This is a genomic window from Priestia sp. J2 (genome assembly GCF_020790095.1).
In the GTDB taxonomy this organism is placed as follows: domain Bacteria; phylum Bacillota; class Bacilli; order Bacillales; family Bacillaceae_H; genus Priestia; species Priestia zanthoxyli.
In genome coordinates this window covers 1085290-1142960 of sequence record NZ_CP086208.1, presented here as the reverse complement: position 1 = coordinate 1142960, position 57671 = coordinate 1085290, and the positions used below count along the sequence as shown (strand labels likewise).

Annotated in this window: 55 protein-coding genes (2 of these 55 only partly in view); 12 read left to right on the top strand and 43 right to left on the bottom strand. The window is 38.2% G+C overall.

Going from position 1 to position 57671, the window contains the following annotated elements; genetic code table 11:
* Positions 1-889, bottom strand: partial view of an ABC transporter permease gene (locus tag LJY09_RS05820; protein ID WP_228307599.1) — the 5' portion only. The gene continues 335 nt to the left of window position 1, outside the view; only the first 889 of its 1224 coding nucleotides appear in the window; its start codon is at positions 887-889; its stop codon lies beyond the left edge, outside the window.
* A gap of 14 nt (positions 890-903) precedes the next feature.
* Positions 904-2598, bottom strand: a complete 1695-nt coding sequence (locus tag LJY09_RS05815) for a DUF6583 family protein (protein WP_228307597.1) — start codon at positions 2596-2598, stop codon at positions 904-906.
* Positions 2599-3116: 518 nt separating this feature from the next.
* On the opposite strand from LJY09_RS05815, the gene LJY09_RS05810 reads away from it, so the two are divergent.
* Positions 3117-3434 carry an iron-sulfur cluster biosynthesis family protein gene (locus tag LJY09_RS05810; protein ID WP_013055888.1) on the top strand — a complete coding sequence of 106 codons (318 nt, stop codon included), beginning with the start codon at positions 3117-3119 and terminating at the stop codon, positions 3432-3434.
* Between the two features lie 43 nt (positions 3435-3477).
* Here the strand turns inward: LJY09_RS05810 and LJY09_RS05805 are convergent, their stop codons facing one another.
* From LJY09_RS05805 to nagE, 4 genes are all read right to left on the bottom strand, one after another.
* Complete coding sequence (locus tag LJY09_RS05805) at positions 3478-3795, bottom strand: hypothetical protein (protein WP_013082157.1); 318 nt, start codon at positions 3793-3795, stop codon at positions 3478-3480.
* A 79-nt stretch (positions 3796-3874) separates the two neighbouring features.
* Positions 3875-4249, bottom strand: coding sequence for a VOC family protein (locus LJY09_RS05800; RefSeq protein WP_228307595.1), 375 nt, complete (start codon positions 4247-4249; stop codon positions 3875-3877).
* Between the two features lie 131 nt (positions 4250-4380).
* Positions 4381-5100 (bottom strand): DUF554 domain-containing protein, encoded by a 720-nt coding sequence (locus LJY09_RS05795; protein ID WP_033579488.1) that lies wholly within the window; start codon positions 5098-5100, stop codon positions 4381-4383.
* Between the two features lie 248 nt (positions 5101-5348).
* Complete coding sequence (gene nagE / locus LJY09_RS05790) at positions 5349-7226, bottom strand: N-acetylglucosamine-specific PTS transporter subunit IIBC (protein ID WP_115653303.1); 1878 nt, start codon at positions 7224-7226, stop codon at positions 5349-5351.
* 326 nt (positions 7227-7552) lie between these two features.
* Between nagE and nagA the strand changes: the two genes are divergently transcribed.
* Genes nagA through LJY09_RS05770 form a run of 4 tightly spaced genes read left to right on the top strand, consistent with a single transcriptional unit; the run spans position 7553 to position 11001 of the window.
* On the top strand, positions 7553-8737 hold the full coding sequence (gene nagA / locus LJY09_RS05785; protein ID WP_228307594.1) for an N-acetylglucosamine-6-phosphate deacetylase: 1185 nt from the start codon (positions 7553-7555) through the stop codon (positions 8735-8737).
* A 2-nt stretch (positions 8738-8739) separates the two neighbouring features.
* Entirely contained in the window at positions 8740-9477 is a 738-nt protein-coding gene (nagB, locus tag LJY09_RS05780) for a glucosamine-6-phosphate deaminase (RefSeq protein ID WP_228307592.1), read from the top strand.
* A gap of 57 nt (positions 9478-9534) precedes the next feature.
* On the top strand, positions 9535-10260 hold the full coding sequence (locus LJY09_RS05775) for a GntR family transcriptional regulator (protein ID WP_013055880.1): 726 nt from the start codon (positions 9535-9537) through the stop codon (positions 10258-10260).
* A 15-nt stretch (positions 10261-10275) separates the two neighbouring features.
* Positions 10276-11001, top strand: coding sequence for an SIS domain-containing protein (locus LJY09_RS05770; RefSeq protein WP_014461150.1), 726 nt, complete (start codon positions 10276-10278; stop codon positions 10999-11001).
* 216 nt (positions 11002-11217) lie between these two features.
* Here the strand turns inward: LJY09_RS05770 and LJY09_RS05765 are convergent, their stop codons facing one another.
* The 4 genes from LJY09_RS05765 to LJY09_RS05750 form a co-directional block, all read right to left on the bottom strand.
* Complete coding sequence (locus tag LJY09_RS05765; protein WP_228307590.1) at positions 11218-11703, bottom strand: hypothetical protein; 486 nt, start codon at positions 11701-11703, stop codon at positions 11218-11220.
* Positions 11704-12179: 476 nt separating this feature from the next.
* On the bottom strand, positions 12180-12638 hold the full coding sequence (locus LJY09_RS05760; protein WP_013055878.1) for a GNAT family N-acetyltransferase: 459 nt from the start codon (positions 12636-12638) through the stop codon (positions 12180-12182).
* A 1-nt stretch (position 12639) separates the two neighbouring features.
* The gene (locus tag LJY09_RS05755) at positions 12640-12918 is read right to left on the bottom strand and encodes a YesK-like family protein (RefSeq protein WP_228307589.1); all 279 of its coding nucleotides are present in this window, start codon (positions 12916-12918) and stop codon (positions 12640-12642) included.
* A 144-nt stretch (positions 12919-13062) separates the two neighbouring features.
* Complete coding sequence (locus tag LJY09_RS05750; protein ID WP_223546654.1) at positions 13063-13572, bottom strand: SUKH-4 family immunity protein; 510 nt, start codon at positions 13570-13572, stop codon at positions 13063-13065.
* Between the two features lie 454 nt (positions 13573-14026).
* Here LJY09_RS05750 and LJY09_RS05745 point away from each other — a divergent pair, with 454 nt between their 5' ends.
* Positions 14027-17215 carry a S8 family peptidase gene (locus LJY09_RS05745; RefSeq protein ID WP_155010312.1) on the top strand — a complete coding sequence of 1063 codons (3189 nt, stop codon included), beginning with the start codon at positions 14027-14029 and terminating at the stop codon, positions 17213-17215.
* A gap of 40 nt (positions 17216-17255) precedes the next feature.
* On the opposite strand, the gene corA is transcribed toward LJY09_RS05745, so the two are convergent.
* Positions 17256-18227: a magnesium/cobalt transporter CorA gene (corA, locus tag LJY09_RS05740; RefSeq protein WP_013055874.1), complete on the bottom strand. Its 972-nt coding sequence runs from the start codon at positions 18225-18227 to the stop codon at positions 17256-17258.
* A 614-nt stretch (positions 18228-18841) separates the two neighbouring features.
* Here corA and LJY09_RS05735 point away from each other — a divergent pair.
* Positions 18842-19210 carry a PilZ domain-containing protein gene (locus LJY09_RS05735; protein ID WP_115653295.1) on the top strand — a complete coding sequence of 123 codons (369 nt, stop codon included), beginning with the start codon at positions 18842-18844 and terminating at the stop codon, positions 19208-19210.
* 79 nt (positions 19211-19289) lie between these two features.
* Positions 19290-20120, top strand: a complete 831-nt coding sequence (locus tag LJY09_RS05730; protein WP_224979952.1) for an LCP family glycopolymer transferase — start codon at positions 19290-19292, stop codon at positions 20118-20120.
* 50 nt (positions 20121-20170) lie between these two features.
* On the opposite strand, the gene LJY09_RS05725 is transcribed toward LJY09_RS05730, so the two are convergent.
* The 6 genes from LJY09_RS05725 to LJY09_RS05700 form a co-directional block, all read right to left on the bottom strand.
* Entirely contained in the window at positions 20171-20815 is a 645-nt protein-coding gene (locus LJY09_RS05725; RefSeq protein ID WP_228307587.1) for a cupin domain-containing protein, read from the bottom strand.
* Between the two features lie 110 nt (positions 20816-20925).
* Complete coding sequence (locus LJY09_RS05720) at positions 20926-22248, bottom strand: MATE family efflux transporter (RefSeq protein ID WP_205689713.1); 1323 nt, start codon at positions 22246-22248, stop codon at positions 20926-20928.
* A 62-nt stretch (positions 22249-22310) separates the two neighbouring features.
* Positions 22311-23444, bottom strand: a complete 1134-nt coding sequence (locus LJY09_RS05715) for a DUF2087 domain-containing protein (protein WP_228307586.1) — start codon at positions 23442-23444, stop codon at positions 22311-22313.
* A gap of 403 nt (positions 23445-23847) precedes the next feature.
* The gene (locus LJY09_RS05710; RefSeq protein ID WP_099331360.1) at positions 23848-24306 is read right to left on the bottom strand and encodes a VOC family protein; all 459 of its coding nucleotides are present in this window, start codon (positions 24304-24306) and stop codon (positions 23848-23850) included.
* A 262-nt stretch (positions 24307-24568) separates the two neighbouring features.
* A complete protein-coding gene (locus LJY09_RS05705; protein ID WP_014461163.1) occupies positions 24569-25432 on the bottom strand; it encodes a GRP family sugar transporter in 864 nt (287 codons plus the stop codon).
* Between the two features lie 353 nt (positions 25433-25785).
* Positions 25786-26763, bottom strand: coding sequence for a carbohydrate kinase family protein (locus tag LJY09_RS05700; RefSeq protein ID WP_014461164.1), 978 nt, complete (start codon positions 26761-26763; stop codon positions 25786-25788).
* 455 nt (positions 26764-27218) lie between these two features.
* Between LJY09_RS05700 and LJY09_RS05695 the strand changes: the two genes are divergently transcribed.
* Positions 27219-27545, top strand: a complete 327-nt coding sequence (locus LJY09_RS05695; RefSeq protein ID WP_034653683.1) for a cyclic-phosphate processing receiver domain-containing protein — start codon at positions 27219-27221, stop codon at positions 27543-27545.
* 217 nt (positions 27546-27762) lie between these two features.
* Here LJY09_RS05695 and LJY09_RS05690 read toward each other — a convergent pair whose 3' ends face one another.
* The 5 genes from LJY09_RS05690 to LJY09_RS05670 all read right to left on the bottom strand — a co-directional run bounded on the left by LJY09_RS05690 (position 27763) and on the right by LJY09_RS05670 (position 33581).
* Positions 27763-28599: a formate/nitrite transporter family protein gene (locus LJY09_RS05690; protein ID WP_099330722.1), complete on the bottom strand. Its 837-nt coding sequence runs from the start codon at positions 28597-28599 to the stop codon at positions 27763-27765.
* Between the two features lie 24 nt (positions 28600-28623).
* On the bottom strand, positions 28624-29394 hold the full coding sequence (gene cobA, locus LJY09_RS05685) for a uroporphyrinogen-III C-methyltransferase (protein WP_228307584.1): 771 nt from the start codon (positions 29392-29394) through the stop codon (positions 28624-28626).
* Between the two features lie 71 nt (positions 29395-29465).
* Positions 29466-29792 (bottom strand): nitrite reductase small subunit NirD, encoded by a 327-nt coding sequence (gene nirD / locus LJY09_RS05680; protein ID WP_013055862.1) that lies wholly within the window; start codon positions 29790-29792, stop codon positions 29466-29468.
* Between the two features lie 18 nt (positions 29793-29810).
* Positions 29811-32225 carry a nitrite reductase large subunit NirB gene (gene nirB, locus LJY09_RS05675; protein WP_228307582.1) on the bottom strand — a complete coding sequence of 805 codons (2415 nt, stop codon included), beginning with the start codon at positions 32223-32225 and terminating at the stop codon, positions 29811-29813.
* A 609-nt stretch (positions 32226-32834) separates the two neighbouring features.
* Complete coding sequence (locus LJY09_RS05670; protein ID WP_228307581.1) at positions 32835-33581, bottom strand: SGNH/GDSL hydrolase family protein; 747 nt, start codon at positions 33579-33581, stop codon at positions 32835-32837.
* A 451-nt stretch (positions 33582-34032) separates the two neighbouring features.
* Here LJY09_RS05670 and LJY09_RS05665 point away from each other — a divergent pair, with 451 nt between their 5' ends.
* Positions 34033-34524: a sigma-70 family RNA polymerase sigma factor gene (locus tag LJY09_RS05665; protein WP_228307580.1), complete on the top strand. Its 492-nt coding sequence runs from the start codon at positions 34033-34035 to the stop codon at positions 34522-34524.
* A 106-nt stretch (positions 34525-34630) separates the two neighbouring features.
* Here LJY09_RS05665 and LJY09_RS05660 read toward each other — a convergent pair whose 3' ends face one another.
* The 4 genes from LJY09_RS05660 to garR form a co-directional block, all read right to left on the bottom strand.
* Positions 34631-35110, bottom strand: coding sequence for a competence protein ComK (locus LJY09_RS05660; RefSeq protein WP_228307578.1), 480 nt, complete (start codon positions 35108-35110; stop codon positions 34631-34633).
* A 139-nt stretch (positions 35111-35249) separates the two neighbouring features.
* Positions 35250-36608 (bottom strand): GntT/GntP/DsdX family permease, encoded by a 1359-nt coding sequence (locus LJY09_RS05655; protein ID WP_013055857.1) that lies wholly within the window; start codon positions 36606-36608, stop codon positions 35250-35252.
* Between the two features lie 106 nt (positions 36609-36714).
* Positions 36715-38154 (bottom strand): four-carbon acid sugar kinase family protein, encoded by a 1440-nt coding sequence (locus LJY09_RS05650; RefSeq protein WP_228307577.1) that lies wholly within the window; start codon positions 38152-38154, stop codon positions 36715-36717.
* Entirely contained in the window at positions 38151-39053 is a 903-nt protein-coding gene (gene garR, locus LJY09_RS05645) for a 2-hydroxy-3-oxopropionate reductase (RefSeq protein ID WP_228307574.1), read from the bottom strand. The genes LJY09_RS05650 and garR overlap by 4 nt, the downstream gene beginning before the upstream one ends.
* A 293-nt stretch (positions 39054-39346) precedes the next feature.
* On the opposite strand from garR, the gene LJY09_RS05640 reads away from it, so the two are divergent.
* On the top strand, positions 39347-39973 hold the full coding sequence (locus LJY09_RS05640; RefSeq protein ID WP_047751465.1) for a GntR family transcriptional regulator: 627 nt from the start codon (positions 39347-39349) through the stop codon (positions 39971-39973).
* 24 nt (positions 39974-39997) lie between these two features.
* Here LJY09_RS05640 and LJY09_RS05635 read toward each other — a convergent pair whose 3' ends face one another.
* From LJY09_RS05635 to LJY09_RS05610, 6 genes are all read right to left on the bottom strand, one after another.
* Positions 39998-41578 carry an FMN-binding glutamate synthase family protein gene (locus tag LJY09_RS05635; RefSeq protein ID WP_228307573.1) on the bottom strand — a complete coding sequence of 527 codons (1581 nt, stop codon included), beginning with the start codon at positions 41576-41578 and terminating at the stop codon, positions 39998-40000.
* A gap of 43 nt (positions 41579-41621) precedes the next feature.
* Positions 41622-43343: a pyruvate oxidase gene (locus tag LJY09_RS05630; RefSeq protein WP_228307571.1), complete on the bottom strand. Its 1722-nt coding sequence runs from the start codon at positions 43341-43343 to the stop codon at positions 41622-41624.
* A 100-nt stretch (positions 43344-43443) separates the two neighbouring features.
* Positions 43444-44211: a tyrosine-protein phosphatase gene (locus LJY09_RS05625; protein WP_228307570.1), complete on the bottom strand. Its 768-nt coding sequence runs from the start codon at positions 44209-44211 to the stop codon at positions 43444-43446.
* Positions 44212-44490: 279 nt separating this feature from the next.
* The gene (locus LJY09_RS05620) at positions 44491-45228 is read right to left on the bottom strand and encodes a CpsB/CapC family capsule biosynthesis tyrosine phosphatase (RefSeq protein WP_228307568.1); all 738 of its coding nucleotides are present in this window, start codon (positions 45226-45228) and stop codon (positions 44491-44493) included.
* A gap of 142 nt (positions 45229-45370) precedes the next feature.
* Positions 45371-46132: a tyrosine-protein phosphatase gene (locus LJY09_RS05615; RefSeq protein ID WP_228307567.1), complete on the bottom strand. Its 762-nt coding sequence runs from the start codon at positions 46130-46132 to the stop codon at positions 45371-45373.
* A 315-nt stretch (positions 46133-46447) separates the two neighbouring features.
* Positions 46448-47215, bottom strand: a complete 768-nt coding sequence (locus LJY09_RS05610) for an SGNH/GDSL hydrolase family protein (RefSeq protein ID WP_228307566.1) — start codon at positions 47213-47215, stop codon at positions 46448-46450.
* Positions 47216-47393: 178 nt separating this feature from the next.
* Here LJY09_RS05610 and LJY09_RS05605 point away from each other — a divergent pair, with 178 nt between their 5' ends.
* On the top strand, positions 47394-48350 hold the full coding sequence (locus LJY09_RS05605) for a polyisoprenyl-teichoic acid--peptidoglycan teichoic acid transferase TagU (RefSeq protein ID WP_228307565.1): 957 nt from the start codon (positions 47394-47396) through the stop codon (positions 48348-48350).
* A gap of 51 nt (positions 48351-48401) precedes the next feature.
* On the opposite strand, the gene LJY09_RS05600 is transcribed toward LJY09_RS05605, so the two are convergent.
* The 11 genes from LJY09_RS05600 to LJY09_RS05550 form a co-directional block, all read right to left on the bottom strand.
* Positions 48402-49112, bottom strand: coding sequence for a CpsD/CapB family tyrosine-protein kinase (locus tag LJY09_RS05600; protein WP_228307564.1), 711 nt, complete (start codon positions 49110-49112; stop codon positions 48402-48404).
* Complete coding sequence (locus tag LJY09_RS05595; RefSeq protein WP_228307563.1) at positions 49102-49857, bottom strand: YveK family protein; 756 nt, start codon at positions 49855-49857, stop codon at positions 49102-49104. The genes LJY09_RS05600 and LJY09_RS05595 overlap by 11 nt, the downstream gene beginning before the upstream one ends.
* Positions 49858-50041: 184 nt before the next feature.
* A complete protein-coding gene (locus tag LJY09_RS05590) occupies positions 50042-50566 on the bottom strand; it encodes a KdsC family phosphatase (protein WP_228307562.1) in 525 nt (174 codons plus the stop codon).
* The gene (locus LJY09_RS05585) at positions 50559-51551 is read right to left on the bottom strand and encodes a KpsF/GutQ family sugar-phosphate isomerase (protein WP_228307561.1); all 993 of its coding nucleotides are present in this window, start codon (positions 51549-51551) and stop codon (positions 50559-50561) included. Before LJY09_RS05585 ends, LJY09_RS05590 begins: the two co-directional genes overlap by 8 nt.
* 72 nt (positions 51552-51623) lie before the next feature.
* Complete coding sequence (gene kdsA / locus LJY09_RS05580) at positions 51624-52415, bottom strand: 3-deoxy-8-phosphooctulonate synthase (protein WP_228307560.1); 792 nt, start codon at positions 52413-52415, stop codon at positions 51624-51626.
* Entirely contained in the window at positions 52387-53055 is a 669-nt protein-coding gene (locus tag LJY09_RS05575) for an acylneuraminate cytidylyltransferase family protein (protein WP_177563429.1), read from the bottom strand. The genes kdsA and LJY09_RS05575 overlap by 29 nt, the downstream gene beginning before the upstream one ends.
* 10 nt (positions 53056-53065) lie before the next feature.
* Positions 53066-54466, bottom strand: a complete 1401-nt coding sequence (locus tag LJY09_RS05570) for an oligosaccharide flippase family protein (RefSeq protein WP_228307559.1) — start codon at positions 54464-54466, stop codon at positions 53066-53068.
* On the bottom strand, positions 54456-55820 hold the full coding sequence (locus LJY09_RS05565; RefSeq protein ID WP_228307558.1) for an O-antigen polymerase: 1365 nt from the start codon (positions 55818-55820) through the stop codon (positions 54456-54458). Before LJY09_RS05565 ends, LJY09_RS05570 begins: the two co-directional genes overlap by 11 nt.
* A gap of 31 nt (positions 55821-55851) precedes the next feature.
* Positions 55852-56943 (bottom strand): alpha-2,8-polysialyltransferase family protein, encoded by a 1092-nt coding sequence (locus tag LJY09_RS05560; RefSeq protein WP_228307557.1) that lies wholly within the window; start codon positions 56941-56943, stop codon positions 55852-55854.
* A gap of 21 nt (positions 56944-56964) precedes the next feature.
* On the bottom strand, positions 56965-57459 hold the full coding sequence (locus tag LJY09_RS05555) for an acyltransferase (protein ID WP_228307556.1): 495 nt from the start codon (positions 57457-57459) through the stop codon (positions 56965-56967).
* A gap of 17 nt (positions 57460-57476) precedes the next feature.
* Positions 57477-57671 carry the 3' portion of a glycosyltransferase family 8 protein gene (locus LJY09_RS05550; protein ID WP_228307555.1) on the bottom strand. It continues 819 nt past the right edge of the window, so only the last 195 of its 1014 coding nucleotides appear in the window; the start codon falls outside the window, past its right edge — the gene reads right to left on this strand; the stop codon is at positions 57477-57479.

Here is a 57671-nt window from a genome sequence, read left to right as displayed (position 1 = left end):
TTATCCCTAGAAAAAGCTCTCCGTACGTACCGGTTACAGGCAGTTTCAGTCCTTTAATGAGGCTTCCAAACAAAACGACAGATACCGGTAGCAAAAGAACAAACAGAGCCGTCAGCTGCGCTAAATAAATGCGAAGAAACGATACACCTCTTGTTTTCATTCGATCCAGCACGGGAGAAGTCTGCGTTTCACTAGCAAGCAGCCATCCGCCGTAGCTCCAAATCATAAGCATCAAAGCAGCAAAAGACAGCACATAATATTGATTCATATCCTGCTGAAAGAAACTCGTTTCTACTTGTTCATCAAATAAACTTCCTCTATCTAATACATGAAGCCCAAACGTTACTAAGCTCTTCTTAAATTCTGCGCGTCTCTTTTCATCGGAAACATTTTCTTTTTCTAAAAAGGCATCAACCGTATTAATACCGCTTTGAGCAGCTGACGTGTAGTCGGCTGCACTTTCCATCACGTAGCGAAACAGCTGTGACTGAAGCGGCTTATTGTTGTTTCCAATGACGTGTAAAGGCTGATTTTTCCCATGAGCAATATCGTGACTAAAACCTTTTGGCAGCGTTACAATGGCTGCCACTTTATTTTGCTGCAGCAGCTGTTTAGCTTTCTCTTCATTCGTGTAAAGCGGCTTCATGATCTTGCGAAGCTTACCTTCGGTCAGCTGTTCGATGACGTACTTCGTTTGTGCAGTATCATCTTTATCCACAATGGCCACGGGGAACCGATTTACTTTCTCCTCACCTTGCATGGTCTGACTAATAATGATCCCTGCTCCAAGTAAAAACAGAGCAGGGATCATTATTAGCAGTATGAGAGATTTTATATTTTTCAATAGAGCTTTACATGTAAAAAGAGTCAAAGAGAAATATATCTTCATCTGCTTTGCACCTTTTAGTAACCAGCGGTTCCCATATTCATCATGAGACCTTGAACATTTTTAGCAAAATTTTCTTGAATCGACAGCATATCTTCAGGCGTCACATCTTTTACGTTTGTCGCATTAGATGCGTCAAGCTCTGGAATAGAGGCTGATTTTTTTAATTGAGAAGCAGAGTCAATTTTTAACGTAACGTTTGCAGGATCTGCTTTTGGTCCTATTTTTGTACGAATATCAAACGAATAATCTGCTTTTCCTTTTGAAGCACTTATTGCTTGATTCTGCTTTACTTCTCCGTTTACTACTAGATCTTCTTGATCACCTAAGTCTAAAGAGAAAGTACGGTCAGCCGTCTGTTTTGCATCGGTTTTACCGTTGATTACTGAATTCATTTTAAACGTCATATTCGTGTCTTCATCTTTTGAATCTTTTGTTAACAAATGAATAGACATGTTTTCTTTTCTCTTTTCACTTTCCGTTGTTACGTCATTTTTCATATCAAACGTAAATGCATCATCGGTAGTGCTATCGGTTAGGACTGCTTTGAACTGCTTAGCCGTTTTGTTATCTTCATACGGAATATTTTTAGTTACGACGTTAAGTTTTCCTTTATCGTTAGAAGCATTTTTTACGCCCATGTTCATATCGCGAGCTACAACAACATCATCTTGAACGTACACAGTTGATTTAACACCGCCAGGGTAAGTCGTATCTTTTGCTTCTTTTTGGAAGTCTTGAAGACTTTCTTTTACTGATTTTTTCAATTCTTTTGGATCTGCCATATCTTTTAATTCTGGATTTGTCGCTGCTGAAGATTTAAACAGCTTAGACACGTGATTTGCATAGATAGTATGAAGCTTGTCATCTTTTGCTACCTTCGCAATAAGTTTATCCATAAATTGTTTTGTTTCTTTGTCAGACATGTTAAGCGTCACGCTTGTTAACTGAAGCGTTTTGCCATTTGTTTTATAATCCACATTTTTTTCTTTTGTAAAATAATCGCTGTCTAGCTGATCATAAATGAACGTTCCGTACTCTTTTGCAATGTAGGTTTTTTCTTTTTCCGTTAACTTTAAGTCTTCTAAACTTACGTTACTCGTGTTAATATCAAGCGTTTCAGGACCTGAATACGAAGGATCGAACTTACGCGCTACCTGTCCATATTCGTCTAAGTTTAAATAGAAATATTCATTTGCTAGAATCGGAGCTTTAAAGCCTATTCTTTCTTTCGTTTGAAAACCTTCTAGATCAAGCGCTTTTGAACCGCCGATATTAAGAGCCAGTGAACCATATCCTTCACTTTTTTTCGAATCTTGTTCCGCTTTAATTTTAATTTCAGCTTTACTGATAAGATCTTGAATCATTTTAAAGCTTGGATCATACGAAAGTGAATCCATATTAAAGCCGCCTTTAATAGTAGCATTTGTGGTAGAAGGCTGCTTCATCGCTTTTTCCTGATAAGCCATCGTTTCACTGTACTTCGTTTCTAATTCATCTGCTGCTTTTTGATACGTATTTACTTCAGAAATTAAATATAACTGCTTAGGAGATTTTTTAAATACCGTAGCAAATGTAATTGCTCCTCCAATAATCACAATTAAAGCTGCCAAAATGATAATCCATTTAGCTGGCGCTTTTTTGGGAGCGGGCGCTGTTTCTAGCGAAGCCGCTGTTTCGTCTGTTGTTCTGTTTTGATCTTTCTCACTCATCTACACCAGAACCTCCTATGTATTTTGTTAGTCACTTTGTACATGATAAGGAATGGTTTCCATAAATTCTACTACTTCGACAAAATAAGACAATAATTAGTCCGATAAACCGATGTCTTTCGGTGCAATATCGTGTGCAAAGTACTCTACTTAAGTACCCAATATATTGAAAATAAAACCAATTATTCAAAACTATCTCAATAACTATTAAAATACGTAAATGACTTATCCTCTTGTATTTTTACAATATATTCCTATAATTAAGCATTTACACCTAAGAATTACGAAGTGCAGTTTTTCTATAGCTGATCTCTTTTTTCTTTCATCACATACAGGTGATATCTATGTACGTCTTTATAAAAACATGATAAAAACATCAGCGTTTTGTTCCGTTTTGAAAGGGAAATAATAATAGTGAGAAAGCTTTTTTCTTGCCCGTGACATAAAAATCGAATAAAGTATTCCTAAATACATTTCACACAATTTAATTTGAGGATAGAAAAAGGAGGATATCATTTATGAATATACGCGTCACTCCTTCTGCAAAAGAAGCGTTGCAGAACGTAGAACAAAATCAAATGATTCAGCTTTCTTTTGATCGGGGGAGCTGCGATATTGTTAATACGATTTATGAAATGAAGATCATCTCAAAGCGCAGCCTTCAACCCTATGAAAAAGTTGTAACGGTTGAAGACTTAGAGTTTATTGTTGACGATGACATGGAAGAAGTGTACGACAATGAGCTGGTGATCGATCACGCAGCAGGTGCTTTTGTCTTCAAAAATCACAACCAAATTTTTAATAATCGCGTAGGACTACGCTATATCAATTCATAGAAAAAAGCAGGGAGCTCCCTGCTTTTTTTCTTGCATATGTCTTTTATCGATTGACTTTCAACCGCTCTTGGATAAATAACAAAACGTTCACAAGGCTGTTTTCTTCATATACATTCACTTGCTGACGCTTAAATTCCCCTTGTTCGTGGTAGTAAATAATATCTCCCGTTCCTTTGTCTTCATTCATATGTAAATGAAAACTAAGCGGCGTTGCCAAAATAGATCCGTCTTCATCTCGCTGAAGAATTTGACAAAGCGTTTGATTCCCTTGTTTTTCAGATAAAAAGTCATAGCCAAATTGACGTGCTAACTTCTCCACTTGTGCAGCAATAAGAGCTGTAATCTGTTGATTGTCTTTCATAAGCAGTATTTCTCCTTACTTCATATCATTAGGGTTTTATTATTAGTATACTATACCTTAAACTTCTGGAGCTAACGACTTATCCTGTACAAATCATGACCACATGTCCATCCGGATCTTTTATCGTAAAAAACGAAAAAGCCTCAAAAGAAGTAATCGGAGAATCAATCGTATAGTCCATCCCTTTAACAAATTCATAGGCTTCTTTAATATCTTCCGTATGGAAATTAAAAATTGGATGGAGACTAGCCACTATTTGTTTTTCTGTTCCTTCAGGACCCGCGTCTAGTGTTAACCCTGTTTCTCCATCAATTTTAAGATTATAAACGGGGTTCTTCACCTCGCTCATCTTGTATTCTTGATTCAATAACTCGCTATACCATTTTACTGAAGTTTTTAAATGAGATACGTGGATAAATACCGTATTCATTTTGTTGAAAACAGGACTCGGCATTTTTACCCTCCTTTTTGTTTTTCTGTTCATTCTATACCATTATCCACGTATCACTTTATACCTGCTACTCCCTTAACTTTTGCTCATATAGATACAAAAAAGCTTGCGAATGCTATCCACAAGCTTTTTCTTCATAAAAAATATGTATGCTGTACAACTACAATCACAACCGCAATTAAAATCGAAGGCAGTAAATTCGCAACTTTAATTTTAATAATTTCTAATAGATTAATTCCAATTGCTAAAATTAACACGCCGCCTACTCCTGTGACTTCGGCAATGATACTATTCATTAAATCTTGCGGCACAACCGCATTAATTTGCGTGGCAAATAGCGCAATGATGCCTTCGTACAGAAACACCGGCACCGCTGAGAAAATGACGCCTATTCCAAGCGTAGTCGTTAATAATAATGAGATAAATCCATCCATCACCGCTTTTGTAAACAATACGCTGTGATCACCGCGTATTCCGCTGTCTAATGCCCCGACAATCGCCATCGCTCCAATAACAAAGATCAACGTTCCTGTCACAAAGCCCTGTGACATACTAAATGTTTGCTTGTCGTTTTGCTGAGATTGAAATTTTCGTTCAATCATATTGCCTAAAAGGTTTAGCTTTTCATCTAAATCAATGAACTCACCAATAACCGCTCCAATGGCTAAGCTCAAAATTACAATTAAAAACTGATGACTTTTAAAGCCCATTTGCAAACCAAGGGTGATAACGGATAACCCCATCACTTGCATCACCGTCACGCTTACTTTCTCAGGAATGCGGTGAGCAAGCTTGCCCATTAATGTTCCTACAACAATCGCTAATCCATTTACCAAGGCTCCTATAATAAACATGCTGTCACCTTTACTGCGAATAATGCCGTTTCTTTTTTCATTTGTTCTACTTCCTCTCCGCTCCACACTAGCTGTATCAAACACACTAAATTTTAACACAAAATTCTCTCAATTATGAAGAAAAGAAAAAAGAGATTGAAACGTAACTAAATAGATTAAATCTACGTTCACCATCACAATAAAAAGATCCGAACGCTTCATCGTTCGGATCTTCTTTTAACTAGAACAGGTTTGTTCCAGCCTTTTTATTAAAATGTAATAACGTCTTTTGTACCTTGCTTTTGGTAGCCTGTTTTTAACAGCTTCACTTCTTTATCCGCTGGCAAGTTGGTAAATACAACCGGTGTCACAATAGACGGTGCATGCTTTTTAACATACTCTAAATCCACCTGTAAAAGCGGTGTTCCTTGTTGAACGCTGTCACCTTCTTGAACAAGCGCTTCGAATCCTTCTCCTTTTAAATTCACGGTATCTAATCCAACGTGAATCAGGATTTCAATTCCTTCTGCTGTTTTTAAGCCAATCGCATGTTTTGTTGGGAACACGGTCATGACTTCACCGTTAATCGGTGATACGAGCGTTCCTTCAATCGGTTCAATCGCAAAGCCGTCGCCCATCATCTTTTGTGAAAACACTTGATCTTCCACTTCACTAAGCGGCTTTACAACGCCTTCAAACGGTAACACAAACTCTGTGTGTGCATCTGTTTGAACAGCCTGTTGTTCAACAGGTGCAGCGGTTGACGCTGTACCGTATTTAACTAATTGATTCATTGCGTCTGCAACAAACTCTACTTCTGTTCCGACAATGACTTGAACATTTGTTTTGCTGAGCTTCATGATTCCTCTCGCTCCGTGACGCTTTAAGGCAGATTCGTTAATGTTGCCGGCATCAGCTACTTGTAAGCGAAGACGAGTCGCACAGTTATCAATTACGGTTAAGTTTTCTTTTCCGCCTAAATCTTCAATAAAATAAGACGCCATATCCACATATTTATCGCCTGTTGCCACAACCGTTTCGTTTGATGTGTCTACTTCTTCATCATCTTCACGTCCCGGTGTTTTTAAATTTAATGCTTTGATCAGCGTATAGAAAATGACAAAGTAAATGACTGCATATACAATTCCAATTCCCGCTAACAGCAGCGGTTTTTGTGAAATTCCATAGTTTAAGAAGAAATCAATGGCCCCCGCTGAAAATCCAAATCCAGCGTGAATACCAAGTGCAACGGCTAAAGCCATCGAAATTCCTGTTAAAACGGCATGAATAACGTATAATAGCGGTGCTACGAACATAAATAAAAATTCAATTGGTTCCGTAATTCCTGTTAAAAAAGATGTAACAGCAAGTCCAATTAACATACCGCTGACTTGTTTGCGCTTTTCTTTTTTAGCTGCTGCAATCATCGCAAGCGCAGCTGCCGGTAAACCAAACATCATAACCGGGAAGAATCCAGACATGAATGTTCCTGCCGTTGGATCTCCTTTAAAGAAGCGATTCAAATCTCCCGTTACGCCGTGATAGTCTCCGAACACAAACCATACTAAGCTGTTTAACACGTGATGCAGTCCAATTGGAATTAGTAGACGGTTTAAAAATCCGTATATACCTGCACCAAGCGCTCCTGCTCCTGTAATCCACGTTCCTAAGTTGTTAATTTGATCTTGAATCGGCGGCCAAATAACACCAAAGATTCCTGCGAGCGCAAGCATAACAACTGAAGTAATAATCGGTACAAACCGCTTTCCTGCAAAGAAGCCGAGCCACTCTGGGAGCTTAATCGCTGAGAAACGATTGTATAGTAAACCAGCCGTTACCCCTGAGACAATCCCTCCGAGTACACCCATGTTAATATCTTTATCAATAGCTACAGTCCCTTTTGTTAAAACAAAATAACCAACTACTCCGGCAAGTGCTGCTGCGCCGCTTCCATCTTTTGAAAGCCCTACAGCAATTCCGAGTGCAAACAGTAGTGCTAAATTCGCAAAAATCGCATCTCCGGCTTGAGCCATAAATGGAATATCTAATAAGTCCTTTTGACCCAAACGAAGAAGCAATGCCGCAGCAGGTAATACTGCGATTGGCAGCATAAGCGATTTACCAATACGTTGTAAAAAATTCAGCATGTTTCTATCCCCTTTGTATAACGTATTTAATCCGATGTTACGAGCAAGGATTTTCGTAACAATATTTATCGGATGACAAGTTACCGCATTCACCCCGGCCTATGATTACATCATCAGCTGAAATAAAGGCGGTTTTACTGCATGGACTCATACTAGCACACAAAATATATAGTTGTCTATACCAATTTTCTTTTTAAAAACCTTTCTATATCAACGTTAAAAGCCCTTACAAAACTTTCTAGTTCACAAAAAGAGTTAACTGGTCTAGACAACTATTCCAAAAAGCGTTACACTTAAATCAATACAACGAGCAAAGGAGTGTATGTATGGATACACATTCATCCATCATTATTTATAATGTAACCGTTTATAGTGAAAATCAGACATTAAAAAACGGGTATATTAAACTAACGAACCAGAAAATTACTGAAATCGGAGAGATCCATCAATACGTACGTCAAACGAAAGACCATGTAATTGAACTTTCTCCTTCCTATAAAGTTATTCCTGGTGCCATTGACGTGCATATTCATGGCGTTAACAATGCGGACGCTATGGACGGTACGGCAGAAGCATTAAAAACAATGGCGCGCACGCTTCCAAAAGAAGGTACAACAAGCTTTTTAGCAACTACTATGACGCAGTCGAATGAAGCGGTTGAAAAAGCACTTCGCAACGCAGGCGCTTATATCGAAGAGCAAACAAGCACCGATGCTGAAGTAGTTGGTATTCACTTAGAAGGTCCGTTTATTTCACCGAAACGTGCGGGCGCGCAGCCTCCTACTCACATTCAAGATCCGAATGTAGCACTGTTTCAAGAGTGGCAAAAAGCAGCCGGAGGACATATTAAACTTGTTACATTAGCTCCGGAGCAGCCAAACGGCTTAGCGCTTACTTCTTATCTAAAAGAAACAAACGTCGTCGCTTCTATTGGCCACTCCGACAGCACATATGATCAAGTCCGTGAAGCTATTGAAGCAGGAGCTTCTCATATTACGCACTTATATAACGGCATGCGCGGTCTTCACCATAGAGAGCCCGGCGTATTGGGCGCCGCTTATTTGAGAAATGAATTATTTGTAGAGCTGATTACAGACGGCATCCACTGCCGACCTGAAATGGTCAAGCTTGCGTACGATCAAATCACAAGTGAACGCATGATTCTTATCACGGATTCTCTTCGTGCCAAATGGCTAAAAAACGGTACGTATGATTTAGGAGGACAGCCTGTTCACGTAAACGACACAACGGCTACCCTTGCAGATGGAACATTAGCGGGAAGCATCTTAAAGATGAACGATGCAATTAAAAACACGATGAGCTTTACGAACTGCTCATTAGAAGACATCGTAAAAATGACTGCTGAAAACCCAGCAAAACAGCTTAATCTGTTCGATACAAAAGGAAGCCTCAAAATTGGAAAAGATGCGGATATCGTGGTGTTAAATGAAAACCTAGATGTTGAAATGACATTTTGCCGAGGCACATTGAGCTTTCAAAAGGAGGACTAACAATGAATATCATCCAAGTGAAAAACTACAGTGAAATGAGTGCAAAAGCAGCTGATATGCTGATTAGCAAACTTCATGAAAAGCCAAATATGAATCTGGGACTTGCAACGGGAGGCACGCCGAAAGGATTATATGATCGTTTAATTCAAGATCATAAAGAGCACGGCACGTCTTACAAACAAGTTACTTCCTTTAACTTAGATGAATATGTCGGAATGAAGCCGCAAGATCCAAACAGCTACCACTACTATATGGCAGATGCGTTATTTAATCACATTGATATTGACGTAAGCAACACGCACGTTCCTAATGGCCTAGCTGATACGCCTGAAGAAGAATGCCGCCGCTACGATGAGATGATTCAAAATCACGGAGGCATTGACCTTCAGATTCTTGGAATCGGCCAAAACGGACATATTGGCTTTAACGAACCTGGTACGTCATTCAACTCTCCTACTCATATTGTGACATTAGAAGAGTCAACGCGAAAAGCGAATGCGCGCTACTTTAATTCTCTTGACGAAGTGCCTACTCAAGCTATTACAATGGGAATTGAGTCGATTATGAAAAGCAAAGAAATTTTACTGCTTATCTCCGGTGAAGCCAAAGCAGAAGCGATGTATCAGCTGCTTAACGGAGAAATCACAGAAAAATTTCCTGCTTCTATTTTAAAGAAGCATCACAGTGTTACAATTATTGCGGACCAAGAAGCTTTAAGTAAAGTATCGACTATGGTTTAATTTATAGCCTCCTCGTCTCTTTTAGATGAGGGGGTTTACATAAAGGAGAGAAATCACGTGATTGATAAAAGCTCACCTCTTCCGATTTATTATCAAATTGAAGAACAGTTAAAAAAACAAATTGAAAACGGAGAGTTAAAACCAAATGATTCGCTTCCTTCTGAACGAGAGTTTGCAGAACGATTTGAAATCAGCAGAATGACCGTTCGCCAAGCAATTAACAATTTAGTAAACGACGGTTATTTATATCGTCAAAAAGGCCGTGGTACCTTTGTATCTGAAAAAAAACTTGAGCAGCAGCTCGTTGGATTAACGAGTTTTACAGAAGATATGAAAGCGCGCGGAATGGTGCCAAGCAGTAAATTGCTAAGTTTTGAAATCATTGCGGCTTCAGAAAAAATTGCCGAGCAGCTGCAAATTTCTCTTCATGCGCCTGTTTATGAAATCAAGCGTATTCGTTTAGCTGACGACGTGCCAATGGCGCTCGAAAGCGTATATGTATCCGCTAACTTAGTCAAAGGATTAACGGAATCCATTGTTAATGACTCTCTCTACCGCTATATTGAAGAAGAGCTCGGGCTGAAAATTGGCGAAGCCAATCAAACGTTAGAATCCATTTTAGCTTCTGAAACCGAAGTGAAGCATCTTGGAATCAGCTCATATTCACCCGTTCTATTGATTCAAAGAAATACGTATTTGCAAGACGGCACGCCGCTTGAAGTGGTGAAGTCTTCGTACCGAGCAGACCGCTATAAGTTTACGATTAACATGACACGATCTTAACTAAGGAGTTTTTTTATGTCTAGTTTATATCTACAGGAACTAACAAAACTGCTTGCTAAAGTGGAGGCGCATGAACAGCAGGCAATGGAATCCGCAGCCGAGAAAATCTCACAGCAATTAGCTTCTCATCACCTCATTCATTTATTTGGGTGCGGTCATTCTCATATTTTAACGGAAGAAGTGTTTTACCGTTCCGGAGGGCTTGCGCCGATTCATCCTATTTTTGTAGAAGAACTGATGCTTCATAAAGGAGCTTCGCGCTCTTCACAGCTAGAGCGTAAAAACGACTATGCCTCCACCTTTATGGAAAAAGAAGATATCGTACCAGGCGATATCATGATTGTGATTTCTACGTCGGGCGTAAATCCCGTTCCAATTGACGTGGCCTTAATTGCAAAAGAAAAAGGCGCCTTTGTTATCGGGCTTACCTCTCCTTCTTATGCCACGAGCCGGGCTTCGCGACATAAAAGCGGAAAATACCTACATGATGTCGTGGATCTTGTTATTAATAATCATATTCCAAAAGGAGACGTTCTTCTTCATCAGCAAGACATTTCCTTCGCTTCTGGTTCTACTGTAATTGGAGGCGCTATCTTAAACGATATCCTATCTAGAACCATTCAAAAACTGCTCAGCCGCGGCATCACGCCTCCTGTCTTTTTAAGCGGAAACATGGAAGGTTCAGATGAACATAACCAGCGGTTGATTGATGCTTACAAAGGAAGAATTACTGCCCTATAACAGCCCGTGCGGCTGTTTTTTTGCACAAAAAAAAGATGCTTGAAAGCATCTCATCAAAGTCGGACTGTACGATTTGGACTAGATCTCCTCTTTATCAGTAGAAGTCTTGTTCACAGCACCATAACCTACTTATCCGACATAATTACTATGTTTAACATAAGTATACTCTTTTATACCTTAGGTGTCAAATAAGTTATAAGAAATTTCGTAGTGCATTCATTTAAAGATTTTTTTTCGGTAATGTTCCAGCTGGCTTTTAGCTTCTTTCATAATTGTTGTATGTATGATTTCATCCGTGATGTTAGAATAATTGTCTCCGTACTGATAGTCATCTATCATATCACTAATTTCAAGCCAACCTACTAACTCCCTCGGACAGTCGAGTTCAATGAACATGGTGTATAAGTGATCGGCTTCTGTTAGCGCCCTCTCTTCATGCTGCACAATTGTTTGAAGCCTAGTATAGATCAGGTAATCTGTACATTCCTGTTCACTCGGTTCCGATAAGGAAAGCTCTTTTAAAGTACGCTGAAAATAATCTTCTATTTCAAAGAGATTATAAGGTGGACGGAGAGAAGCTAAAATAGAAAGAGATACAGAATCCTGTTCATGTTCCAGCATAGAAAGTGCCCATGGTAAATAATGTTTTTCCGCTGTGACACTCTTTTGATAAATGTAATAAAAGAGCTCGCGTGTATCCATAGAACTCCTCCTCCCTTTTTCATGCCGACACAATTTCAAATAGTTTACCATATCTATAAATTTTATCTACAGCTTTCTGCCAAAGTTTTGTATAAGATTTCCTGCCGCATCTCACAAAAAAGAACCTGCATCAAAACTGATGCAGGTTCTTCCCTTCATATCATGCTAATTATTTCATGTTCATTTGCCCTTGTGAGGCCCTTTCGCTACGTATATCGGTTCATAACGAGAGTGCCAATTGTCAGATCAGAATATCTGCTTTTCATGTGAGGTAATACGTTTGCTGAAGTTGCTGTTAAGTATTCCAAAACTAAACCAGTCCCTTCATGAAGCTAAGTATTTACCTTTCACAGTAGCCTTAGAAAAATTTCTATCGGCTCTGTACTATCTGTATACCACGTTTCAATTGAACTAAACTAAAAAATTCATTTTAATCAAAAAATTCTTACCACGGGGATACAACCATTAACAGCCAATTACAAATGGAGCTTTAATCCTTCATGAGAAGCTGTGAATCCAAGCTTTTGATAAAAACGCAAAGCCTCTGACCGTTCCTTGTCGGTTGTTAATTGTACTAACTGACAATTACGTTCTTTCGCTCGTTCAATCGCCCATGTAATCAGCTGATATCCAACCCCTTTTCCGCGCTGTGACGAAGCGGTTCGAACTCCTTCAATCGTGGCTCTCCACCCGCCTTGTCGTGCAATGTGGGGCGTAAAGGTTATTTGTTGAACACCTATTACTTCACTATCTTTACATGCGACAATCAGTTCATTGTTTGGATCCGCATCAATTGCCTGAAATGCTTGCACATAACAGTCTGGAAGCGGTAATTCGTAGCGTTCTCGTTTGCTTCCGAGCATATCATCAGCGAGCATTCCAACAATTTGATCTAAATCTTCCCGCACTGCTTCTCTAAAGGTTATCTCTCCCATTTCACACAGCACCTTTCCCATGTCTATTTATGATATTAAAAAGAACACTGACGAACAAGCTCAGAATCGACGCCAAGAACAAAGCGACCGCTAAAGCACCAAGACCCATTCCTTCAAAGCCGCCAACTCCAAATATGCTATATAGAAATAGAAATATGCTTATTAGTATGCTGCTAAGTGAAATTCCATACTGCACGGGCGAGTTCTTTCTATAGAAGAAATACGACGCACCAAAAAGCAGCACAAAGAAAGCACCCATTAATCCAAATAAAGAAATCATTTACACCCTCCTCCCTCTTCAAAAAAAGGAATTTATATCCATTATATACTATCATTTTTATTTATTCTATCTATATTAATAGCCCTGCAGCCACAACTAAATAGACATGACCAAAACGGCCATGTCTATTTTTCTACTATATTATTAAAAAGAAAGTTCTTTGAACCAAAAAGAATAAGGGGCTAAGCAAGCTTCATCAATTTCATTCATACGTTTTTTGCATCGCTGCAGCACCTCAGCAGGAATGTGTCTCTCTAAGTATGCAGATTCTCCGTTAGCTTGAATCGTTTCTTCTACTAGCTCTTCAAACACATCTAAGCATGCTAAAAACTGCGGAAAAGTTGTATTAACAAAGCGCTCGCAGTCATCGTTGGACGTATCGAGCAGCACAACCGAACCGTTTTTTTGATGAAGACAAATTGGATCTCCAGCGCCTGTTGTTCCTAAAAACCAATAGTGCTGGTAGCGAGATGATAACTCAAATGTTTCGCATAGCGTTGTTAGCTTGCCTTTGGATGAAACGAACTCTAGAAATGGTGAAGCTTCTTTGGGCAATCCTTTCTCTGTTAGCAACTTCTTTGTCTCTTTATCAATATCAAGGGGTGCAAGCTGTTCGGCATCAAACTTCATTCGTTTTTCCTGTCGTTGCATCACATTTGACAACTTCTTTCACTCCTTTTCACCATTTGCTCTTTCTTTGCTTTTGTTTATTATAAAAGAAATCCAGCTCGTATTATATGCTACAAATGAACTTAATTAGACTGAAAATTTTTCCAATCTTTATTTATATAGCCCGATTTCCTCTTTATAAACACAGGTAAAAAGAAACCGATCAGATTTTCTCCAACAGATTCTGCTTTTAAAAATATTTCTCATTCCCTTCTTCCCTTTTCAGCGTACTTTCGCCTCTTATAAATAGGCTCAATCTTTATTATTCCAATTTTTTCTACTTTTTGCAACTAGGACTTATCTCACCATTTTTTATGCCAGATTAATAACTTGACAAAATACTAAAATAAGCAACAGTAATTATTTACAAGTTTTTAAACTTTATGGTTTAATAGGTATGTAATTCCTGTTTTTTACTATATTTTTTTGGAGGTTTAACATGAAAAAAGGGTCAATTTATCGTTTTATTGCTTTTGCTTTAATGTTCACCTTGTGTTTTAGCCAATTAGGCTTACTGAAAACACAAGCAGCAGGCAATCCTCCTGCTAATGAAAAAACATTAAGCATTGGTAAAGCAGCAAAAGGAACATTTACAGAACCAGAACAAACACATTGGTACAAAATTAATCCTTCTAAGCAAGAGGTAGCAAAGTTTTCACACTACCGAATTAAGCTTCAAAGTGATGATGAAGTAAACATCACGGTTTACTCTAGCCTTGAAAATGCCAAAAACAACGTGGCATTTGACCGTTATATGGGATACTCCTACAAAGATGAGCCTGCTCAGCTTGATTTTCCAATCGCTTGGACTGGCCCTTATTATGTGAAAGTTGAGTATTATGGAAGCGAAGACGACATGATTGAAGAAGATGCGGAAGATGGTTCAACTTCTCCAGAACCACAGCCGGAAGAAAAAACAGAAGTTCCATATACAATCAGCTATGAAGGCGCTTCACTTCCTCCTTCTCAAATGATGGAAGAAGAATGCCCGGCTGAATTAAGTACAAGCCAAAAAGAAAACGGAAAAGGTATTTTAAAAGATTTGCGTACGATTCGTGACGCTGTGCTTTCAAAAACAGCAAGCGGAAAAGACCTTTCTTCTCTTTACTACAAAGCCGCTCCGTTTATCAGCTCTAAAATGATCATCGATAAATCGATGCGCGAACAAGTATACAAAGATTTAGTTCAGCTAAAGGGTCTATTTACAGATGTAGCGAAAAACGGCGCATCAAGCACATATATGATTACAAGTGCTGATCAAAAAGCAATCAATGATTTATACAGCATCGCTTATAAATCCGTTCCAGCTGCTTTAAAGAAAGATTTAGAAAAAGTAGCAGCGCAGACAAAATTAAAAGACGTTACGGACTTAAATGTATCGTCTGTATTAGTAAGAGCTAAATTAGTCAGCGCAAACAGCGTTTCAACAAAAGCGGAAACTCGCTATATTGTTAAATTAAAAGATGGTGCAAATGCTAAATCATTTAAAATAAAAGCACAGTCAAAATCAGCAAGCATTGAGTCTATTAATCCATTAAAACAATCAGCTGCTTCTTTTGATAATATGTTTGTTATTCAATTAGATGACAGCAATGGAAAAAGCTTCAGCACGTCGTCTGCTCAAGGTAAAATGACGGCAAAACAAATTCAGGCACTTCCTGAAACTGAATTTATCGAGCCGGTTCAAGAGTACCATGCTCTTTCAATGGATTCACAATATCCGTATCAATGGTCATTAAACAACACGGGTAAAAATGACGGTACTCAACATGCCGATATTCAATATGAATCGCTTGAAAAATTACTAAACGGTCAAAAATTAAAAGATACGGTTATTGCTGTTGCCGATACGGGCGTCGATTCATCACTTGCTGATTTAAAAGGCGTCGTGGATACAAAAACAGGCTATAACTACGTGGATCGTTCGTCGAATGCAACTGATGACAACGGACACGGAACTCACGTAGCAGGTATTATCGCAGCCTCTGCAAACAATAACTATTCAATGGCCGGCATTAATTCTCACGCGAAAATTTTACCGGTTAAAATTCTAGACGCATCTGGAAGCGGAGATACAGAACAAATTGCGTACGGTATTAAATACGCGGTTGATCACGGTGCAAAAGTTATTAACTTAAGCCTTGGCGGATCTTACAGCCGCGTGCTTGAATATTCATTAAAATATGCATACGACCATAACGTAACGGTTGTAGCAGCAAGCGGAAACGACGGTATGGAAGAGCTCTCTTACCCAGCTTCATCTGCCTATGCGATTTCAGTAGGCGCGTCAAACCGTTTAGATATCGTATCTGACTACTCAAACTATGGAAAAGGATTAGATATTACAGCTCCAGGCTCTGATATTCCAAGTCTTGTTCCAGACGGAAACGTTACTTATTTAAGCGGAACATCAATGGCAACACCTCACGTGGCAGCCGTTGCGGGATTATTGCTATCACAAAACCCAGGCTTAAAGCCAAAAGACGTTGAAAAACGCCTAACGGATACAGCTAAAGATATTAAATTCGATGAAAAAGATGCTCCTGTATACGATGACGAAGAAAGTCCAGCAGAACCTCCTGCTCCAGGCTACGATTACGTATCAGGATGGGGACGTTTAAATGCGTACAGCGCGGTAAGTGCACAGCAGCTGCAAGCGCAGGTAAATACATTTGTCAGCACGCAAAAAACAGTAACAGGTAAAGCTCAAAGCGGTTCAACTGTTAAAGTAATGAACGGCTCAAAAACACTTGGCACAGCCAAAGCTGATGCAAAAAATACGTTCTCTATGAACATTCCAGCTCAAAAAGCTGATACCGTTTTACAAGTGGTTGTAACAAACGGTAAAGCAAGTACAAGCATTCGTGCAGTTGTTCAAAAAGCACCTGCCAAACCAGCCGTAAAAGCCGTAACGAATAAAGATGAGTATGTAACAGGAACGTCTAAAGCGAATTTTACGGTAAATGTTAAAAACAGCGCCAAAAAAGTGATTGCTTCAGGAAAAGCTGACGCAAAAGGCGCGTTCAAAGTAAAAATTCCAAAACAAAAAGAAAACACAGTCTTGTACATCACGGCTACAAATAGCCAAAAACAAGAAAGTGAAGAAGTAAAAGTAACGGTGCGTGACGTTATTGCTCCAAATGCACCTAAAGTAAATCCAGTCAGCGACGCAGATACGGCTATTAAAGGATCAACAGAAGCAAACGCGTCCGTTGTAGCGAAAGTGAACAATAAAGAAATCGGCAAAGCAAAAGCCAATGCCAAAGGCCAGTACAGCATTGCCATTAAAAAACAAAAAGCAGGTACAGCAATCAGCGTAACAGCAGCAGACGCAGCTAACAACACAAGTAAAGCTACGATTGTAAAAGTAAGCGATAAAACACCCCCTGCTGCACCAAGCGTAAATGCTGTCACAACAAAAAGCACGGCTGTAACGGGTAAAGCAGAAGCAAATGCTACCGTAACAGTAACAGTAAACAAAAAAAGCATTGGCTCTGCTGCTGCTAACAGCAAAGGACAATACTCAGTAAAAATTAAAAAGCAAAAAGAAAAAACAGTTTTAAGCGTAACCGCAAAAGACAAAGCGAACAATATGAGTAAAGCAACAACAAAAACAGTGACAAAATAAAGAAAAAAGGCGCTTGGCTTATGGCCAAGTGCCTTTTTTGTTATAACAGCTGTTTGTTTTTAAAGTATTTCCACATTCCCCACGTTAACACAATTAACATAACAATAATAACAGCAGTAGCCCAGTGGGAATTTTGATATGGAATTGGTACGTTCATTCCAAAAAATCCGGTTACGAACGTTAGCGGAAGCATAATCGTTGAAATTAACGTTAAGACATTCAGCTTTTCAGATGAAGTTGCATTGGTAATAGAATAATACGTATCAAGTGCACTGTTTACGAGGTCTCTAAATGTTTCAGCAGAGTCTACAATACGCTCCAAGTGGTCAAGCAGGTCAATGTAGAAAGGAACATTTTCTTCTCGTATGTCGAATTTCCACTTTCCATTAACCGTTAAGAAAATTCGGCGCTGAGGCAGAATAACGCGACGGATTAAGATAATCGTTCTTTTTAACGCCAAGAACTCTTCCGTCACTCCGCGCACTTCTTTGTTGTAGATTTCATCTTCTAATTCATCAATACGCATGTCAATTCGGTCTAAAATCGGAAAATATTCGTCCGTGATGCCATCAATCAAAGCATATAGCAAAAAGTCGGCGCCGCGGTTCATAAACTTTGGATAGCGTGAGCACACGGCATCCATTTTGCGAAGCCAGCCCATTTTATGTTTATGAATCGTCACTACGTAATTTGATCCGACAAAGGCATTTAACTCAAGCGTCGTAATCTCGTCATCACTTTCTTCGTTATAGCGAAGCGCGTGAAAAACGAAAAATTTATAATCTTCGTAATCATCCATTTTAGCGCGAGGACTGTCGTGTAAGCAGTCTTCAATCGCCAATGGGTGAAAATCGAATAATTTAGCAATTTGAGCAAGCTCTTGTCCGTGGACATCATACAGATCAATCCACAGCAAATTATCAGGATTGCGCAATTTCTCATGCACGTCTCCTAAATCAAGATTCGTTACCATTTCTTTTGTTTCATCATCATATAAGTATGTTTTAATCATTGATTTTTCACCTCACATCATTGAGGCATTAAGGAGTATTTTCCTTCGTTGAAATGAGAGGAACACATACACCTTTGTTGCCCCTATCTTGTTTTGCAGTAACCTTCATCGAAATGGGGTCATCAGTGCCCATTCATCTCACCTCCTAATTAGTTGAAGGAACGCTGACTTGTAATACAGCTACTTCACAAAGTTTAATTTTAACATACAATCCAACTCTAGCGTAGCGCTTTTTTCAAAACCTTTTCCTCTCTATTTAAAGTTTCAAACAAAACTTCCGATACTATAAAAGCAAGTTATTATGCCCTTATTTTATAAAAGCCCTACTAGTGTATCCACTATTTAATAATACAATAGTACTTACAAACAGTAACCACTACCTCAGACCTCTCGAATACTCCCACAAAGGTCCACCTAATCGTAGACGATCAACCCCGCAAGGGGGATCGTCTACGATTAGGTCTAGAATATCTACCATGGCCGCCCTTTGGTCATGGTAGATATTCTACATCGATAAACATTATATGGGGGATGGGGAAAAACGTGTAGGAATTTTTAGACTTTCATCGAATACTTACTTAACAAACTTAGATTACGAAAAGGACTGATGATACATGCATTTTAAACGTGAAGAACCGTTTCGCTTTTTATTCGAGACTCCCATTGTTGGAACGTTTTCCATTGCTAAATACGACAACAAAGAAATCGATTCTAAGCCAGGTCCTTTGTCTGTTATCGACCTTTCACCAAAAGGAATCAAAATAATTACGCCGCTTGATTTACCTATTTTCAACCATCAAATTCAGCTAAAAATCAGCTTTTATTTAAATGAAAAACCCATCCATATTACCGGACTTTGCGTGTGGAAAGAAAAACGGCACACTGAATACCTTTATGGCATTGAAGCGTTTAACGATGTGGAAGAACAAGCAATCTTAATTACAGAACTCAAAACCTACGCCAAGAAAAAGCAAGATAAGTAATAAAAATAGCGCTCATTTGTTTTACTCCCCTTTTAAGATGGCAATACTACGAACGACTTCGATAGAAAAAGGTGAGACGATGAGCAGCAAAGCAAAAAAAGAGTGGATTGGCGGTCTCGTACTATTTTTACTCGTCAGTTTTGTCAGCATCACATTTGCAGGCTATCATACGGTGAAAGCTGCCGTTGATCAAACGTATGTACCGCTTGAGCATGGTAACAAAACACACGTCAATTTGAAAAAAGGGCAACCGTTTTCCCTGCTTTTAATTCAAGAAAACCATCAAAATACGTCATTTGTGTATATGACTGTTAATAAACAGCATGAATCAATAAAGATGACCCACTTGCCAGGGTCAACTCAGCTCGGCAATGAAACCCTGCGAACTATTTATCACCAAGGAAATATGAATGCTGTTATAAAGAAAGTTGAAGCATATGCAAAGCTTCCTGTTGATTATTATGTCAAAATGGATCAGCAGTCAGTCGTCGATGCTGTAGATAAATTAGGCGGCATTATCGTCACAAACAAACGTGCTTTTGAACATAGCAACATTGTTTTTCCAAAAGGATCCATTCGCCTTAACGGAAAAGAAGCGCTTGTTTTTTTAAAGGAGCGTAATGAGCAAGACATCTTTACTGCCCATGAAAGACAGCTATCTGTAGCGAAAGCTATTTTCAGTCAAGCAGCTACGATTCCCAATGTTACAAAGCTGCATTCCCTTGTATTTACGCTGGCTGATCATATTGAAACCAATGCAACATTTAATGATATCAAACGGATTCAAAAAACCTACAAACCGGCAGTTTCCCATGTAGATAAGCAGCAGTTTCCGCAAAACGAATGGAACCAAAAACAAGTCACAACGCGACTGCACAAGCACTTAGAACGTGAAGAGCTGTTTTTATAAAAGACGCCTCACGAAAAAACCATTGACCACAGGCTCAATGGTTTTTTATATTACTCATCTTCAGCAGGCACCACTTTTTCATTTATTTTAACCACAATTCTTTCATCCCGTTCATCTTTGAGATAGCTCTTTTGATAAAAAGAATGATTATTAGGCGGTCCAATCACAACTGTATCCGTAATCGGAGCGACGGCTTCTGCTACTTCGCTTGCACTTACTCCGTATGCTTTTTGAAACACAATCGGAGGCGTTAAGCGCAGCACGTCGGATCCTTCTGTAGATTCAAATTGATCATTGTTAAAAAAGAGATGCAGATGCGCTTCTTCCGATAGCGGTTCAATCCAATGCCACCAGCCCATCGGTATAAAAACAACTTCGCCTTCTTTTATTCGGTAATTGTGCATGCTGCTTGTATCAGGGTCCAAGATAGACACCTGCACTTCACCTGAAACAACGACATCTAATTCCCACGCATTTGGATGCCAGTGTGGTTCTCTCATATGCCCTTTCGTCATATATAAATCAACAAAAGCACCTCCGAGCATAGCAGGCAGCTGAGTTGAGGTTAGTTGATACGCTATATTTTGGTCGTTTCGTTTGAACAGGACATTTTGCTTATAATTCACTGACAGATTAGGCGTTCCTGAGCTTTTTTTGATATTTGAATTATCCGGCACAAATCCAGATTTACTCATAGTGTCATACCCTCTTTTCATTAAAAAGTTATATGCACTATCCTATTAAAACTCTTAGCTAAGGGTGTTTTAATTAGGAAAAATAAAAAACGAGCGCTTCCGCTCGTTTTTTATCCGACAAGACGTTCAATTTTCTTTTTCTTCCATACAAATTGATAATAGCTGTACTGCAGGATTAAGCTGACAACAAACGCCGCTGGATATCCAATCCAAATCCCTTTGATTTCAAGAGACGTGAACTGCGATAACACGTAGGCTACGGGTACTTCTACACACCAAATAGCCATAATACTAAATACCGTAGGCCAAAGCACCGTACCGCTTGCTCGCATCGTAGCGGTAATAATTTGCGCATGACCGAAAATCAAATAGCTCCACAGCGTGATCACTAACAGCTCTTCGGCGATATGGAGCGTGTGCTGACTTGTTAAAAACAGAGCTAAAATTTGATTAGAAAAGAGATAAATAAGTAAAATCAATACGCTGCCAATAACGTAATTCAGCATAATTCCAGAGCGGATCACTTCTTTTAAACGCTCAAATTTATTGGCACCAATCGACTGCGCCGCAAAAATAGAAACCGCAATTCCTAAGCTGATTGCCGGCATTTGTACATAGCTTGCTACTTGGTTCACCGCTCCGTACGCCGCTGTAGCGTCTGAGCCAAATCCGTTTACAAATGTAATGACCGCAATTTCAGAAAGAGAAACTAAAATCATATTGATACTCGCGGGAATTCCTAAACGCATAAGCAGTTTTAAAAGCGTTCCGTCCATTTTTAATGAAATAGATGAGTCAAACTTTAACGGATGATTTTTCTTGCGTAAATAAATGATCATAATAATGAACGTTAATACAGTTGAAAACACGGTTGCATACGCAGCGCCGTACACGCCAAGCTTTGGCACTCCGATCCATCCAAAAATTAAAATTGGAAGAAAAATGAGGTTTAAGACCGTACTCACAACTAAAAAGTAAAAAGGCGTTTTGGAGTCGCCGGTTCCGCGCATAAACGTCGTATAAACAAAGTATAAAAACAAAACAGGAATCGCCACAAACAAAATGCGCGCATAGTGAACCGTTACGTCAATAATATTAGCGGGCGTCCCCATAATCCGAAGAATCTCCGGAGCAAATATGCTTCCCAAAACAGCAAGCACAATTCCGACTAAAAATGTAAACGTGAGCGTGGTACCGATAATTTCTTTGACTCGTTTTTCATTTTGTGCCCCGTACGCTTGCCCGATTAAAATGGAACTTCCTGACCCAATTCCAATTGAAAACGACACAAGCAGAAAAAACAGAGGAAAAAAAGCGGAAATAGCGGCCAACGCATCAACTCCAAGCGCTCTTCCGACAATAATACTCCCCGCCAGCTGCCCAACGGACTGCATGGCGTTACTTAACATGAGCGGAATCAAAAACACAAGCATCAGCTTACTGACGGATTTTTCCGATTCCACTACTTCACTTTTTACATCTTGATTCTTCACACCTATTTCTCCTTTGTATCAGCTTTCGGCGAATGATAGCCTTTTTCGCCGTAAGGCTGCAGCTTCTCTAACCATTTCGCTTCTAGTTTTAGCAAATCCTTTTTTGAAAGTGCTTTTTCTTCTTCTCTTTTAATCGTTTCCAACATCTCAATTGAAAAAGCATCCGCTCCGTACGTATTCCACTCGTTTTGAAGCTCTTTATTTTGATGAGTGTTCGTCTTTAACGTGAACTTTACGCCGTTTAACGTTTTGATGTTAGGCGTAGAGCCAATGTAAATCTTATCGTTGTGAAGGTTTTTTATTTGATACACGCCGCCTTCTGTTTTTACTTCTTTCGCTAGCTGTTTCATTTGTTTTTTATAGTCTTTCGAATCAGTACTCATCTCTGTCTCTCCTTTTCTCCAGTAGCTGCTTCCGTCTGCGCTGCGCTCTAAGAAACCGTACTCAATTAAATAGCGTCGCAGCACCGCATAATCGTCATAAAAAGGTGTTAACCTATCATTTACTTCTTTTTCGGTATACGTGCTACCAAAATCAAAATGCCCGCTTAATTCTTCAAGAACAACAATACGGTGTTTTTCTTGCAAATGAAAAGTACGAAGCGGTCCGTTTAAACCTTGAGGAAAATTCTTCGCTAAAATTTTTTCACGCTCTTCATCACTGACGCTGTAGCGCTGACTTCTTCTAGTCGCAGTATTTGTTACGGGTACCGCCTTCTCTTCTTCCCCGTCGTTTAACAGTTCCATCAGCGTTAAAAACACTTTTGCCTGACGCTCTTTTTTCTTTAACGTAAAGCGGTGATTCCGAATGGTGGATGAACTGCCGATTCCCATTTCTTTTTGAATATCACTATCGCTTTTTCCTTCTTTAAAAAACTTCACTAAATTTTTTTGATGATCAGAAAGACCGGTTACCTCTTTATCTAGCCCTATCAAATGATGAAACACAGACCCGTGCTGCTGTTCAACATGAAGCTTCATATAGCGTTTTGCTTCATAAAAAACACCTTCCACCGGATAAATAATGCCTTTTTCAATACTTTCACCGCACAGTAAGCAGTGGTAGTGATCTTCGCTTTCCCCGTATCCTTTTTTCATATCTTCAAAAGATGATTCCCAAAACAAGTCGTTTACCATTTAAATAGACACCTTTCTATTTTGTTTATTAATTTATAAACAAATATATTATATGTTTATTAATATGTCAATTCTACGTTTATGATACATAAAAAAGTTGAGACATAACGAAATCAATCCAACCTAAAGACGAACAAATGGGATGCATGAGCTCACATAGATTGCTTATGACACCGCAGTTGATTCCCGTGCAAGGCTTCACTTTCCGCAGGCGGCCGGTGAGCCTCCTCGTCACTTGCGCTCCTGCGGGGTCTCACCTATTCCGCTTTTCCCGCAGGAGTCTTCGCCTTGCCTTCCAATCAACTGCTAGAAAGACCTACACATATGAAACCTACGTTTACCATAACTAAAAAAACGAACCGCTAATCAAACACGTTGATCAGTGGTTCGTTTTTCACTTGTGCTAAAATAATTTCGTCCTGGTCTCTTTATTCCATTCACTTAAATACGGAAAATCCTTAAATACAACGGGCTCATCATCCAAAAGCGTAAGTAATTCCAAGCTGTTACCGTCAGGGTCATTAAAATACACGCACGCTGCCGGCATCCACGTATGAACAATCGGCTCTGTCTGCGCCTTTCCAAACGACGTTTCTTCCGGTTCAATGCCTTTTGAACGCAGCCACGTTAACGCTTCATAAATATCTGCTGCTTCAATTCCAAAAGCAAAATGACTTCTTTTCAACTCTTTTTCATCGGTTTCCCAAAGCCCGAGCATCTGCTTTTGTTCCCCAACAAAGAAAAAAGCACAGCGCCTCTCTTCAATTTTATGAACAAACGTCAGCCCAAGACGTCTATAAAACTCAATCGAATCCTCCAAACTCCGCACCTGCACATGCGTCTCATAAATACTCTTAATCATAGCCTCTCCCCCATCCTTTCCTACTACTATAAGCCATTTCACACCAAACAGCTTCCTAACAAAGAATGAAAAACAATCAGCCTTAAGAACGAGAAACACTCACACAAACGTACAGCTTGGAAATCTCCAAGAGCACTATGGGTTTGACTTTGAATTTGACTAAGGGTTTGAGGCTACCCCACAAGGGGTGCCTCAAACCCTTAGGTCTAGAAAAACCCCCATGGCTGCACTTTAGCCATGGGGGTTTTTCTACATCGATATATTAAGCGTGGGCTTTTGCGAGGCCTATGCAGATACCGCCTGAAATAATCAGCACACTCGCAAGAGATACATAGAATAATTGACGCTTTGTTTTCTTTTCTCCCAAGAAGACAATACCGCCAAAGATAGAAATAACAATACCCATTTGCGATAATGAAAAGCTTGTTGCTACGCCTAGTCTTGATTGAGATAAGAATAAGAACATATTTCCAGATGCCCAGATTAGACCTGGTAAGATATTACGAATCGTATATTTGTTAAATGGCTTATGTTTGTATGTAATGATTAAACCGCCAATTAACATACCAATTGCTTGCGGGAATAGAGCTGCCCATGCGTCTACGTTAAAGATACGTGCGATAACTACGTAAACTAAGAATCCAAGACTTGAAATGATAAGAGTGATAACTCCTTTTTTCGTTTGTCCCGGAGTCCCTTGTGCTCCTTCTTTTTTACCGTCTAATGAAGAAAGCACAACGCCTGCTAGTATTAAAAGAATTGCAATAGATCCAAGCACAATCGTTTGAAGCGTTGACCATTCTTTGAATACAATAACACCAAAAAGAGCTGTTGATACTAATTGCATACCCGTTGAAATCGGCATTGACTTTGAAACACCAAGGTATGGAACACTTTTAAACTGATTGCTTTGACCTACTGACCAGAACAAACCTGAAACAATCCCGACAATAACAAGCGTTGGCGTTAACACCGGCTGAACAATCATAAACTGAACAAATGAAAGAATCAAAGCTCCAATAATTGTTCCAAGCGTTTGACTGTAAGGCCCACCGCCCATCTTCATACTAACTAAAATCATGCTTCCCCACGCAACGGAAGGAAGAACACCTAGCAAAATATCCATCTTTCTCTTAACCTACTTTCCTATTTCTAATCTATGTACATCGTATGTAACGACCTGCTGCTTTTCTTTTACCAAGGGCTACACGCTTGTTCTCTCTCGAATATTCCCCCAAAGGTCTAGAAAATATATAACGTTTTCATAAATGGTGGTAAAACTGCTATTTCTTGCTGCTCGTATTATACTAACACGAACATTTATTATTTAGCTAGAAATTTTTTTGATTATTTTTTAAAAACAGAAAAAATTTTTTTCTTCTTACTCCGCAGCTCACTTCTTCCTCTTATGTGATCTGCAATCAGCAGAAACTAGCGCCTCTGCTGATTGAAAATAAGAAGAGATAAAGCCTTTTCATTTTAGTTAGCTACAGGCTTACAAAATTGCTCGACTACTTCTTTGGCTGGAATGGAACTGATCGCACCTTTTCCAGTTGTCGTTAAGGCACCGCTTGCATTGGCAAAGCGCAAAATAGCATCGTGGTCTGAGTCAAGAATAGCTGTTAAGTTTTCTTGTGACACATCGCGGCTTAATAGCTGATAAAGGAATCCGCCAATAAACGCATCTCCTGCACCTGTTGTATCAACAACCGCTACTTTGTAACCGTTTGATTCATAGACAGCTTCTTTTGTATAAAGCGTTGCGCCTTCTGCACCTTTTGTGAACACAACTACTTGAACGTCACCTGTAAATAGAGACTGAATTGCTTGCTGTTCATCTTCAATGCCTGTGATAAACGCTAGCTCGTCGTCTGAAATTTTGACAATGTGCGCTTGAGGAATAAATTCTAAAATTGTTTGACGGCATAGCTCATGATCTTTCCACAGTGGAAGACGTACATTTGGATCAAAGCTGATAACTCCGCCTTTTTCTTTCATGCTTTTAATCGCTTTCATATGAGCGTATTTCATAGGACTTTCAACTAAATCAACCGAACAGAAATGAAGAAGATCGTTGCTTGCAAACCAATCAGGGTTAATTTCGTCTTCAGTTAGCAATAAATCTGCTGAAGGATTACGATAGAAGCTGAAATCTCTTTCTCCGTCTTCACGCAGGGAAACGAAAGCTAAAGCTGTGTTTGCTTCTTCTGTACGATAAACCATATCAGTACCTACTCCTACTTCACGAAGCGTATCTACTAGAAAGTCTCCAAACGCATCTTCTCCAACTTTTGTAATAAGCGCTGACTCATTACCGTATGTAGCAACAACTGCCGCAACGTTTGCCGGCGCTCCCCCTGGCACACGCGTAAACGATTCCACTTCTTTTAATTGAAGACCTTTTTGAGCTGGAATCATATCAATTAATACTTCACCGATACTAAATAACTTACCCATTCTATTCACCTTACTTTTCTTTTTTGTCATATTGTCATACTATGTTCCAAAAAATCCTTAAATCAAATTATACGTCCCAAACATCTTTTTCGTAAAGAGAAATTTCCAATTTATTTTAAAAAAATCGCAAATTATCGTTTTTTTCTCACAATCTTTTATTCATTAAACCTTTTCCATCCCTTGTTAAATCTGGGATTTAAAAGACCTTGTTAAACAAAAATCACAGAATAAAAAAAGTTAATTTCCAGTTTAAACTGTTTATTTATTTACTTTTCGTTCGACATCTCTTTCCTTATTTCCTGTTTATTCGCCGTGAATATGCAAATAATGATAAAAATTCGTGTTTTTACCCCTATTTAAGAAGGAATAGCTTAAAACGTGTCGAATAGACTTAGGTAGGTATATGACATTATGTATGTTACACTAAATACAAGGCAAGGAAGGGAGAATCAGTCATGAAAATCAATGTTTTTCTAGACGACTATCGCAAGTGCCCTGACGGTCATGTTTTAGCCGAAACGATTGACGAATGTATTGACCTGCTAAGGTCATTCGATGTTGAACATTTGTCACTCGATCACGATTTACTCAGCAAGACACGGAATGGATTAATGCTCGTGCATTTTATGGTAAAGCACCATTTATATGCCGATCGAATTACGATTCACTCCGCTAATCATTTAGGCAGCAAAGCAATGTACAACTGCTTTAAAGATGCTCAAAAAGAGCATAAAATGCCAAACAACATTAAAATTCTAAGATGCCCTCTGCCTCTTCGATGATATCTGCACCCTCACACATTCATTTCAACAGAATCTGTTCGGATTCAATTCTCACAGACTTCCTGTTTCTATAAAATGAAGAACAATACTGCTTGTTCGATACGTATAGATGTGAATACGCTTTAAGCAGTTTATATTATATAGAAGAAAACCGCTCTAAAATACCGTTATGTTAGCTTTAAAAGCAGACTATATGGTACAAAGGGCGGTTTTTTTGCTATTTAGACAGTTTAGCAGAATCCAAGTCAGCTGAGAGAGAAGCCGGCTGCTTTTTAGCTTCTTTTAGCTGCCTAGCGTTTACAAACCAGTAAACGCTTCCTACAAACAGTCCTCCCCCTACGATGTTTCCGAGCGTAACAGGAATTAAATTATGCAGTAGTCCAGCAGCCGAAATCGTATCGGGGTGTGGAAGCAATAAAGCTAGGCCAAGAAACGTCATATTTGCCACGCTGTGCTCGTATCCTGAAGCAACAAATGCAAACAGCATCCAAAAAATAAGCATGATCTTTGCCGCATCGCTTTTAGTGCGCGAAGCGGTCCAAATCGCCAGACAAACAAGCCAGTTGCAAAGGATGCCGCGAAAAAACAGTTCACTAACCGGCAAATTCATTTTTTTAGCTGCCAGCGTCATGAGTAAATGGTTCGGTTCAATTCCTTTAAACAAACCGGTTCCGGTAATTAACAAACAAAGCCCAAACGCTCCTATCGCATTTCCGATAAAACACCACGTCCAGTTTTTGAACGTATCTTTCCATGTGGTGACTCCCGATAGCGTACTGACCGTATAAACCATATGATTCCCCGTAAACAATTCAGCTCCTGCAAATACGACAAGCAGGAGAGCAACAGCAAATGATAACCCTATCACAAGAGAAACGACCGGTAAAGAAGCAGAAGCTAAAGGCGCTCCTACCGATAGAGCTAATATAACGCCAAGTCCCACGTAAGCACCCGCAAGCACAGCTAACAGCAAATAACTCGGTAAATGATCATTCACAAGCTTCGTTTTTTCACGGGCTAACTCATTCATTGACTGCAGTGAATTCTTAAGCAAAAGCGTTCCCTCCTTTTATTCATCTTAGACGCATACTTTTTCTTCTGTTTTTTCCAAAAACCAAGAAAGAGCAGAAGCTTGCTTCACCACTTCACCAATCACAATCATCGCAGGATTACTCACTTGCTGTTCAGCAGCCGTATCTACGATGGTACCAAGAGTGCCTGTAACCGTGCGCTGATAAACCGACGTGCCTTGTTCAATAAGAGCGACCGGCGTATCCGCGCTTTTTCCGGCGTCTAAAAGCTGACGGCAAATATAAGGCAAGTTTTTAACGCCCATGTAAACCGCAAGCGTATCAACTCCTTTTGCTAAATGCTCCCAGCGAATACTTTCCGGCTTGCCGCTCAAACAGTATCCCGTCACAACGGCAAACGAACGGCTCAGCTCACGATGCGTCACAGGAATTCCAGCATAAGCCGGTGCCGCGATGCCTGCTGTAATACCTGGAACGATTTCAAATGGAATTCCATGCTGAGCGAGCACTTCTGCTTCTTCACCGCCTCTTCCGAAAATAAACGGATCTCCGCCTTTTAACCGCACGACGGTATTTCCTTTTCTTGCGTAGAATACAAGCAAATCATGAATATCCTCTTGAGAAACGCAGTGATCACCAGGCTTTTTCCCGCAGTAGACGAGTTCGGCTCCTTCTTTTGCATACTGAAGAAGAACAGGGTTCACTAAGCGGTCATATAAAATAACATCTGCTTTTTCTAAACACTTTGCTGCTTTTATTGTTAGCAAATCTGGATCTCCTGGTCCAGCTCCTACAATGTACACTTTTTCTGTTCTCATTTTTGCTTCGCTCCTTTTAGTGTGTCCCCTTGAATTTTTGTGGCGCGTTGAAAATCAACGCGCCACGTTACTTATTCTTCAATTAAAAGATACAGCAAATCTCCTTCAACAGACGCTTCGTACGTGTCTACACATCCGCTGTCAGGCTCTTGTACGTTACCGTCATGCAAGCAAATTTTCCAGTCGTGCATCGGACAGAACACCGAGTCGCCGCTCACGATCCCTTCACTTAGCACCCCGCCTTTATGCGGACAGCGATTTTCAATTGCCCGTATTTTTCCGCTTGATAGCTTAAACACCGCAATTTCTTTTCCATTTACTTTCACTGTTTTACCAAGGCTTACTGGAAAATCATGAATCGACCCTACGCATACTTTTGTAATATTTTTATTCACCATCTTTATTTCCCCCCAGCTTTATGATGTGACAACTGTTTCGAACAGCTCTTTTTTCGTCTTTTTGCTTTCGACGATTTCTTTCCAAGGATCACGGTACGTAGATAACGCTTCGTCCATACGCATATTCAGCTCTCTTCTCGTCTCAGCGTCATCAAGCACTGACTGAATGTGCGAAAGTCCCATGCGCTCAATCCATGCAGACGTACGCTCTAAGTAATTAGCCGTTTCTCGGTAATACTGCAAATAAGCTCCTGTGATGTCCATCAATTCTTCGTCTGTTTTTACTTTATACAACAAATCTCCGCCGCGAAGATGCGTACCTCCATTTCCGCCCACGTAAATTTCCCAGCCGCCGTCAATTCCAATAAAGCCAATATCTTTAATACCTGACTCAGCACAGCTTCTTGGACAAGCAGATACAGCCATTTTCACTTTATGAGGCGTCCATAGTCCTTCAAATTTTTTCTCAAGCGCAATTCCAACGCCCATTGAATCCTGCGTGCCAAAACGGCAAAACTGTTCGCCGACGCATGTTTTCACCGTTCGCAGCGACTTACCGTACGCGTAGCCAGAAGGCATATCTAACTCTTCCCATACGCTAGGCAAATCTTCTTTTTTAACACCAAACAAATCAAGACGCTGACCACCCGTCACTTTTACGAGCGGAATTTCATATTTATCAACAACATCTGCAATTTTTCGTAAATCTTCTGCGTTTGTGACGCCTCCGTACATGCGAGGAACAACAGAATACGTGCCGTCTTTTTGAATATTGGCGTGCATGCGTTCATTCACAAATCGTGATTCGCGTTCATCAACGTATCCGATTGGATTCACCATACCTAAATAATAGTTCAGCGCCGGACGGCATTTCGAACAGCCTTCTTCATTGTTCCATTCAAGTACATTCATAACTTCACGCGTATGCGAAAGTCCCTTTGCTTTGATTTCTTCGACAACTTCATCTCGTGAAAGAGTCGTACAGCCGCAAATCGCTTCTTTTTGAGCCGTAGCGTCAAAGTCAGCGCCAAGAGTATGCTGAAGCACTTCCGCTACAAGCGGTTTACATCCTCCGCAGGAGCGAGAGGCACTTGTACAAGCTTTGATTTCATCAACTGATGAGCATCCTTGTTTTTGGATAGCTTCCACAATCGTCCCTTTTGTTACGCCGTTACAGCCGCAAATAATATCATCGGCTCTCATGCTTGCTACTAAGCTTTCACCCGCGTTACCGCCAGATGGCTGTAAAATCGACACTTTTGCGACATCGGATACATCTTCTTGCTTTTGAATCATTGAAAACAGTCGATTTCCGTCGCTGCTGTCTCCAAAAAGAACGGCTCCTACGATTTGATTGCCTCGCAGAACAAGCTTTTTATAAATGCCGTCTTGTTCATCGAACACTTTGATCGCTTTTTTCTCTTCATCTTCCGTGAAGTCTCCTGCTGAAAATACTTCAACACCTGATACTTTTAGCTGCGTTGATAAAACTGACCCTTCATAAGGCACTTTTTCTGCCCCGCAAATCGCTTTGGCTAATGCTTTTCCTTGTTCATACAGAGGTGCTACTAGCCCGTATACCATTCCTCTATGCTCTGCACATTCTCCAACCGCGTAGATGCTTGGGATATCCGTTTGCATATAATCATCCACGACAATTCCTCGGTTTACGTTAAGTCCCGCTTCTTTTGCAAGCTGAACGTTTGGCTTAATTCCAACGGCCATTACGACTAAATCAGCGTCTAAAAACGTCCCATCTTTGAAAGATAATCCTTCAACTCGTTCATCGCCGACGATTTCCGCCGTTTGTTTTTCAAGCAAAAACTTCATGCCTTGTTTTTCTAATTCGTTTTGAAGCAATTTGCCGGCGGTTGGATCGAGCTGACGTTCCATTAAATAAGGAGCTAAATGAATCACAGATACGTCCATCCCCAAATTTAACAGTCCGCGCGCTGCTTCTAATCCAAGCAGTCCGCCTCCAATAACCGCTGCTTTTTTATACTGCTGAGATGCCTGCACCATTTCATCCGTGTCTTTTATATCTCGAAAAGCCGTAACTCCTTTTTTATCTGATCCTGGAATCGGAAGAATAAAAGGAAGAGAGCCCGTTGCTAAAATTAATTCATCATATGATTCTACTCTGCCGCTGTTTGTCGCTACTTCTTTTTTTACTGAATCGATACTAGTAACCGTTTCGCCCGTATACAATGTAATATTGTTTTCTTGATACCAGTTCCAATCGTTTAACGTAATGTCTTCAACATTTGTATCTCCTTGCAGCACTTTTGATAGTAAAATACGATTATAGTTCGGATGCGGCTCGCTTCCGAAAATCGTAATTTCAAAAGCTTCGTTTGAAACCTTCAATACTTCTTCAATCGCTCGAACTCCAGCCATTCCATTTCCAATCAATACGAGTTTCTTTTTTTGCATCTTCCATTCCTCCCCTGGCGTCTATACCTGCTTGTTTCAAAGATATATTTCCTATGCATCTTTAAAGATATATTTAAGATATATGAATTTTCTGAATCGTTCAACTTATGTGTTAGGTTATCTAACACAGTTACGATATGTATGCGATTCCATTACTTTAACAGCTAGCAAAAAAAATAAGTGGTCTAATTACGTTTTAATTTGGATCATCCTTTGCATTTTATTTTGTGATGTTTTTCACAACGTTAATGTAACAAGAATAAATAACCTGAGCTATGATAAAAATCACTCCTAAATGTGATAAGTCAAAAATAAAAATCTTGAAAATTCTTTATAAAGAATTTTTTAAACAAACCGTTCTTTATAGTGTTTACTATCACTCTAAGATTCTTTATAATGAAATAATAAAACCTTTTTAAAGAACAGAATGGAGAAGAAGAATGCCTCTTGTAAACAGCAAAAAAATTTGGACACCTTTAGAATTTTGGGGATTTAAACTTTATAGGTGCAAAAATAACAAAAGCTATTATTATAAAACGAAGAAAAGACAAAACCTAATCAAATTATAAAAAAACCCCCCTATTTCACATGAAATAGGGGGGTTCCTCTTTATTTTCCTATGAACCAATTAACTAGATACTCTCCCCACACTTCATTTCCTTTTTTCGTTAAATTACCGCTGTCTTTATTTATATACTCTCCTAAATGAAACGGCCAAATGAGCGAGTGATTCATATAATACACCCAGTTTGCTTCAGAGACTCCCCTGATCGCTTCTACCCCTTCTTCATAGGACTCGGTTTGTGAAATATACGGCTGTGACGGCTGAATCATAAGGGTTTTTTTCAAGTCTTTGAGCTGATGAATTAGCTTGTCTGTATTTTCAAGCGTTTCATCTAACGTAAGGTGCTGATAGTCATTTTTAAGAGGTGCTTCAAACAGAATAATGTTTGGCTGAAGTTGATTAATTTGATCGGCAATATGTGAGGATAAAAGCTCATCCGTTGTCCCGTTACCATATGAAAGGGTTTTAACCGTAAATACATCACTTCCATATGTAGCTGCTAGCTCTTTTTTTAACTGCTGAGGCCACCCTGCTTCCTTTGCAGATGTGGCAATTACAAGAGTCAAAGGTTTTTTATTTGCGATAGATGATTGGATTTGCTTTGTGATAAAGTCTGGAAGATTTTTTGTATAAGCAGATACATCGGAAAACTGTTTTTCTTTATGTACAACAGCAGTTTTTACTTCACTTGCCTGCGCTTCCGTTTGCTCCTGCCAGTGCTGCGTCCCCGCATACATCACCGCCCCGCACAAAACAGCCGCCGCCACATTTACCCCAACCATCGCCTTCATTCAATCTCCCCTTTACACATTCTTCTTACAATCTCAGCAACTTGCTTTCATAAAGAAGAACGCAAAATTAGTAGCTCCTGCGAATATACCCTCAAAGGTTCACCTATCCGGATGAGACTAGCCCGCAAGGGAGGGTCTCATCCGGATAGGTCTAGCAACTCTACCATCACCGCTCTTCCGTGATGGTAGAGTTGCTACATCGATAATAGATATAGAAATAATTATAGATTAGTAGAAATTGGAATGGGGGACCTTTCGTACGTAAAATCTCTACAAATACACGTATACTTCGCATATTTCCTAGCGAAACGTGAAGTTTCCGGGGAAATTACGTCACGTTTCTTAAAAAGAAAACATAATGTACGCTCATTCGCACATGTGATCTTCCCCTTGTACAGTAGAGATACCGGCGGAATACAGCAAAAACGCGTTTTTGAAAAAGGAATGCTACATGCAAAAAAGCTCGTTTGATCAAATTGCTTCATCTTTTCATCCATTAATTGTATCGATGATTAGAAAGTTTCACATTTACAAAGACTACGACGAATATTATCAAATTGCGTTAATTGGTTTATGGAGAGCATATCAAAAATTTGATGAAAACAAAGGCTCTTTTTCCGCTTATGCCTACACAACCGTTCGCGGTACGATCCTTTCTCATTTAAAAGGCACCATTTTATACGAAGAACGTGAAACACCTGCTGAGCAGAACCTGCTTTCACTGAACGAAGATCCCGCTCTTCCCGTTCCGCTAGAAAATGAAATTATCAAGCAGCATATCGAACACTTAACGGGGAGAGAAAAAATCTATGTAATCGAACATCTGCTAGAAGGCTACTCGTATAAAGATATTGCCTATAAATACGGAGTCTCCACAGGAGCCGTTAAAAACTGGGGAAAAGCAGCTCGCAAAAAGCTAAAGGCCTCGCTTCTTCAGGAGTAAGAAAAGGAGGAAGCTTATGATAAGCTTCCTCCTTCCATTCATATGTGTAGTCCCATGCAACCGATTGTTCATATGTAGGACAAGTTCGTTTGATAAATCGAACGCACTACGCTAAAAAAAGCGGACTTTCTAAACAATAATTACGAATAACAGCTGCTCTGGCCAGCTTTTTTTCTAAACTATAATAAGAGAGTTTCACTGGAATGAACGTGCCGTCTTTGAAGTGAATCAGCATCGAGGGTGAATGAACTGTAGCAAGCGTGTGTGAAGTATGAACATGAGAGGCAAAAATCCAGGCGCAGCCATAGTCATTTGGCGAAGATGTCGGAAACGCAATGATGGCTTGTGAACGATTAATAACAAGCGGCGTAAGCTGTTTGTACGGAAACATTTTTCGAACGGCGGCGATGGAGCCGTTAAACGTACTTAATTCTCGAATACACGCTTCTTCTAATAATTGCTTACACGTCTTGCTTAGCATGTATTCTCCTGATGCATCTAGCACCTTTGTGCGGTGAATAGGATCATTCACTGGAATTAATGCTTTTGTTGTCAAACCAATTTGATAATTTTCAACATTTGTCATACATCTACCCCCTTTGCTACTTTATAACTATTCTATACTATCGAAACGGGAAAAATCTAGTCTTTTTTTCTCATTATTTGAAATATTTTGAATATATTTTATATCAAAGGAAAAAGCGCTGAAGCCAGCGCTTTTTCTCTTAGATAAAAATGTCTAAAATAAGAACCATTGCAAAAGCCGCAAATGATAGAATCGTTTCCATCACTGTCCACGTTTTTAACGTTTGAGCTACTGACATATTGAAAAATTCTTTGATTAACCAGAAGCCAGAATCATTTACGTGCGATAGCATCACAGAACCTGCACCTGTTGCTAATACTAGCAGCTCTGGGCTGACGTTTGGCATCGTTGCTGCAATTGGTGCGACAATACCTGCTGCTGTTGTCATTGCTACTGTTGCTGAACCAACTGCTGCACGAATTAACCCTGCAATTACAAACGCTAGCACGATAGGAGAAAGATGTGCATCTTGAGCAAATCCCGCGATCGCGTCACCTACACCGCTTGCTGTTAAAATTTTATTAAAACCGCCGCCTGCACCGATGATTAAAATGATCGAAGCAACGGGTCCAAGACATTCATTTGTGAATTTTAATAAATCGTCTTTGTTGTACCCTCTTGCAAAGCCGAACGAATAAAAAGCAAACACTAGCGAAATCAACAGCGCGACGATTGGACTTCCGATAAAGTTTGTTACGTAGCGAATCGTACTTGTTTCTGGATAAACAAACCCAGTAATTGTTGCTAAAAGCATTAATAGTACCGGTAGTAAAATCGTGAATAACGTAATGCCGAAGCCAGGAAGATCTTTATGCTTTGACTCTGTGAACTGCTCCATAATTTCACCCGTTGGCTCTACGTGAACACGGCGTGAAATGAACGATCCGTAAATCGGACCTGCCACGGCTGCAGCTGGAAATGCCACAACTAATGAATACAAAATCGTTTTACCTAAATCTGCTTTAAAGATATCTACCGCTAGCATCGCTGCTGGATGTGGAGGTACTAAACTGTGAACAACGGCTAAGCCGGCAATTAATGATAAACCAATTTTAATAAGTGACGTACCCGTATGCTTGGCAATTACAAACACAAGCGGAATTAATAACACAACTCCAACTTGGAAAAAGACCGGAATACCGCAAATAACGGCTACAACCATCATTGCCCAGTGTACGTTCTTTTCACCGAATACTTTAATTAACGTGCGGGCAATACGCTCGGCTCCGCCTGACTCTGCCATCATTTTACCTAACATCGTTCCAAGACCAAGAACAATCGCGATAAATCCTAATACGCTCGCTACTCCTTCTTGGAAAGCCGTTACGATATCAGGCAGCTTCATTCCTGAAATAAGACCCATAAACAAAGCCGCGACAATTAGTGCTACGAACGGATTTGTTTTAAACTTAGCAATTAAAAAGATTAGTCCGACAATCGATACAATCGCATACAGCAAAAGACTTGCTTCATGACTTAATCCGAATACTGAATTCATATGTTCATCCCCTTAGTGTGACCATTTTTCATGTACGTACATCCAAATAATGTATACGCTTTCAAATATTTTCTAAAGTGAACGCACCTCGTACGTTCACTTCTTTCTATTCACTTAGTAACTCAACCGTTTCACGAAGCGTTGTTTTAGCTCCAACATTCCCAGGGAAAATGATATACGCAATGCCTGGAAACTTGCTTTCCTCTCCCGTTACCCATACCGGAATGCCCGGCTTGATTTGTCCAGCTACCGTCGCACGCTTTACAGACAATCCGTTTACACCAATATCACTTGATGTAATGCCGCCTTTTGCAACGATAAAGTTTGGACGAACGTTTAAGCGGCGAACAATGCTTGTCACTGCATCTGAAATTTTTACAGATAATTTCAGCTCTTCTTCTTTTTTTCCTTCACCAAGATCTAAGCGCTCGCGTCTTGTATACACAGCCACCGTTTGACCTTGTGAAATAAGCTTCTCTGCTTCATTGATAATATGGTTCACTTCTTCTTCAAACTTTTCAGGTTCTAAGACAAGATGACAGTCAAATTCAATAAATTCAATGAAGCTGCATTTCTTTAATTCTTCCAGCTGCTCCGTTGTTTTTTTGACGTGTGACCCAACCATAATTAATCCGCCGTTTGACGACTTCTCTTTAATGAGCTCTTCTTTTGTTAAAAGGTCTTTGTCGCTCACGCCGCCCATTACTTTTGTTAAAGCCGCAGCGCTTCGATACATAAAATGTTTTCCAAGCTTCATCGCACGAAGAAGCGCAATCGTCACAACCTTTACGTCCACATAATCTACTGCGTTCACAACTACTTTGTTAAAGTCTTTCACTTCCATTAACTGATTTGTGATCGTCACTAAATCAAGTGCACGAATGCTCCCAAGGGAAATATACGTCGTATGACTTGCTTTAAATTTTCCTTCTGACTTTTCTTCTACCCACTCGCCTAAATGAGACTTACTGTAGCCAAACGTACGGTCTTTTGCAAACTCCGTTTCTCCTGCCGGCACTAAGTAGTCTTCATCCTGCACGTAGTGAATGTTATCAACTGTGAATCGTCCGCCTTCTTTAAAGAAAGGAAAAATCACTTCGCCGTCAAGCACTTGATTGGAGTGCTGTTCAACGTTTTTCTTTAATACTTCTGTTTCTAACGGATAGTGGCCGCGAAGAGTGGAATCACCTCTGCTGATAATTAAAAACTCTTTATCTACTTCAGCCGCTACCTCTGTAATAACAGCCGCAATGTCTTCGTGTGCTTTTTCCGTTTCAGAAGCGGTAAATCCGCGTGAATTTGTTAGAATAAAAAACATGGAGTTTTCTTCTAAAAACCCTCGCTTGATGCTGTCTTTGCTCCAATCTGTGTACACGGAAATACCGTTAACCGTTTGAACGCCCGTTGGATCATCATCTAGGACAATGATTTTTTGATTAAACGTCAGCAGCTCTTCGTCGAGCATTTTTTGTACAAGTGCCTCATCGACCGCTGGAATGTCTTTAAACACGTCGCTTACAAGACGTTTTTCATCTTGTTTAATCATGCTTCCACCTTCTTTTTCACTTCAACGTTTGCTAATTTTTCATAGTACTGCACAATTCCGCCGTGATCATCGCTTGCTTTTCCGTCTACTTTTAACGCGTGGAAAATTTCCACAAGCTGACTTGAAAGCGGAAGCGGTACGCCAATGTCATGAGCCGTTTCCATCACGTTTGTCATATCTTTTAAGTTAATATCAATGCGTCCGCCTGCTACAAAGTTGCGGTCTAAAATAAGCGGTACTTTTGCATCTAATACAGCGCTTCCTGCTAATCCGCCACGAATCGCTTGATACATTTTTTCAACGTCAATGCCTGCTTTAGCTGCTAATACAAGTGCTTCAGACATCGCTGCAATATTTAAGTTTACAATGACTTGGTTTGCAAGCTTCGCCGTTACGCCGCTTCCATTGTCTCCAACAAGCGTTACTTCTGCTCCCATCGCATGAAGAATGGATGAAATGCTTTCAAAGATATGTTCGTTTCCTCCGACCATAATCGCAAGCGTGCCGTCAATTGCTTTTGGCTCTCCGCCGCTAACCGGAGCGTCTAGCATATGAATTCCTTTTTGTGCAAGTTCAGCTGCAATTTCTTTTGATGCTACCGGTGAAATGGAACTCATATCGATGATAACGCTTCCTTCTTTGGCGCTATGAATTAACCCTTCTTCTCCAAGTACTACGCTTTTTACATGATGTGAAGCCGGAAGCATCGTGATCATCACGTCGCTGTTCACCGCAACTTCAGCAAGACTTGCTGCTCCAAATCCTCCTGCTGCTTTCACTTCTTCCACTGCTGCTTTATTAATATCGTAAACCGTTACCTCAAATCCTGCTTTTAATAGATTGAGTGTCATCGGTTTTCCCATAATTCCAAGTCCAATAAATCCAACGCGTTTTGTCATTTTCGTTTCCTCCCCTTGTTGTATACGTTTTCAAATACGTTTTAAAAAATAATGTATACGTTAAAATATTTTTTGTATACATTTCTGATAATTTTGTATACACTCATCATATTCGCATTTTATTTATTTGTCTAGCCTTTTTTTAAATGAAATTTATTTCTAAAAGCGAAACTTTCCGTCCCACCTTTTCACAAGTTATAGTATGATTTGGGTATACGCGTACAAAATGATAAAAAATAAAGAGAGAAAGAGACGAGATTTTCTCGTGTCGAATGCTAGAGGTGAAGTAGAGTATGTTAAGAAATCAAGGTTCTCGTTCGTCTCATCACCCTTCTTATGAGATGATTCGAGATAAAATTTTAAACGGTGAGCTTGAAGGCGGTACAAAAATCGTCGAAGAAAAATTAGCGAGCGAGCTTGGATTCAGCCGAACGCCGATTCGTGATTCCATCAGACGCTTAGAATATGAAGGACTGATTGTCCGAAAAAAAGTGGTGTCGCCGACAGAAAAAGATTTGCGCAACTTGTTTGAAGTACGAATGCTGCTAGAAGGCTCAGCTTCTAAAGCTGCGGCAACTTTTTTATCTGATAACGAATTAGAAGAGTTAAAGGAATGCGTAGACATCGGAAGAAACGGCTCGTTTGAAGAAATCATGAGCGCCAATGAGCGTTTTCACGCTATTATTGTGAACGCAAGCAACAATGACGTAATGATTAACATCATCGACCGCATGCAGTCGATCATTTACTTGTTCCGTCATACCGTGGTTTTTTACAACCGCCCATTTTTAATTGACGAACACGAAGACATTTATAATGCTATTAAAGAACGCAATGCTGAAAAAGCTGAAGCGTTAATGCAAGAGCATCTTCAAAAAGACTTAGAGTTTTGCCTGCATTTACTTCAAAGAAGACAATAAAAAAGCTGCCGATTGGCAGCTTTTTTATACGTACATTTTTTCCTTTGTAGAAATATCAGCTAACTGTCCGCTGCTGTTTTTGAACACCACGTGTTTTTTTGAAAACTTCGTTGGCGAATCAATACCGGCAGCTGCGGCTAAATTAAACAATCCTTCACGTAATGACAGCACGTAATTGCACACGCGGTATGATTTCTCTTCAATAATAAGCGCTTTTTGCAGCTTCGGATCTGTTGTCGCTACGCCCACCGGGCACCTGTTGTTGTGGCACACTTGCGCTTGAATACAGCCAACAGAAAACATAAAGCCTCTGGCAATATTAACACAGTCGGCACCTAGCGATAAAGCCGTCGCAATTTTATCAGCCGTTAACAGCTTGCCGGATGCAAAAAGCTTCACTTCATCGCGAACGCCATACTTTTTAAGCAGTTCATCCACAAAAGGAAGTCCTGAAAACAGCGGTACCCCCGCTCCGTCCGCTAATTCTTGAAACGATGCGCCCGTTCCTCCTTCTGCTCCGTCGATCGTAATAAAATCAGGACCACTTCCTGTCTCTTTCATATACGCCGCCATTTCTTCAAGGTCATTTGTGTTTCCTACAACCATTTTAATGCCTACTGGCTTGCCGCCTACATCTCGAAGTTTTTCAATAAACTGGAACATTTCAGGATACGAAGCGAATTCTTTAAAACGGTTTGGACTGTCTACCGATTCTCCTGGCTTCAAGTTGCGGATTTCTGCAATTTCTTCCGTTACTTTTGAACCGTCTACGTGACCCCCTCTTGTTTTAGCTCCTTGCGCCAGCTTTATTTCAAACGCTTTAATTTGCTTCATTTCACTTTTCTTTTTAAATTCTTCCCATGAAAATTCGCCTTCTTTTGTCCGAACGCCAAAAAGCCCGGGCCCAATTTGAAAAATGATATCGACGTTTCCTTTTAAATGATACGGTGACAGGCCTCCTTCTCCCGTGTTCATCCACGTGCCGCCTGCTCGTCCTAATCCTAGTGATAAAGCGGTAATCGCATGGTCACCAAGCGCACCAAAGCTCATGCCTGATTGACCGATTAATCCTTTTACAACAAATGGATTTTTGCATGAAGGACCTATAACGACCGCCTCTTCATCTCGCAAATAAAACGGATCCGCTTCTTTTTCTTCACGGTGCTCTCTTCGGCTAAATAAGTTATCGGCGTCCATTTTATATACTTTCGTTTTAATTTTTTGCGTATTATCCGCTTTCATTTCGTCGCGCTGCTTTGGAAACACCGCGTTTCGAATATAGTAACCCGGTTCATTAAAATTACGTTCTGAGCCAAACCCCATCATTCGGTTGAGGTATTTACCTGACTTAACGGTTTGTTCATATTGATTTCTAGAAAACGGCTTGCCTTCGTTATTATTCAAAAATAAATACTGACGCAGTTCAGGCCCCATTTTCTCAAAAATATAGCGCATTTTCCCGAGCAGCGGATAGTTTCTCAAAACCGAATGCTCTTCTTGTTTTTCATCTTTCATCCAAAGAATAACAGCAATAATAACCGGCACTACAATCACAAGCATCATGACCGCACCAAAAATAAGTAAAATGATTTCAAACACTCCCATGATATCCCTCCTAAAAAGACTCTCCTATACGGAGAGTCACTGATTAAAGCATTCTGCTTAGTCCTTTACGAAGCGGCGGCATTTCGAGCTCGTGTTCTTTAAAGAACTTTTTCATGATGTGCTTCGAATAATTGGCCGCTTGTCCGAATGAAATTTTGCCTGGAAGCGGCGGTTCATCTGCGACAACGACATCAATCACTACAGGAACATTCGCAAGCGCTGCTTTTTCAAAAGCGGTTTCGAGCTCTTCGTATTTTTCAACGTGGTAGCCAATTCCTCCGCAAGATTCAGCGAACTTCGCAAAGTTCATTTCACCAAGCTGCGTTTGGTAATCCAAGTGACCTTGAATGGCTTGTTCATATTTAATCATGCCGATTTCACTGTTATTCAGCACCACTACGACAATTGGCAGCTTGTACTTCACAGCCGTTACAAAATCTTGCATGACCATCGTAAAGCCTCCGTCACCGCAAACGGCTACCGATTGTTTTTCAGGATGAGCAAGCTTTCCTGCAATAGCAGCCGGAAGTCCGCAGCCCATCGTTGCCAGCCAGCTTGAAATCACAAATTTTTGATTTGTCATGCGGAAATGTCTCGCCATCCATACCGTTACGTTCCCGACATCAACAGATACAATCGCATCATCATCAACGATTTTTTGCAGCTTAGGGATGACTTGCTGCGGCTTGATTGGCGTACTCACTTCGTTTTCTTCTTTTTCTACGTGCTTCCACCAGTTTTCCATATTAACTTGACACTCTTCTAAGAAACGGCGGTTTTCTTGATAATCTAAATTATGCGCAAGCTGCGACAGCGTCGTTTTCGAGTCTCCGACTAATCCAATCGATACAGGATAGCGTCTGCCGATTTGTGTGGCGTCAGAGTCCAGCTGAATCGCTTCAACCCCGTCCGGTAAAAACTCACGGTACGGAAACGATGTGCCCACCATAATCAATAAGTCGGTTTCTTCCATCGCTTCATACGCCGGCTTTGTCCCAATTTGCCCGAGTTGTCCTAGATTATAAGGATGATGATCAGGCAGTATTCCTTTACCCGGAAGCGTAAAGATAATCGGCGCCGCAATTTTCTCCGCGAACTGCGCTAACTCAAGCTTGGCGTGCTTTGCACCCGTTCCTGCTAAAATGACCGGTTTTTTTGCGTACTTAATGGCTAGAATCGCTTTAGCTACATCTTCAGGGTCACTGTGAGAAATGGATTTTGATACATTGGCAACTGGCGTTTTTTCATCAATTTTAATCGTTGAAGACGGAATATCATCTGGAATGACTAGAACCGCGACGCCTTTTTTCGCATAAGCCGTTCGAATGGCTTGCTGAAGCAGATGCGGAAATGATTCAGGCGAATCTACTCGGTGATTAAACACCGACACATCGTCAAAAACACGTTCTAAGTTCACTTCTTGAAACGATTCATTGCCAAGCTTCGCACGAGGCACCTGTCCGGCTAGCACTAGCACCGGGGCACCGTCTGCTTTAGCATCATACAAACCGTTTAACAGATGAATCGCACCCGGCCCTCCAATTGACAAACACACGCCGATTTTACCCGTGATTTTAGCGTAAGAAGATGCCGCAAGTGCACCTACTTCCTCGTGACGGACTTGAATGAATTCAATTTCATCTTTTTCACTTCGCAGATTGTCCATAAAATGATTGATGGAATCTCCCGGCATACCGAAAATGTGATCGATATTCCATTCCTTTAATACAGACATGGCTGCCTTTCCAGCTGTAGTTTTTATCATATTCAGTCTTCCTTTCTTTAACTTTGTTTCTATTCCATACCACAATGAAAGAAAGACAAAACAAGGGACTTTCCCGTTTTTATGGAAAAGTCCCTTGTTTTCAGCTAAATAATTTAAATAAACTAAATTTTTTCATCGGCTCAGGCTCTAATTGATGAACCGGACGACCGTCGATAATGGCTTCTGCATTTTCAATAAAAAAATAAAGTTCTGAAGCACCGTACATATCGGAAATATAATCATACGCTTTTGAAAGTGTATAGTCGTGGTAATTGCGAGCATGAACGCCAGAGGCAATCACGTGGGCTAAGCGGTATTTAATAAACGTACACGCCGCTTTTCGTTCTTTTTTTCCGTTTAAACCAAGAATACTAGCGGCGCTTAGCTGAACGAGTACGCCTTTTTTAACAAGCTCATATAAACGCTCAGGATGATCTCGGAAAATCGGATGGCATTCTGGTGAACGTAGAATAGGCAAAACGCCTTTTGTTAGAAGATCAGACAGTATCTTTTCAAAATAAGGTGAGACATCATATTCAGGCAGTGAAAGAAACAAATATTTATCGGTGTGATTAAGCGTAAGAAGCTGATTTCGCTCATAGTTTCGCAGAAGTTGAGGCGATAAAGGGACAAGCTGACCTGGTAATACTTGAAGAGGAATACATGAATTCGTGAGCCATTCATTAGCTGCATTCACATAGAGAAATAAATGGTGTTTCATAAACTCTTGATCGCTATCATAAAGCGGCGTCGCCACCACCGACTGAACCCCTTGATCCGCTAAGGAGCGTGCCATTTTCAAAAAGCCGTCTACTTCCTCAGGTCCGCTATCGATATTAGGCAATATGTACGTATGAATATCAATCACTTTATTTCCCTCCCTGCGCTTTGTATAGCTCTATTCTACGACGATTTTAAATGTGAAACTATGTATTCTTCTCGACATTTACCACCACGAACCCCGTAAAACCGCGCACTTTCCTGTCATCTACTTAACTAACAATATTTTACTATCACTCTATGTGAGAACGCAAACATAATTTGTAAAATAACTCCAAATAATAATGATAAAAGAAGGGATTGAAATAGGTCTTTGTATGCAAATACCCTGATTAAACAGAAGTTAATCAGGGTACAAAGGGAAAAGTTAAAAGATTCCTAGAAATTTTGTTTTTTTAGTGCGTACAGGGGGCAAAATTTGAATGCGTTGACCATTAAATGCAGCTTCAGCATTTTGCATTAGTAGCTGAGCCGTCTCAGCTCCTTTTTCTTTTACAATTACATCATAAGCCTCACGCAATGAATGCTGCTTGTAGTTGTCCAAACTTGCACCAGAGGCAATCACGTGAGCAAGATTATGTTCGATAAACTGCATCGCGGCTTTTTTGGCTGCTTTGCCGTTTCTTCCAACAATACTATCTGATGATAATTGTACAATAGCACCTTTTTTTACGAATTTATATAATCCATTTTTATGCTCTAAAAAGTATGGATGGCATTCAGGTTCGCTAATAATCGGAACAATTTCTTTTAACTGAATGTCGTATAACAGGTTTTTAAGGTAGGACGGTTCTTCTTGGGTCGGGATGGTTAGTATCATGTACTTCTCCTGTGAAGTGGGAACAGCTTGTTGCTCATGGTAAGATGCTGCAAATTCGCGAGTCGCTAACACTTCCGTTCCTTCTACAATTGTAAGAGGAATGTGGTTATCTTTTAACGTTTGGTTTGCTTCTTTTACATAGAGATAAAGAGCCGTATTTGTCTCTTTATCTAACGTCGTTGCTACTGCTTTTACACCTTGATTCACTAAATGTCTAGCCGCTTCTACAAATTGTTGTTTTCTACCTTCTGCTCTAGGTAGCATATGAGTATATATGTCAATCACAAAATCTTCTCCTTATATCTCTGCGATTATTATCTGGAAAGTCTTCTATACCGTTCATTATTTTAGCATACTTCTTTTACCAGAATAACAACCTTTGGAACCATAACAAAAAGCCTATTCATTACGAACAGGCTTATACAAATTAAAATATGCCTAGTATTCTTCCTTTTTTTATCCGCTCTGGCTGTTCTTTAAAAATAGCCTTACCTTCTAGGATATAATCCGCATTTTCCATGAACTTGTAAAGGATTTGTATACCAAACTGTTTAGACAAGATCTCGTGCGCTTTGGGCAATGCATAACGTTCGTACGTATCAACGCATACCCCTGATGCAACGACATGAGCGAGTCCACCGTTTATAAAGGAAAAAGCGGCTTTTTTCTCTTTACGACCATTTTGACCCGTTAAGCTGCCGGCAGACAACTGAACAATCGCTCCTTTTCTAACGAGTTCATACAAACGGGAAGGGTTGTCTAAAAATAAAGAGTGTCTTTCTGGTTCACTAATGATTGGAACCACGCCTTTTAGCTGAAGCTGATAAAGAAGTTGTTCCGTAGAGCTAACCGTATGTTCATTTGAAAGCTGTAAAAGCATGTACTTCGTGGTTTGATTAATAGTCATAACGACATTTTGTTCATATGCTTGAACAAGATGCTGGTGAATGATTGCCATATGTCCCGGCAAAATGGTAAGAGGAATAAAGGAATGCTGAAGGCTTTCATTAGCTGCGTCTATATGCGTAGAAATACTTACGGCATCAGCACCTTCAGTATCATACAGAGGAGCTGCCACGACAGCGGTTATACCTTGATTCACTAGTGACTTAGCCATTGCTAGAAAATCATTTGTATTGCGCGGCCCTTTGCCTACATTCGGCAAAATATTTGTATATAAATCTATCACAGCACATGCCCCCTTTAATAACGATAAGTATATCTAATCTTAATACTATTTTTAGGAATTTTCAATCTTTTAAAAGGTGGCTGCTTACCTTTTTACGTATAATTTACAAATTCCCCGTATTCACTATGTTATATGTTAGTAAAAGGGATTTTTTAGTATATAAAAGTTTGTCACAATGCTTTTCGTACCTCTAACAACATAAAATTCAAGTGAATTTCTTGCTTATTTCTCCTGAACATCAGTCATATGGTTTCCACTCTGTTTTTTAAAGTCGCATCCTAGCCTTTTATATAAAAAACCTGTCAAAAGACAGGTTTAAGATGCTGTAAAATATTTTTCTAAGTAGCTGCTCCACGCTTTATTACCTTCAGCAGTTGGAACACGCTGCTTCTCTACTACATAATCTAGTACTTTCTCTGATTTATAATCAGGCCATGCACTCCAATGGTTTACATACTCATAGCCATTCACTTTCGCATACTCAACTAGGGCCTCTGCTTCTTTTGGATAATTTGTAGCATTATAAATTGGCTGAGATGGTTGTAAAATCGTTACAAGATCTTTATCAGCAGCTGTTATATGAGACATAATCACATTCAAGTTATCCAGTGTATTTGTAATACCGACAACACCATTGTCATTTAATAAAAAAGGCTCAAACAACAGCACATCAGGCTTTTCTTTTATAATGTCTTTATAATCTTGATTGCGGACAAAGTCAAGCGTTGTTTCGTCTTTGTATTCTAGTACGCTCGTTTCTACAAGCGAACCGTATGTATGGTTTAGTGTTTGTTTTAACATTTCAGGCCAAGCCTTTGAGTCAGTAGACGTTGATTGTGAGCCTACAATTAATAGCTTCATCGGCTTTCCTGACGCCTCTGCTTTTTTTAACTTCTCTTTCACGGATCCTGGAAGATTCTCTGCGTAGTCTTCCCAATTCTTACTAGACACTTTACTAACGCTGTTACTTAATGTGCTTGTACTAGAAGCTTCTGCAGATGTCTGATGGTCCCAATACATTTTACCCGCGACTATAGTAACGATAAGCACAACGGCCGCACAGATGTTCACAAATATTTTCATAAATTAACTCCCTTATTCTTTTACTTGTCTTTCCATTATAATATATTTTTTACTGTTTTTTTATAAAAAATGATTAAAAATGCCATTTTTTTTGGTAAGATAGAAGAATAGTTGTGTATTTTGTCACATGATGAAGGACACGACCACTACATCTAAAAAATCGAAAAGGAAGATAAAAATGGAAACAGAACATGAAGTAAATCGCAGGAAAAAAAAGCGCAAGTCAAAAAAGAAAAAAGGATTTAAAATTGCTTTAGGTATTATACTTCTTCTTATTTTAGGCGTGGGGATTTACGGATATTCCGTATACAGCTCAGTAGCCAATACCTTTAATCGTACGCATGAACCACTAAGCCGTGATAAATCAGATAAACGCTCTGAAAAAGTAAGTCTAGCAAAACGTGATCCTATTTCAATTTTGCTTCTAGGAGTAGATCAACGAGGAGCTGACCGCGGACGTTCAGACTCACTTATGCTCCTAACAGTAAATCCTGATAAACAAGCGGTCAAAATGTTGAGTATTCCTCGTGATACGCGTACTGAAATTATCGGCAAAGGAAAAGAAGACAAAATCAATCATGCCTACGCATTTGGCGGAGTTGACATGTCCATTAAAACAGTAGAAAACTTTTTGAATATACCGATTGACTACTACATACAAGTAAACATGGAAAGCTTTAAAGACATTGTAGATGCAGTTGGCGGTGTTACCGTAAATAACACATTAGATTTCACCTATGAAGGACATCACTTTGAAAAAGGGAAACTCGAGTTAAACGGTGAAAAAGCTCTAAGTTATTCGCGTATGCGCTACGATGATCCACGCGGTGACTTTGGCCGTCAATCTCGCCAGCAGCAAATTATTCAAGCAGTTATCAATGAGGGCGCAAGCATCAAGTCTCTTACGAATTACGGAACTATCCTAGATGCAATTGGCGACAACGTTAAAACAAACTTAACGTTTGACGATATGAAAGAAATTCAATCGAACTACAAAGAAGCACGCAACAATGTTGAGCATATTCAAATGGATGGTACAGGCGGAAAAATGAACGGTGTTTATTACTACAACGTACCAGAGGCAGAACGAACAAAAGTTTCCAATGTATTAAAAGAAAATCTAAACTTAAACTAAAAAGAACCCCTCCAGCCGAAGCTGGAGGGGTTCTTTCAAGCGGACATACAATTAAACACCATAATAATAGTAGTAATCACTGCCTTCTTCCATTTTACGATTGTTCAACACGGCACCCAATACTTTCGCATTAGCTTTCAGCAAGAGCTCTTTTGCTCTTACTGCAGCTTCTTTATCGGTTTTACCACTGCTAACCACAAGAATTGAGCCGTCCACTTGATTCGCTAAAATCTGTGCATCTGCTACTGCCAAAACAGGAGGCGTATCAAATATAATCATATCGAACTCTTCTTTCATTTCTTTCAAAAGTTCCGTCATATTATTTGATGCAAGCAGTTCTGCCGGATTAGGAGGAATAGGACCGCTTGTAAGCAAAAACAACTCTGGTACTTCTGTTGCTTGAACAGCTTGTCCAAGCGTAGACTGTTTTGTTAATACATTCGTTAAGCCAACGTGGTTTTCTAAACGGAATGTATAATGAGAAGTCGGCTTACGTAGATCTGCATCGATTAACAACACTCGAAGCCCCTGCTGAGCGTAAACGGTTGCCAAATTCGAGGCTGTTGTTGACTTCCCTTCTCCGGGACCTGTTGACGTTAACATAATAGACTTAATGTCTTGTTCTGTATCTGAAAACTGAACATTGGTACGGATCGTACGGTACTGCTCAGCTACAGGGTCTTTAGGACTATTATGAGCCAGTAAACGACGTTTTAACGTCAGTAATTTATCATTTTTCTGGTCTTTTCGTTTACGAGCCATACGTTTCACCTCTTTGCGGAGCACGAGTATTTAGTGGTGGTCTTGCAGCTACGTTTGTTGCTTTAGGTACTTCTTTGATAATTGTAATAGCACCTATTACCGGAAGGTCAAGAATAGTTTCAATATCTTGCTCGGTTTTAATCGTATTATCTAAGTACTCTAGTAAGAAGGCTAGTCCCACTCCAACTATCAATCCCACCACAATCCCAATCACAATATTAAAAAGCGGCTGGGGTTTAACTGGTGAAACATTATCTTTTACTTCTGCTTTTGAAAGAATACTTACGTTATCAACTTTCATAATCTTGGAAACCTGTGTTTGAAACACTTCAGCTGTTTTATTAGCAATTTGAGTAGCTACTTGTGAAGATGGATCTTGTACAATTATTTCAACTACTTGAGAATTTGTTGCACTACTAACCGTAATTTGACTATTAAGAGCATCTACACTACGATCTAAGTTTAGCTCCTCTTTCACTTTATCTAAAATGGCTGGGCTTTTAATAATAACATTATAGGTATTTATTAATTGAATGTTCGTTTGTACTTCATTACCCGTATACAACTGCTGATCAGACTTTGTTTGATTAACAAGAATTTGAGTTTTTGACTCGTAAATAGGCGTAATAATAAAAAAACTAATGACTGCACTAATAATAGCAGCAATAATTGTAATTAACGCAATCAACCATAGGCGTTTTTTCAGCGTCTGAAACAACTCTTTCAAACTAATGCTTTCTTCCATGATGACCTCCGAATACTTAATAGAATCAAAACAATACAGACTACATTATAATAGACATGGATATATTTATCTATATTTTTTTCTTATTTATAGGATGTTTTTACAAAAAATAGATACTAATTTTTTTCTACAGACTTAATGACTAACATCTCGAAAATTAATATACTTATTAGTTATAAAATTATTATTGAATTATTTTTTTCTTGGTATCTAAGTAATCCATAATAAACTTATCATAATTGTTCTGTTCAGATAATATGAATTCAATCGCTTCTCTAACAGCCCCTCTTCCTCCACGAGCCTTAGTGACTTGGTTAACGTGTTTTTTTACAAACTCTACAGCATCATTTGGTGCAAATGAGAAGCCAACTTTCTTTATCACTGGAATATCATTAATATCGTCTCCGATAAAACACACCTCTTTTAAAGATATTCCTAATTTATAAGCGAGTTTATTTAATTCACTTTCTTTATCTTTTATAGACTGATAGACGTGAGTAATATTTAATTCGTTAGCTCTTAATGACACTGCATTAGAGAATCTACCTGTCATGATAGCAACTTCAATTCCAAAAAACTGTGCTAAGCCTATACCCATTCCATCTTTTACATTGAATTGTTTATATTCAGTTCCGTCAGATCCAATTAATAGGCTGCCATCTGTTAAAACTCCATCTACGTCAAGAATGATTAATTTAATATCAACCATTTAAGTTTAATCCCACCTTTGTAAGACTTTGAATATTAAGAATCCCCAACACATTATTAACTTCATCAACCACTGGTAATACATTAATGTTATTGCCCTCCATAAGCTTTAAAGCTTTAATAGCCAGTTGATTAGAACTTATTTTTATAGGTGAAGGATTATACAAATTTTCAACTTTTAAATTCAGTATATTTTCTCCTCTTGATAAAGCACGCCTTAGATCTCCATCAGTTAATATACCAATTAACTTATTAGAGTTATTTACTACCGAAATAGCTCCCAAACCCGTATCTGTCATTTTAAATATAATATCTTTTACATCTTCATGTATATAAGCTTTTGGATTTTTTTGTTCAATTTCTAAAATATCATTAACTGTAAGTAACAACTTTTTGCCTAAAGAGCCTCCTGGATGAAAAACCGCAAAATTTTCTGGTTTAAAGTCTCTAGCTTTTAATAACGAAATAGCAAGAGCATCTCCAATTGCTAATGTTAACGTAGTACTTGTAGTAGGAGCTAAACCTAAAGGACATGCTTCTCTGATTTTCCCGAAAGAGATGGTATAATCTGATTTTAAAGCAAGAGTAGAATTACTATTTCCTACAATTGAAATCAACCTAGCTCCTATAATATTTATGGATGGCAAAATACTTAAAACTTCATCAGATTCACCGCTATTAGATAGTGCAATTATTACATCTGATTTCGTTACCATACCTAGATCTCCGTGCAGGCCTTCTGTCGGATGCAAAAATAAAGAAGGTGTTCCAGTGCTTGCAAAAGTAGCAACCATTTTTCTACCTATAATTCCAGATTTACCAACACCCGTTATTATAACTCTCCCCTTACAATTTAATAATAAATCGATAATATCAATAAATTCATTAGAAATGTTGTCGCTAAATTCAATAATAGCTTCAGCTTCTTCTTTTAGAACTTTTTTTATATCTAATAAATACGTTTTATCTTCCTGTTTAGTTTGCATTTGATCACCTATTTGGATTATTTAAATAATCTTCGATAAAAAATAAAAAGCCCACATAGTGGCTTTTTATTTTTAATTGGCTGCATTATAAATTTTTATTAGTTTTTCAAGTACTGTCCGCACTTCACTTAATTTAACCATATTTGGACCATCTGATTTTGCATTATCTGGATCAGGGTGTACTTCCATAAATACTCCATCAACACCAACTGCCAAGGCAGCTTTCGCTAGATACTCCACATAGGCTCTATTTCCTCCAGTAGAATCTCCCTTTCCTCCTGGCTTTTGGACACTGTGAGTTGCATCAAAAATTACTGGATAACCAAACTTTTTAAGTTCAAGTAGTCCTGAAAAATCTACTACTAAGTTATTATATCCAAATGTAGTTCCTCTCTCACATAACATGATATTTTCAGAACCACTTTCTTGTAATTTATTCACAACGTTTTTCATATCCCATGGTGCTAAAAATTGTGCTTTTTTCACATTTACAATTTTCCCTGTCTTTGCAGCAGCTACTAATAAATCAGTTTGTCTACATAAAAACGCGGGTATTTGTAAAATGTCAACCACTTCTCCAACTGGTTCTGCTTGATAAGGTTCATGAATATCAGTAACTAATTTGACGTCATAAGTATCTTTTACTTTTTGTAATATTCTTAGTCCTTCTTCAAGGCCTGGACCTCTGTAAGAATGAATAGATGTACGATTAGCCTTATCAAATGAAGACTTGAAGTAAAATTCAATTCCTAAGTCGGAAGTAATTTCTTTCAATTCCTTAGCTACTTCCATTACTAAATTTTCATTTTCAATAACACAAGGTCCTGCAATTAATTTAAACATGTTGTTCTCTCCCATTTTCATTTAGTGTTTTAATCAATTTAAGTGCAAATTCATAATCTTCTTTTGTATCAATATCTACTGCTTCATATTCATCTATTTCCTGTATATAAGGATTAAATCCAATTCTCCTCTGATGCTTAGTAAAAACATCCTGTTTAAACATAAAAAATCCGCTTGTTTCTACATAGATAGGCTCAATATCTTGTGTTCTAGGTATATCATTTAAGTCATAATTAATAGGCTTATTGTCGAACCAGGCAAAAGTTTGAACTTTCTTTGCAGAGAAAGCTGAATCATAGTTGCTCTCAATCATTTTTAATAGTGCAGAACTGATAGTACTTGATTTTAAAAATGGTGATGTAGTATGAGCTAACACATAAATATCTGCATCAACTGTATCAATAAACGATTTATAAATATCAAAGCCTTTTACTAAGTCTCCGTCTAAGTTAGGATTTCGTTTTAAAAATTTAGCTTCCTTAGGTATATAGTTAATAATTTTTTCGTCACTACAATAAACGTAAACTTCATCAATTTGTTTTACATTTATTAACTCATTTATGACATGCCAGCATAATGGCTTATCTCCGAAAGGTAATATATTCTTATGTGGTAACCTCTGGCTATTAAGTTTAATTGGTACAAAAGCTACAGTTTTCATGATATTTCTCCTATCTAACATGTTTTAATGCTTGGTAAATATTATTTTTAAATACATATACATATAGCGCTAAAGAAATGGAATATATTATAAAGCTGATAGAAAAACTTAAAAACATATTCACAACAATGAATAAAACTACTAATAATATTTCTAAAAAAATAGTATAATTTTTTTTCACCTTTAATTTTTTTATTATAAACAATTCAAGCATTAATGATCTTAAACCTACAGCCAATAAAATTACCATTACAGTTCCATATAGGCTATTAAATACATACGCTGTCATGACAGATAGCATTAAACTTAATACAACAGATATAGTATTAATTAGTGCTAGTTTCTTTTCGTATCGTAGCAGTTTAAAATAAGTATTAAGCAATAAAGCTGTTTTACTTTCAAATACAAAAAAAGGAAATAAAATCATCAAAAATGCTATACTGGACTTGTAGTTAGGTAGCCAATAATTAACTAATATGGTTGCTGGAAAATATCCTAGCATCATTATAAATAAAATTGGTAATAATACCGTTCTAACATTCTTAAAAATTGATGGTTGGTATTCTGCAGCTACTTTTTTCAACATTGGAAATACTATTATTCCTATTGCGCTGATTACAATTAAAACCGCCTTTGAAATATTCAAAGCAAGAGAAACTTTTCCAAAGGTCTCAATGCTCCAATTATGTTCAATTATAAATTGAACTACACTCACAACTAATATACTTGATATATTAGCTATCATTATAAAAATTCCGCTCTTAAAATTTTTATAAAATTCATTAAAATTTTCTTTTAAAGAAGCTGCTTTGGTTTTCAATAAATCTCGACATACATATATGCCATAAGCTGCTGAAGTTGCCCTACCAATCAAATCGGCTAAAATAAAAACTGAGTAGGACCTTACACCAGCTAATATGAAAGCTACTAATAGCAGAGAAAATACCAATTTTTCTATAATTAAAATTATAGAGTATTCCTTAAATCTACTGGTTACTTGCATTAAAACATAAGTGAATATTTTTGGAATCATAAACATTATTGCAATAATAGCTATAAATATTGCATATTTCTTATTAACTTCTATAGGTAGTAAAAGCAGAATACCTAATAAAATTATAAACTGAATAACTCCAAAAACCATTAACGCCTTAAATTGACCTGAAAAGATAGATTTATCAATTTCCTCATAACTATTACCACTATACCTTAAATAGATTCCATCAATCCAACCAAAGTGCATATAAATAGTAAATCCTACTACTACCATATAATACTGAAAGTAACCAAAGTCAGATGTATTAAGTATTTTAGGTAATAACAACAATATTATTGCATTTAATAGAAATGTTATAATATTTGATGAAAATGTATAGGAGAAGTTCTTCAGGAAATTTTTTTTATTGACCATTTTTCAACACCTGATCGTGCACTTTATTTTTTTGTTCAAAGAGAATTACTCTCCCCATTCTTAGTAATAACAACATTATAATAAAATAAATGATTTGCTTAGTATAATTCAGAGATCCATAATACACAATATTGAACATTTGTGCTCCTATAAATATATAAATATATACATACATAGGACTAATATTTTTAGTTTTCATTCTTTCCAAAATCAAAAGTATAATTGATATTACTAACGAAACAATGAAAATCCCTACCTTACCAAAAGAAATATATGCTTCCGTTAAATAAAAAGCTCCAACAGTTACACCTGTTTGATAATAAGCTGTAGGATTAATATATTGCATTATGATTCCACTAACATTTAAGTGTTCATTTCCAGTTATGACTTTTGGAAGCAAATTCAAAAGGGTAGATAAATAAGTATTTGTTTCTGCACTAAAGGAATTATCGATTACGGCATTTAACGAGAAGAAAATATTTCTCTCATGCCCAAATAATAAACTATTACTGTTCTGACCATCTAAATATTGAGTTTTTATTAATATTAAAACCACATAGAATACTAACCCTATAATTCCAAGTTTGCAAACTGATTTTATAGAGACTCTTCTTTTATTAAGTACATACATAAAAAAAGATAAAGTACCTATCTGCACTAATAAAAATCTATATCCCTTAAATGCCATTATTAAAAATACTAATATATAACATCCTGAAACTATCCAAGTAGTTAACGAAATTAAATTATTTCTTTTTATGTTTTTCAATAAATCTTTGAACAAAAAAAGATATACTGAAATCATCATAATAAAAATCGGCAAAAAGGTTGTGTCAATAGTTTCTGCATAGTTTCTAGTAGAGAATACTTGGGCTTTTAAAATAAAGTAAGCTAAAAACAACACTGCAAATCCATTAAAAAATAATAATATGGGATTAAAATTATTAATTTTAAGATTTTGAGAGTGACTGAAGCTAAAAGTAGCTTTATTTTTGTTGGGCATTATCATTCCGAGTATCTGAACTATTCCTATAATGGCAAGAGACATTGCTATATACCTTAAGCTGATATTACTAACGTCGTCAATATTATAAGTAACTCTCCATGAATCTTCACTCAAATGCAATACTAAACTCCTTATGAGCATTACAGCCAATAATTCAGTAGTTAAAACTTCAAAGAGAAAAAAAAGATACATTTTTTTAAAGAAAGCATCAAATATACAAAATAACATACAAACTGTAAGAATACTATTTACTACTAGAGTATTAGTACCAGGAATTAACAACAATAGTAATGCCATTATTAAACCACTTAGAACATAAAGGTACTTTATTTTAATTTGAAAATTCATGTCTATGACTCCTAAATACAATTGTAAAGCTTTAAACAAGTTCTTCATATAATTGTTCTTTTGATTCTGGAATTGCTAGTTCACCCTTTCCATATTTTTGTTGCATTCTATCAATATACACTAGAAAGTCAGGCGTAATTAGCCTTGGTGTAGGTTTAATACATTTGAACAAAGCTATAGTTCTTATAGGCTCTTCGAAGAACGATTTACTGTTAATTGTACTTCCTGATGAGATAGTAATTAAAACTTTATCTCTAAAATCATTATTAAATTGGATAATTTCCCAAGGGACGTCTTTGACGGTGCTTACTTTATATCCGTGCTTACTAAATCTGTCTTGAGGATTTCTTGGGTGAAGCTTTAATGTAACGTTCTCTTTACCTAATATTTCAATGATTTCTTTAAAAATGTCATAATCAGGAATTGGCTCTTTTTCAACTACAAAGCTTTCTTCAAAAATAATGTACTTTGAGTTGAAATCATTTTTAGTATCATCATAACCGAATGTACTATTAATTACTTTTTTTAATTCTAAATCACACCTGGATAAACTTGGTATTTTTTTTAACTTATAATTATTTTTTTGTACATATAACTCCGGATCAAACAGATAAAGGTTTTGTATACTATCTACAATAGCAAATTTTTTATCTATTACTGAAATTAGACTTGTAATCTTCTCCAAAATCTTATAGTCATTCTGAATTGTATATGTACTATAACCTTCTTCATACCTATTACAGACTAACTTATTATTATTCTTCTTAATAGCTTTAAATAGTTGATTGGCAATTATATCAATGGTAGATATAAATAATTCATCATAATCAAGTGTGTCCAACGAAAATCTTTTTTTAACAGTTTGTTCATTTTCGAAAATTCGCAGTGTTTTAAAGACTTTTTTCGCTAAATTTCCACCTTTATATACATGCTTGACTGGTGAATGAATTACTTTATGAAAAATGTTTGTTTCACTTAAATTCCTACATATGACATTAGAATTGTTAGAGTAATCGGTAATAATAATATCGACATCTGAATCCTTTAGTACAGTCAACTTTAGTTGAATTGCACTCAACAACATAAAATAGGAATGACTTACAATCAATACTTTTTTTTTCATTATTATCCCTCAATTAAAGATTTAACTTTTATTAATAATTTCAGTTTTTGATAATTCTTGATTTACAACCACTATAGTACAATTAGGAACTTCTCCTTTTATGATGCAGCCTGCACCTATAACACAATTATTTCCTATCTTAGCTCCTTTTAAAATTGTAACATTGCTACCAATCCAACAATTATCTCCTATAAAAATTTCACCATTTGAATATCCCTGATTTTTTATAAGAACATTTTGATCCTTAAAACGATGATTATGATCATAAATTTTTACATTTTCGCCAAAAATAGTACCGTTTCCTATTTTTATTTTTTTATTTGAAAAGATTGAGCAATAGTTGTTAAAAAAACAATTATCTCCTATTTCAACCTTTCCATCTTTACCAATCATAATTTCAAATGATTTTCTAAAGGTAAATTTTTCACCAAATACAAATTGCTTTGAATAGATCCCCTTTAAGAAAACTTTTTTTATTGCAGCATTTATATGATAGATTAACTTGAGGAATAACATTTATTTCGCCTCTCCTACTATATACGATACTTGATTTTTTCATAGATAGGTCTTCCATATGCCTGAATGATACCTGACAGTCTTATTGAAAAATATCTTGGTAAATTATTAAATAGTTTAAGATACAACGCTTTTATCTTACTGGAATTATAACTTTTAACTGTTTCATTGTACCAGGGGCTCAACTTTTTATACTTATCCCATTTTTCTTT

Coding starts and splice junctions, on each gene's coding strand:
- LJY09_RS05655 (WP_013055857.1), bottom strand. CDS start 36,608: ATGAATTCAGTATTCGGATTAAGTCATGAAGCAAGTCTTTTGCTGTAT.
- LJY09_RS05795 (WP_033579488.1), bottom strand. CDS start 5,100: ATGTTTATTATAGGAGCCTTGGTAAATGGATTAGCGATTGTTGTAGGA.
- LJY09_RS05605 (WP_228307565.1), top strand. CDS start 47,394: ATGGAAACAGAACATGAAGTAAATCGCAGGAAAAAAAAGCGCAAGTCA.
- LJY09_RS05755 (WP_228307589.1), bottom strand. CDS start 12,918: ATGATTTCTTTATTTGGATTAATGGGTGCTTTCTTTGTGCTGCTTTTT.
- LJY09_RS05810 (WP_013055888.1), top strand. CDS start 3,117: ATGAATATACGCGTCACTCCTTCTGCAAAAGAAGCGTTGCAGAACGTA.
- LJY09_RS05735 (WP_115653295.1), top strand. CDS start 18,842: ATGCATTTTAAACGTGAAGAACCGTTTCGCTTTTTATTCGAGACTCCC.
- LJY09_RS05575 (WP_177563429.1), bottom strand. CDS start 53,055: ATGAAAACTGTAGCTTTTGTACCAATTAAACTTAATAGCCAGAGGTTA.
- LJY09_RS05590 (WP_228307562.1), bottom strand. CDS start 50,566: ATGGTTGATATTAAATTAATCATTCTTGACGTAGATGGAGTTTTAACA.
- LJY09_RS05800 (WP_228307595.1), bottom strand. CDS start 4,249: ATGCCGAGTCCTGTTTTCAACAAAATGAATACGGTATTTATCCACGTA.
- LJY09_RS05705 (WP_014461163.1), bottom strand. CDS start 25,432: ATGGATATTTTGCTAGGTGTTCTTCCTTCCGTTGCGTGGGGAAGCATG.
- LJY09_RS05595 (WP_228307563.1), bottom strand. CDS start 49,857: ATGGAAGAAAGCATTAGTTTGAAAGAGTTGTTTCAGACGCTGAAAAAA.
- LJY09_RS05630 (WP_228307571.1), bottom strand. CDS start 43,343: ATGATAAAAACTACAGCTGGAAAGGCAGCCATGTCTGTATTAAAGGAA.
- LJY09_RS05730 (WP_224979952.1), top strand. CDS start 19,290: ATGAGCAGCAAAGCAAAAAAAGAGTGGATTGGCGGTCTCGTACTATTT.
- LJY09_RS05610 (WP_228307566.1), bottom strand. CDS start 47,215: ATGAAAATATTTGTGAACATCTGTGCGGCCGTTGTGCTTATCGTTACT.
- nagA (WP_228307594.1), top strand. CDS start 7,553: ATGGATACACATTCATCCATCATTATTTATAATGTAACCGTTTATAGT.
- garR (WP_228307574.1), bottom strand. CDS start 39,053: ATGACAAAACGCGTTGGATTTATTGGACTTGGAATTATGGGAAAACCG.
- LJY09_RS05700 (WP_014461164.1), bottom strand. CDS start 26,763: ATGGGTAAGTTATTTAGTATCGGTGAAGTATTAATTGATATGATTCCA.
- LJY09_RS05765 (WP_228307590.1), bottom strand. CDS start 11,703: ATGGATACACGCGAGCTCTTTTATTACATTTATCAAAAGAGTGTCACA.
- LJY09_RS05745 (WP_155010312.1), top strand. CDS start 14,027: ATGAAAAAAGGGTCAATTTATCGTTTTATTGCTTTTGCTTTAATGTTC.
- LJY09_RS05570 (WP_228307559.1), bottom strand. CDS start 54,466: ATGGTCAATAAAAAAAATTTCCTGAAGAACTTCTCCTATACATTTTCA.
- nagB (WP_228307592.1), top strand. CDS start 8,740: ATGAATATCATCCAAGTGAAAAACTACAGTGAAATGAGTGCAAAAGCA.
- LJY09_RS05805 (WP_013082157.1), bottom strand. CDS start 3,795: ATGAAAGACAATCAACAGATTACAGCTCTTATTGCTGCACAAGTGGAG.
- LJY09_RS05660 (WP_228307578.1), bottom strand. CDS start 35,110: ATGACAAATGTTGAAAATTATCAAATTGGTTTGACAACAAAAGCATTA.
- LJY09_RS05560 (WP_228307557.1), bottom strand. CDS start 56,943: ATGAAAAAAAAAGTATTGATTGTAAGTCATTCCTATTTTATGTTGTTG.
- LJY09_RS05725 (WP_228307587.1), bottom strand. CDS start 20,815: ATGAGTAAATCTGGATTTGTGCCGGATAATTCAAATATCAAAAAAAGC.
- LJY09_RS05640 (WP_047751465.1), top strand. CDS start 39,347: ATGTTAAGAAATCAAGGTTCTCGTTCGTCTCATCACCCTTCTTATGAG.
- LJY09_RS05770 (WP_014461150.1), top strand. CDS start 10,276: ATGTCTAGTTTATATCTACAGGAACTAACAAAACTGCTTGCTAAAGTG.
- LJY09_RS05585 (WP_228307561.1), bottom strand. CDS start 51,551: ATGCAAACTAAACAGGAAGATAAAACGTATTTATTAGATATAAAAAAA.
- nagE (WP_115653303.1), bottom strand. CDS start 7,226: ATGCTGAATTTTTTACAACGTATTGGTAAATCGCTTATGCTGCCAATC.
- corA (WP_013055874.1), bottom strand. CDS start 18,227: ATGATTAAAACATACTTATATGATGATGAAACAAAAGAAATGGTAACG.
- LJY09_RS05695 (WP_034653683.1), top strand. CDS start 27,219: ATGAAAATCAATGTTTTTCTAGACGACTATCGCAAGTGCCCTGACGGT.
- LJY09_RS05710 (WP_099331360.1), bottom strand. CDS start 24,306: ATGATTAAGAGTATTTATGAGACGCATGTGCAGGTGCGGAGTTTGGAG.
- LJY09_RS05665 (WP_228307580.1), top strand. CDS start 34,033: ATGCAAAAAAGCTCGTTTGATCAAATTGCTTCATCTTTTCATCCATTA.
- LJY09_RS05600 (WP_228307564.1), bottom strand. CDS start 49,112: ATGGCTCGTAAACGAAAAGACCAGAAAAATGATAAATTACTGACGTTA.
- LJY09_RS05635 (WP_228307573.1), bottom strand. CDS start 41,578: ATGGGAGTGTTTGAAATCATTTTACTTATTTTTGGTGCGGTCATGATG.
- nirB (WP_228307582.1), bottom strand. CDS start 32,225: ATGCAAAAAAAGAAACTCGTATTGATTGGAAATGGAATGGCTGGAGTT.
- cobA (WP_228307584.1), bottom strand. CDS start 29,394: ATGAGAACAGAAAAAGTGTACATTGTAGGAGCTGGACCAGGAGATCCA.
- LJY09_RS05670 (WP_228307581.1), bottom strand. CDS start 33,581: ATGAAGGCGATGGTTGGGGTAAATGTGGCGGCGGCTGTTTTGTGCGGG.
- LJY09_RS05555 (WP_228307556.1), bottom strand. CDS start 57,459: ATGTTATTCCTCAAGTTAATCTATCATATAAATGCTGCAATAAAAAAA.
- LJY09_RS05815 (WP_228307597.1), bottom strand. CDS start 2,598: ATGAGTGAGAAAGATCAAAACAGAACAACAGACGAAACAGCGGCTTCG.
- LJY09_RS05565 (WP_228307558.1), bottom strand. CDS start 55,820: ATGAATTTTCAAATTAAAATAAAGTACCTTTATGTTCTAAGTGGTTTA.
- LJY09_RS05760 (WP_013055878.1), bottom strand. CDS start 12,638: ATGGGAGAGATAACCTTTAGAGAAGCAGTGCGGGAAGATTTAGATCAA.
- LJY09_RS05715 (WP_228307586.1), bottom strand. CDS start 23,444: ATGGTAAACGACTTGTTTTGGGAATCATCTTTTGAAGATATGAAAAAA.
- nirD (WP_013055862.1), bottom strand. CDS start 29,792: ATGGTGAATAAAAATATTACAAAAGTATGCGTAGGGTCGATTCATGAT.
- LJY09_RS05720 (WP_205689713.1), bottom strand. CDS start 22,248: ATGCTTGTGTTTTTGATTCCGCTCATGTTAAGTAACGCCATGCAGTCC.
- LJY09_RS05650 (WP_228307577.1), bottom strand. CDS start 38,154: ATGATTAAACAAGATGAAAAACGTCTTGTAAGCGACGTGTTTAAAGAC.
- kdsA (WP_228307560.1), bottom strand. CDS start 52,415: ATGAAAATGGGAGAGAACAACATGTTTAAATTAATTGCAGGACCTTGT.